The organism is Nonomuraea sp. NPDC049709, assembly GCF_040674815.1.
GTDB lineage: Bacteria > Actinomycetota > Actinomycetes > Streptosporangiales > Streptosporangiaceae > Nonomuraea.
The window spans coordinates 1-57,671 of record NZ_JBFANM010000046.1 but is presented as its reverse complement, the minus strand read 5'-3'; the positions used below and the strand labels follow the sequence as shown (position 1 = coordinate 57,671).

Below are 57,671 nucleotides of genomic sequence, written 5' to 3'. Positions count from 1 at the left end.
AGCTCTCGGGAAGCGAGCACGCTCTGCTGCCGGATCGTTTTCCACAGCTTCACCATGGCGAGCATCCCCAGCGCCACCAGGCCGATCGAGAACGCGGCGTTGGCCGCTCTCGATCGGAAGGGGATCCCGGTGCTCAAGAGAGTGGCCCCGAGCACGAGGAGGGACGCCACGAGAAGTGCCAGGGCGGCGATGGCCCAGGGCCGACGCCATGCACGGCGAGCCTTGCCGACCGCCGCGATGTCCTCACCCAGCAGATTGGAGAGCTCATCGGCCCGCTGCCGGACGTCGTCGAGTATTTCCGCGTGAAGCTCGGTTTCGCACTTCAGTTCGGGCTCGTTCTCCAGCAGTTCGCGTGCGATCTGCGCCAACTCCGCAGGGCGCAGGCGATCGGCCATGCCGCGCATCACCACCCCCGCCGGCGCGAACTGTGGCACCGATTTAGGTCACCAAAAAATGCAGCTGTGGGTCAGGAGGAAAAAGCAGTTTCTAGCGTCCAGGAATTTTATCCGGGAGGGACTTTTGACGCTAGACATAGCATGATAGAAGACTTTCTTGGATGATTGCGGCATTACTTACGCCGGATATCAAGCCAGGTCGCCGTCATTGGGCGCCCCGGCATGGACGGTCATGCGTATGCGGCAGGCAGAATGTGTGCGCGACCAGGCATCCGTTCTTGTCCGCGGCAATGGGTACGGGAGATCATGATGCGACAGGTTGCGGTGTCGGCAGGAGCCTCTTCGTGACCGCGTACGATGCCGGCCCGTGGGTCGGCCTCCGCCCGTTCGGCAGGGATGACGAGGCCAGGTTCTTCGGCCGCAACATCGAGACCCGCGAGGTGGCGGAGCTCTGGCAGCGAAATCGGCTGACCCTGCTGATCGGCGACTCGGGTGTCGGAAAGACGTCACTGCTCCACGCCGGGGTGGCTCCGTACCTGGCCAACAGCGGGGTGCGCGTGGTGCCCGTCGGTGACCCGAGCTACCGCAGGACCCTGCCGGCGCCGGTGATCACGGCCCGAGGCCGCACCCTCTTCGCGCTCCTGTCGTCGTGGCAGCCCACGGAGGACCCCGCCCGCTGTGTCGGCCTGACGATCTCGGGGTTCCTCCGGCGGCAGGCGCCACCTGGCACATCGATCCTGGTGGCGATCGACGGCGCCGAGAGGGTGATCCGCGGTTCTGTCGCGTCGAAGCCGGAACACCGTCTCTTCCGCGAGGAACTGGAAGTCGCCCTACGGGCCTTTCCGGACGTCCACCTGCTGCTGTCGATCCGGCCGGACTGCATCGAGGAGGCGCGCAGCCTCTGCGGGGCGCTGGGCGAGACCCCGGCGGAGTACGAGCTGCCGCCGCTGGACCGGCAGTCCGCGATCGACGCGCTGGCCCGGCCGCTGCTGAGCACCCAGCTGCAGTTCGACCACGGCATGCCCGCACGGCTCGTGGACACGCTGACGGTCGAGCACGGCACGTCGGGTGTCGCGCTCGTGGAGCCTGTCCTGCTGCAGATGCTGTGCGCCGAACTCTGGGAAGGCGTACGCGGCGGCGGGACGTTGTCCGTCGTCGTCGAGAAGGTGCTCAACGACGTGGACGGAGCGCTGGCCGAGTTCTGCTCCCGCACGCTGTTCACGCTGACCAGCGACCACGGCCTGCCCACCTGCGAGATCGGCGGCTGGATGCGCCGGACCTTCACCAGGTCATCCGAGGGGACGTCGCCTCACGAGGCGGCACCCGCGGCCCAGAGCGACCGTCCGAAAGAGATCACGGACACCGTCGTCCGCGCCGTGGAGGACCGGCATCTGCTCAAGTTCTGCCGGCTGGCCGGCGGGGACGGCTTCCAGCTCCAGCATCCGCGACTGGCGAGCGCGCTCCAGCGGCTCCGAGAGGCACCGGCGACGTGGCCGGAGCCCACTGCGGGCGACCTCCTGCGTGAGGCTGAGCAGGCGATGTCCGGGGGCAATCTGAAGCTCGCCGCGAAGTACGCGCGAGCGGTGCTGGCCAAGACCGAAAGGGAGCACGGCCAGATCCATATCTCCGCCTGGATCATCCTGGGCGACATCGCCTTCTCCCGGGCGGAACACGACGCCGCACGGCACGCCTACGACAAGGCGCTGGCGATCGAGGCGATGACGGACTCCAGGTCCCCCGCCGTCGCGTACCTGTTCGCCGCGATAGCGCGCGTCCACCTCCTCCAGGGGGATACGGAGAACGCGCTCGGCAGCGCGCGGGCCGCTCGGCTCATCACGGCGGGTGAGACGATCACCTTGCTGGAGCTCGGGCAGGCTCTCTGGCACACGAGCCGGTATCAGGCGGCGGTCAAGGAGTTGAACGCCGTGCTGGAGCGGGATCCAGAGCATGCCGAGGCCCGCCGCATTCGCGGAGAGATCTACGCGGACTGGGACAAGTGGCAAGAAGCCCTGGACGACCTGGACAGTGTCGCCATCGCGGCCCCGCTGTCGGCCCGCGCGGCGTACATCCTGGCGGCGAGCCGCAATGCCCCCGTCTCGCGGAGGGAGGTGGAGGAGCTTCGCGAAGAGGGGCGGACACATGGCCTGGTCCTGCTGTACCTCGCCCGGTCCATGCGCAGGCACGGATATCGGGACCTTGCCGCGGAACTCGCCACCGAGGCCCTCCGGGCGACGAATCCACGCCTGTCGCGCCACCATCGAACGCAGGCGGAGAAAATCGTGCGAAGGCAGTAACGTACGGGAAACGCTAAAGGGGCTGACTTCTGCCCGATTGTAGCGTTATGTCTTAATCGCGGTCGAAATGGCCAACGGAGTTACTGAATCCGGCGATGGCTTCGGTGTCCCGCCGATCGGGCGCCATCAGGCTCCTTATCGCGTAGGCGAAGGCCGAGCCGTCGAGTTCGTCGAGGTCGCGGAGGGACAGATCGGAACAGTTAGGCAGCTGACCTGCCAGTTCGTTCTCCTGTTGCTCCATGACCAACTCCCAGCCTGATGCATCACGGTCCAGTGTCCGGGACAGCATACAAGCTGGGTGACACCTCTGGTACGGGGACGGCGCCGCGAAGATACTTGGAAAGGTTATCGACACGATACATGATTGGCCGATCAATCCGTTTACTCTGAGGTGCCTTGCTCGAGTTCTTTATTCTTGCGTTGGCGCTTGGGTATGACATGGTCGGTTTCCGGCGTGCCATTGACCGTATCGAAGCGTTGTTCAACGTTGAGACTGGAGTCTACGATTCGGAGGTGGCCCTGTGACCGGTACACAGCCGAGCGAAGTAAGACGGTCAGCGGCGCCCGAGGTATGGGGCAAGATTCCGCCCAGGAACAAGAACTTCACCGGTAGAGAAGTGCTCCTCGAGAAACTGCGCTCGGGGATGACCGCCGGGACCAGCGGGCAGGTCACGGTGGTCCTCCCGCGGGTTCTTCCGCATGCCCTCCACGGTCTGGGCGGTGTCGGGAAGACGCAGATGGCGGTGGAGTACGCCTACAGATACGGCAACGAGTACGACCTCGTCTGGTGGATCTCCGCCGACCAGCGGGTGCTCATCCGCTCGTCGCTGGCGTCGCTGGCTCCCTATCTCGACCTCCCGTCGGCGGCGGCGATCGGCGTCGAGGACGCGGCCAACGCCGCGCTGGACGCGCTGCGGCGCGGCAAGCCGTACAACCGCTGGCTGCTCATCTTCGACAACGCGGACGAGCCGGAGGAGATCCGGGACGTGATCCCGGACGGGCCGGGCCACGTCCTGATCACTTCGCGTAACCACCGGTGGGAGGACGTCGTCGAGGCCGTCCCGGTCGACGTCTTCACCCGGGCGGAGAGCATCGCGTTCCTCAGCAAGCGGGTCCGCAGGGCGTTAGCTCCCGAGGACGCCGACCGGCTCGCCGACCAGCTGGGAGACCTTCCCCTGGCGCTGGAGCAGGCCGGTGCGCTCCAGGCCGAGACGGGCATGCCCGTCGACGAGTACATCGAGCTGCTGAACGAGCACGCCAGCCAGCTCCTCGACGAGGGCAAGCCGACCGAATACCCGATCTCGATGACGGCGGCCTGGAACCTCTCGGTCAGCCGGCTGAGCGAGCGGCGCCCGGAGGCCATCGACCTGCTGCGCTGCTGCGCCTTCTTCGGCCCGGAGCCGATCCCGCGCGATGTGTTCAGCCAGCGCGTCAGCGATCTGAGCCCGCAGTTGAACGAGCTTCTCGCCAATCCGATCAAGCTGAGCCGGTCGGTGGGCGAGCTGGGCCGCTTCGCCCTGGCGCGCATCGACCCGAGCAGCCGGACCATCCAGGTGCACCGGCTGATCCAGGCGCTCGTACGCGACGAGCTCGAACCCGAGGAGAAGGTCAGGCATCTCGCGGACGTCCACCGCCTGCTGACCGGCCTGCAACTGGGCAATCCCGAAGAGTCGGTCAACTGGGGCCGTTACGGCGGCATCCTCGGGCATGTCGTGCCCGCCCGGGTCCAGGAGAGCCGAGACCTGAAGGTCCGCGACTTCGCGCTGAACCTGGCTCGTTATCTGTACATGTCCGGCGACGGATTCGCCCAGGAGTTCGTCAACCTCTTCATCGACCAGTGGGAGAAGGACTCCGGCCCCGACGATCCCCACGTGCTCAAGGCCTATCGCGAGCAGGGCAACATCCTGCGCCAGCTGGGCAAGTACAACGAGGTCTACGAGCTCAACCAGCGGACCCTCGGCAAGATGCGCCGGGTGGGCACACCCGACGACGAGCTGCTGCTCCTGGTCAGCGGCATCGGCGCTGACCTGCGCGCGCGAGGCGACTTCGCCGCGGCCCTGAGCCATGACGAGGACTCGGTACGCCGGCACGAGGCGGCCTTCGGCCCCGACGATCAGCGAACCCTGCGCGCGAAGAACAACCTGGCCCTGGACTACAGCCTCACCAGTCGTTTCCATCGGGCTCGGGAACTGCACGAGATCGCCTACATCGGGCTGCAGGACGCCCAGGCGGGCGCGGCGACCGTACTGGTCCACTGGAACGCGCTCGCACGTGCGGTCCGCCTGTCCGGTGACTACGCCGAGGCCAGCGACCTGGGCGAGGAGGCTCTCGCCTACGGTCTGGAGTATCTGGGCGGCGATCACCCCACCTACCTCTGGACCGCCAAGGATCTCTCCATCGCCTGGCGGAGGCTCGGCGAGCTCGACAGGGCACTGGAGATGTGCACCGACGTGCACGGCCGCTATGTCCGAAGGTACGGCCTCGACCACCCCGACACGCTGGCCGCGGCCATGTCCCTGGCCAACGTGCAGCGCAACAACGGCCAGGAGCAGGAAGGACTGGAACTGGCGGCCGACACCGTGAAGCGCTATCCGCACGTCTACGGCGCCGACCATCCGTACTGCCTGGCCTGCACGGGCAACCTGGCGCTGCTGCACCGCACTTGCCAGGACCCGGAGAAGGCCCGCGCGCTGAACGAGGAGACGCTGGAGAAACTCGAGCGGCGTCTCGGGCGCAACCACCACTACTACCTGACCGTGGCCACCAACCTGGCGAGCGACCTGGCGGCGCTGGGGTTGTACGACCTGGCCGTGGAGCGCGGCCGCGACACCTATGGCCGGCTGAAGGAGCTCGTCAGCCAGAACCATCCGATGTCCCTCGCCTGCGCCGCCAACCTTGCGGCCGACCTCAAGCGCCTCGGCACGTCCGAGGCCCTCGAGGAGGCGGCGGCTCTCCGCGAGGACACCCGTGACCGGTACGCGCAGAGGCTCAACCTGGAGCATCCCGACGCCATCGCCTTCCTCGAGGAACGGCACCTGGACCTCGACTTCGACCCGCCGCCGATCTGAGGATCGAGGTCTCCGGGCCTCAGGCGAGTGAGGGCAACTGGCCGGCCGGTGGTTCGCCGTTGCGTTGGCGCCAGCCGGCCAGGTGCCGGCCGATCGAGACGCGGGCGCGGCGGGTGGCCTCGGCCGGTACGTCCTCAGCGCACATCTCGGCCATCGTGCCGGCCATCTCGGCGGTGAACAGATCGCCCTCGGCGGTGAGCCGGCCACTGGTCCGCAGCGCACGGATCGCCGCCTCGGTGCCGTCGCGCCACTGGGCGAACTCCGTGTGCGCGCGGAGCAGCAGGTCCGCCGGATGCGGCTCCTGGCGTTCCACCTGCCAGAACGCCGCGATGCCCATGTGCGCGTACGCGCCCTGGAGCAGGCCGCCCAGCGGGCGCGGGTCGTCACGCCACGGCGCGTAGTAGCGGCTGCCGTCGTCCGGCTGCGTCAGGGGGATGAGATCCAGCAGGCCGCTCAGCTTCGCGTGCTGGGACTCGTGCGCCAGGGTCACCGCGAACGAGTGCGGGTCGGGCGGCGTGGAGAGCCCGATGTTGCCGAAGGCCAGTTTGGAGGTGGCGCTGGAGGTGCCGTTCTCCGGCCCGATCAGCGGTGTCAGCACCGTGACCACGGCACTAGTCTCCTCGGCGACCTGGCGGTGCCGGTCGATGAGGATCTCCCAGGCCGGCTGGAGCGTCGACTCCCACCGGTGCAGCTCCGCCTCGCTCAGCCGGCCCTCGGTTCGCCGCGCGCCCGGCATCCGGCCCGGGTCGAGGTCGTCGACGACGAGCTCGACCGCCACGCCGCGATGCGAGGCGCGGATGCGGCGCAGGCCTTCCCATGAGGAATCCGCCCCGACGCGTACGGTGACCCCGCCGGTGCTGATCTCCGCCTCGCCGTCCCCGGTACGCACGACGGCGAACCGGCCTCCGCCGGGGACGATCGCCCGGCCCAGCGACGGGAGCACGACCGCGCCGTCGATCACGGGCACCTCGATCGTCTCGCTGCGCCCGGACCGGATCGCCGCGACCGCCGCCAGCGACGCCATGGCGCTCGGAATCTCCCAAGGAGCCGGCGGTGTCCGGCCGCTGAGCGCGTGGAGCGTCCGCAGCCCCCAGGAGCCGACGGTCGGATAGCGGAGCACCGCCCTGGCGACCTCGGGTGCGGCCTCCTGGATGTCGGCGAGCAACTCGTAGGCGTGCCGGACCCGCGGGGCATCATCTTCGGCGAGGTCGCGGACCCCGCGCAGGAGCAGAAGGCGTTTGCTGTCCTGCGCCGTCCACAGGCGCTCGACGGCGTCGCGGCCGCCCCCGCCCGCGGCGAGTTCGAGGAACACCTCTTTCGGCAGGGAATGCGGTGTCAACGGCATGGGCGTGAAGTTGCCTCTCTGCGGATCGGTGATCTGTGCGGAAGCGCGACGACGCCGGCTGCGGTCGCGCACCGCGGCGATGTCGTCGTTCACCGCGTGCTGGACATGTTTGATGAGCCGGAAGAGGTCGCGGCAGTAAACGCTGGGATTGGCGAATCCGGTGCCCGGGCGATAGCGATGAGGGTAGAGCCCCGCGCCGCAGACACGCCGGATTTCGCACGCCTGGCATTCCGGTGACAGCGCGCGCTCGCCGATCTGCCGGGCGGCGATCGAGGGCAGCATGAGGGCCGCGTCGAAAGCGTGCGCGCCGACGTGCAGCGGCGTACGGGTGGCTCCGTCGTAGGCCGATTTGAGGCTGTCCACCTGTTCGATGCCGCCGTCGGTCTCGACGACCACGACGGCGACCGCGGAGAGCCCGACGGCCTCGCTGCGCGAGGGGCGTCCGAGCACGAGACGAATGATCTCGTCGAACAGGCGGAGCCGGGTCTCGCGCTCCGGCGCGTGGTACCAGCGGTCGAAGACGGCGATGAGCCAGTCGCCGTACGGAGCGTCCGCACCGTCCGGCCGGAGGCCCGGTGGAGGGGTCTCCCAGGTGCCGTGCGGCAGCAGGAAGTCCATCGTCGGCGGACCGTACGCCAGGAGCGCCTCGTACGTGCCGACGGGGTCGTTCCGCAGGTCGATCGTGCAGAGCAGCCCGTTGAACAGGTGCCGGAAGGCAGGGGAGGCGAGGTTGGTCAGCCCGGCGTGGACCCGGTCGTAGCTGCCCTGCCCCGCCGGTCCGCGGCGGTGGCGGTCGTTGGCCTCGCGGTCGCCGTCGAGGCTGACCGCGACCAGGACGCCGAGCTCGTCGAACAGATCGAGGAAGACGGAGTCGAGGAGCACCCCGTTGGTCTGCACCTGGACGTTCACCGTCACGCCGGGATCGACCGCGGAGCGTACGGCGTTCACCGCGTAGCGGATGTGGCCGGCGCCGGCGAGCAGGGGCTCGCCGCCGTGGAGGATCACGTCCACCTCGGACAGGCGGTTCAGCCGCGCGTGCTCGGCGATGCGCGCCGCGACGGAGTCGATCGTCGACTGCGACATCCGCCGGGGCTGGCGGCGCCAGCCCTGGTCGGCCATTTCATACATGTAGCAGTAGGTGCAGGCGAGATTGCATCTGCTGTGAATCTTGAGGACGAACTGCTGGAAGGGCGTGGGGCGCCAGCCGCTCTCCAGCAGGGCGTTGATGTCCAGATCCATGGGCCATTCGAGGCGCGGCGTGGCCTCTCCGAACTCCGCACTCACGCCCACCAACCCCTAAGGAGATTCGAGCACCACGGCACGAAAATCCGTTCATCGGCTATTTCTGAATAAATAGAGGGCATTCACGTTCAACCAATGTCACCCTTGCGACCCGCCGCGATCTTATCGCCGATTCGCCGGTGTACGAAGGCGCATTGACGCAGCCGCGAGGTGGCGATCGTGTTTCGATCGGATAACCCGGCGGATGCCGACTGTCCTTCGCGACTCCAGATCTGAGCGCATCGAGGGAGGTCCGCGATGCCGCCGCCTACCGGGATCATGCCCCAGAGGAAGGGAATCAGAGCCCGCCGGACGCATCCGGCGACGAAGGCGAGAGGGCCGTCGGTGGGCTTGTGCCGGACACGCCGGCGGAAGGCGGGTCAGGTCCGGGTCAGCAGGGCGCGCAGGCTGGGGGCGAACCTGTCAGGGTCTTCGGCGAAGCCCGCGTGGACGCCGGGGAACGGGACGGGGTCGAGGCCGAGGGCGAGACCCAGGGCGCGGGAGGTGCGGTCGCACAACTGCCCGGCCGACTCCTCGCCGATGCCGATCACGAGGCCGGGCGCCGAGCGCAGCCGGTCCAGGTCGGGCCGCCAGCGGGTGGTGCCCTGCAGTTCGTGGAACCAGTGGCGCTCGTCGGCGACGTGCCGCGGGTCGCGTTCACCGCCGAACATCATCTCCAGCGCCCCCTCGGGCAGCGCGATGCCTGCCTGGGCCATGAACTTCGCCCAGGCGCCGATGGCGTCGCCGCCGAGGTAGGTGGCGATGAGGTCGTCGGTCTTGGCGTGCTGCTTGTCGCGGTCCGCCAGGAGATCGAGCAGCGGGGGTTCGTGGGCGATGACGGCGCGCAGTTGCTCGGGGTGGCTCTGGGCGTGGGCGAGGGAGGTGACGGCGCCGCCGCTGGAGCCGAACACCGTGGCGGTTCCGGCGTCCACGTGGGTCAGCAGGCGGGACAGGTCGTCGGCGCGCAGCTCCGGCGTGGAGTCCTGGGCGGGATCGTCGAGCGGGCTGCGCCTGATTCCGCGCGGGTCGGTGGTGAGCACCGTGTGGTCGGTGGCGAGCAGGTCGGCCAGCGCGGCGAAGGAATCGGCGTCCATCGGGGCGCCGACGAGCGCGACGAGCGGGTGCGGCGGTGGCCACGAGCAGCGCCAGGGCCGCCGGGATCACCAGGGCGAGGGGCGGGCGCGGGAGATCCTCGGGCTGTACGACGCGACCATGCTGGAGTTACGCGGTGAGCCCCGGTCGCTGACCGTCGACGTCGTCGGCTCCGGCCTCACCCCTGCGCTGGTGCTGGCCGCGGCTCGCGAGCGCGCACCAGGAGTGGAGTTCTTCGCCCGCTTCCACAGTGGCACCGAGGCGGCGTCGCCCCTGCTCCTGGACGGGCGGCTGGACGTCACCTTCGGCCGCAGCCCGGGCGTCCTCGACGGCGTACGGCAGCGGGCCGTACGCCATGAGCGCATCGCCGTGCTGGTGCCCGAGCGTCACCCGCTCGCCCGGCTGCGGGCCGTACCCCTGGAGTCGCTGCGCGGCACGAGCCCGTGCATCCGTGCCGGCGACCATGCGACGCCCGGGTGGGAGCACGCGGTGCTGCAGTTGCCGGCCCCCTTCGGCGTCGACCCCGCCATGGCCCACCCGCACGTGCGCGGTGGTGACGAGCTCGCGCAGCACATCCGCGACCGCGACGCGCCCATTCTCACCATGACCACGCAACCCGCCATCCCCGGCGCGGTCCTGCGGCCGCTCGTGGACCCGGTCGCGGTGTTCCCCTGGATGATGATCTGGCGCGCCGACGGCGACCACCCGGGCCTGCGCGCCCTGCACGCGGCCGTGGACGGGCTGGCCGCCGCCCACGACTGGCTCGCCGCCCCCGGTGACGCCTGGCTCCCCGAGCCCGAGGCGAGTCTGCCCCACCCGCCGTTCACCGGCATTCACTAAAACCGTAATTCGCGTAATGGGATATGCCTAAATTGCGCCCTTGTCGAGGTGTAATGGCATATGTACGATCACTTCCGTACCTGGGATTTCATAATTGGAGGTAAACCGTGGCTTCAAGGAACTGGGCAGCGAAAATACTCATCACCGCGGCAGTTGTCGCTGCGGGTATCGCGCTCGCGAGCCCGGCTCACGCCGTGGACGAGCCGCCCGCCGGAGGCCAGGTTTCCACCAACGGTTACACCTGGTCCAACTGAAGAGGCAGCCTGACGGGCGGCGGGAGCGGCGCCGGGACGGGATCGGCCTGGAACGACTGGATCATCAGGGCCGCGAAGCGGCGCGACGCCGCCACCCTCATCCGGGGTGACTCGGCGCGGATGCCTTCGTTCGCCATCAGCGCCAGGCTGACGTCCTCCAGCACGAAATCCTGCCGCAAGGAGCCCGCCTCCTTCGCGCGCCGCACCAGTTCGAGCAGCAGGCGCAGCGCGCGGTCGCGTTCGGCGGTGAAGTCGACCGCCTTGGGGAGGCGGGAGGTGAACGCGCGGGCGAAGCCCCGGTCGAGGGCGTGCATCTCCATGAGCTTCTCGATCACCAGGCAGAACCCGCGCCACGGGTCGTCCGCCGCCAGGCCCTCCGCCACGACCTCCGAGCAGAAGGCCAGCTGCTCGGAGAAGGCCTCGGTCAGCAGGGCCTCCTTGGTCTGGAAGTGCCTGTAGACGGTCGCGACGCCGACGTCGGCGCGCCGGGCGATCTCCCGGATCGGCACGTCGAGGCCCTCGGCGGCGAAGGCCGCGCGAGCGACCGCGAGGATGCGCGCGCGGTTGTCGCGGGCGTCCGAGCGGAGACCCGTTATCACTTCGGCCGTCACCGCTCTCACTTTAGCCAAACGGACGGGGCGTCCCGTTACGGTCGGCCGCATGAGAGCAGTTCAGATCGTCGAGTACGGCCCGCCCGGCGTCGTGCACGTCGCCGAGGTGGCGGAGCCGCACGCCGGACCGGGTGAGATCCGCATCGCCGTACGGGCCTCCGGGCTCTCGCCCGGGGAGGTGGCGATCCGGTCGGGGGCGCTGCGCGACGTGGTGCCCACGACGTTCCCGTACCGGACCGGGTTCGACGCCGCGGGTGTGGTGGACGAGGTCGGCGACGGCGTCACGGGCGTGGGCATCGGCGACGAGGTGTTCGGCATGACCACCATGGCCGCGCGCGGCGCCAACGCCGACTTCGCGGTCCTGGGCGCCTGGGCGCCCAAGCCGGAGGTATGGAGCTGGGAGGAGGCGGGCGGCGCCGCGGGCAGCGTCGAGACGGCCACCCGGGTCCTCGACCGGCTCGAGGTCGGCGCCGGGCACACCGTGCTCATCCAGGGGGCGGCCGGCGGGGTGGGCGCCGTCGCCGTCCAGATGGCCGTCGCCCGCGGTGCCACCGTCATCGGTACGGCGAGTGCGCACAACCACGACTTCCTGCGCTCCCTCGGCGCCGAGCCGACGACGTACGGGGCGGGGCTCGTCGAACGGGTCCGAGCGCTGGCGCCGGGCGGGGTGGACGCCGTGTTCGACTGCGCCGGAGGGGCGGCGGCCGATCTGGTGGCCATCGCCGGGGACCCGGCGCGCGTGGTGACGATCGCCCCTGACCTCACCGCGGCGGCCCACGGCGTGCACATGTCGCACGGCGCGCCGGCCGACGAGACGGACGCGGCCGTGGGGGCTCACGCCGATCCGCTGGCCTTCCATGGCCTGGCGATCGCGGTCAGGCTGGCCGGCGAGGGGCGGCTGCGGGTGCCGGTCGCGGCGGCGTTCCCGCTCGCCGAGGCCGCGGCCGCGCACGAGCTGAGCGAAACCCGCCACGCCCGCGGGAAGATCGTTCTGGTGGGCTGAGTGACCGCACGTCAGCGGCCGGCCGTAGAGTCCCACCATGACGGATGAGCCCGCCTCCGGTTCGTTGCACCATGTCGAGATCTGGGTCCCCGACCTGCGGCGGGCCCTGGTCGGGTGGCAGTGGTTGCTCGAAGCGCTCGGTTACACCCTTCACCAGGACTGGGAGGGTGGCCGTAGCTGGCGGTTGGGGGCTACGTACCTGGTGTTCGAGCAGTCGCCCGCGCTCAGCGCCGATCGGCACGATCGCCTCCGGCCGGGGCTGAACCACCTGGCCTTCCACGTGGAGAGCCGGGAGAGGGTCGACGCCCTCGCCGAGCGGGCGGCGGCGTACGGGTGGACGTTGATGTTCCCCGAACGGCACCCCTACGCGGGCGGGGAGCGGCACTATGCCGCCTACCTGGAGGACGCGGACGGGTTCGAGGTGGAACTGGTCGCGGCGCGATGACCTGGGCCGCTCCGGAAACGGCTGGCGCGAACCCGGACGACTGCGGCATCATGGCGCCCATGATCTATGGGAAGGGCGGCCACCGCCCCAGCCGGTGAACCCCGGCACGAGGAAGCTGAGCGGCGACGACCGGCTCACCTTCCTGGCACACGCGATCTCCATGTCCTCCCTGTACGGCCCCGGCCCCTGGCCGCAGCATGCCCAGGAGCTGCCGGACGAGCCCTCTCGCCCGGACGACGGCAGGCCGTACATCTCCACCACCGTCATGGACGGCATCAGGACCCACCACCTCTCCGCCCAGTCGGAGCCGGCGGACGCCGTCACCGAGGTCGCCGGCCTGCTGCAGTCCGGTGCGCCGTTCGCCGCGTTGCACGAGCGGCTGTCGCAGGGCTCCGCGCTGGCGATCTGCGACGACCTCATACGCGAGCTGGCAAGCCGGAAGGTGCCCGTGAGCAGGGCCTACGAGGCGGGCCGGTGGCTGGCCGAGCACGGCACCCACCGCGAGGCCACCAAGATCGGCATCGTGCTCGTCGGCGCCTGCGGCGGCGAGCCGGACCGGGAGCTGCTGCTCCTGCTCGGGACGCTGGAGGAGTTCACCCTGTACGCCGCCGTCGCCCTCCTGCGCACCCAGCCGGACCGGCAGCGAGCCGTGTACGAGCTGGCCAGGCGGGTGACGGGCTGGGGCCGCATCCACGCCGTCGAGCGGCTCGACGGCTGCGACGACCCGGAGATCAGGGCCTGGCTGCTGCGGGAGGGCTTCCGCAACGACATCATGAACGCCTACCTGGCCCCGCTCGCCGCCACCACCGGCGACCTCTACTCCGCGCTCCTCGACCCCGAGCCGGACGAGGCGCTGGTGGACGGCGCGGGCGGCATCCTGGCCGCGCTCGTCACGGGCGAGGGCGGCCCCGTCTCCGGGATCAGCGCCTACGACGACGCCGTGCCCGCCCTGGACCGCTACGCCGGCCTCGCCGAGACCCGCGCCGCCACGCTGCGCCGTCTCAGCGGCCTGCTGACCATCCTGGAGGGCCTGCGCCGGCCGCCCTCGGACGGGTACGGCTGGCGCGACGGCGACCTGGCCGCGCTGCGCCGGCGTTACGAGGAGGTCGTCGGGCAGCGGCGCTGGTCCGAGCTGGCGCTGGCCGGTGTGGCGGACCCGGCGGCGGAGGATTTCGGCTCCGCGCTGCACTGCGCGACCAGGCTGGGCCTGCCGGTGCTCCCGCAGGTCATGGCCCGGCTGCGGGCCGACCCCTGCGACAGTTTCGCCTGGTACGAGGCGACCCGCCTGGCCGAGCCGACCGTGCTGGTCGAGCTGGCCGAGGAGCTGCTGCCGATGGAGAGCCTGGCCAACGGGCCCGGGGATCGGGTCTTCGGGGACGGTCACGAGCACGCGCTGGAGCCGGTGGTCGAGAAGCTGGTGTCGAGTCCGGGCACGGGGCTGTCCCTGCTCCGGGTGGCGTTGCGCAACAGGGTGATCAGGCTCCGGCGGAGCGCGGTGCGCGTGCTGGAGGCGTGGCCGGACGTGCCGGGGGAGGCCGTCGCGTGGGTGCGCGCGGCGTACGAGGTGGAGCCGGACGAGGAGCTGCGCGGGGACATGCGCGCCTTCCTCGCCGGCACCCGACGATGACCAGACGCACGATGACGAACGGAGGCGAGGCGGCCATGCCTGACATTTCCGCAGATGAACTGCTCAATGAGGTGGAGCCGCTGTCCCACGGGCAGCGGTGCCGCCGCCTGGCCGAGCACGCGCGGGATCTTTCCGGCCGGCCGGAAGCCCTGCGCGCGCTCCTGGACGGGCTGGCCGGGCACGGCCCGTACGAGCGCTTCCTCGGCGTGCGGCTGGCCGCGATGGCGCGGGAGGTCGCGCACGTCACCCGTGCGATGACCGACCCGGACATGGACATATCCCGGTACGCGATCAGCCACGCCGTCAGGCTGGGCGCCCCCGGCGACGCCGTCCTGGAGATCGCCCGCACCGCCCCCGCCACCCACCGCATGGCCGTCTACCGGGCCATCAGGCGCAACGGCCGCAGCGACCTGGCCGAGCTGCTGATCGACGAGGTACGCGGGCGGTGGGGCGACCGCGAGGCCGCGGGCCTGCTGGTGATGTGCCCGGCGGAGGTGGTCGCGGCCCGGCTGGCCGGCCTCGCCCACGCGGTGCCGAACTGGGGCGCCCTGGCCAGGCGGCACCCGCTCACCGTGCTCGACCACGCCGGGTCGGTGCTGCCCGAGCTGCCGCGCCAGCTGCGGCGGGCGTGGTGGTTCGCGCTCGGCCCCGGGATCGAGGCCGCCGCCGAACACGCGCCCGAGCGGGTGATCGAGCTGCTGGAGCGCCACTGGGCGGGCCGGAGCTGGCGCTGCGCCGGGCGGCTGCTGGACGCCGACCCGGTGCGTACGCTGGCCCTCTACCTGGCCCCGGGGCGGCGGCCGGAGCTCGCCGGGCTGCTCAGGCGGCGGCCGGTACGCGATCGGCTGGCCGCGCTCCCGGACGCCCGGCTGGCCGAGCTGGGCCGGGCGGTGCGCGACGACGAGGACGCGCTGATCGACCTCCTGCGGTCGGTGCCGCCCAGCCGCCGGGACGCCGTGTTCACCGCGACGATGGAAGGCGTCGACCTCTCCCAGGCGCTGCTCTCCGAGGACCTGCTGAACGTCCTGCCGCTGCGCCGCCGGGTCGCGGAGGCCCGCCGCATGCTGGACCTGCGGGCCATCGCCGAGGATCCGTACCGCAGCCTGGAGATCACCGCCTTCCTCCCGTACGACGAGGCGGAGCCCGTCCTGCGGGCGGCGACCCGCCGGTCCGATGGGCTCGACCGGGCCAACGGCTACGTCCACCTGGTCGCCTGCGCCGGCCGCGGCCGCGACCCCGAGATCGTCACCCGCCTGGCCGACGCTCTGGGCCGGCTGCGCAACGAGCAGGACCCGGTCCGCCTCGCCGCCGCCCAGTCGCTGGGGCAGCTCCCGTCCCAGCTCTTCCTGGCCGCTCACGTGCCGTTCCTGGACCGGCTGGTCGAGGACGCGCTCGCCGCCCGCGACTGCTCCCATCCGACGCGGCTGGCCCTGGCCCGCCTGGCCGCCCAGGTCTTCGAGCAGGGCGCGCGGCAGGACGACGCGGCCCTGCTCGACTACGCCCTGCGCGTCTCCGAGCGGCTGGCCGGTCACGTGGGAACGGTCTCGCTCGGGGAACTGACGCGCGTGCTCAGGCGCGGCCAGGAGGCCGTGCTGGTGCGCAGGCTGGCTCCGTTCCTGGCGGCGGGGGCCGACCGCGACCGGCACGAGCTGGCCTTCCTGCTCGCCGCGGCGCTCGGCCGGCGCGGGCATGACCTGCCGGAGCTGCAGCGGGCGCTCGAACGCGCGGTGCACGCCACCAGCCAGACGGTCGCGGCCCGGGCGATCGGCCTGTGGCTGGAGCCGCCGCGGACCAGGGGCGAGCGGGTGGCGGCGCTACTGGCCGCGGATCCGTCCGTGGTGGTGCTCGGGCCGGTGTTCGACGTGCTGGTGTGGCAGCGTACCGACCTGCTGGAGGCCGCGCTGGGCCGGCGGAACCCGGTGGGGCGGTTCGCCGGCAGCGGTGTGCGGCAGGTGCGGTCCGCCCCGCGCCAGGCCGTCCAGCGGTGGACGGCGCGGCAGCGCGAGGCGTACCGGCGGCTGATGGAGCGGGTGGCGAACGACGGCCGGGTGCCCATGCACGAGCGTGAGCAGGCCGTGCGGCGGTTGGGCGAGGTGCCCGCGATCGAGGCCGCGCGGCTGCGGCCGTACCTGGACTCGGGGGAGGCTCCGCTGCGGCGGGCGGCGCTGACCGCGCTGCCGTGGACGGCGCGCCCGCAGGAGGTGCTGGCCGACCTGCTCGCGCACGCGGGCGGGGACGACGCGCACGTGGCGGTGTACGCGGCGACGCGGGCGGCGCGTTTCGTGCGGCCCGCCGAGCTGGCCGCGGCCCTGGCACCGGTGCTGGCCGGCGGCAAGGTCACCGCCCGCAAGGAGGCGGTCCGGCTGCTCGCCCGGCACCGCGCGCCCGACGCGATGCGGGTGCTGCGGGAGCTGTGGGACGCCGACGGGCAGCACAAGGACGTCCGGGTGGCGATCGTGTCGGCGGTGCTGGGCCTGCTCGCCGAACCGGGGGCCTGGGAGGTGCTCCGCGCCGCGGTGGCGGTCGACCGGGGGACGGAGGCGGCGGAGCTGCTGGGTCCCGTGCTCGGCACGCAGCCCCTGGCGGTGCCGGAGCGGTGGCGGGAAGCGTACGGGGAACTGGTCGTCACCGCCTCCCGCTCGTCCGACCTGCGCACCCGGCTGCCCGCGGTCCAGACGCTGCCCCGCTGGATCGCCTACGCGCCGGGCGCCGTGGAGCGGCTGGCCGAGATCGTCTGCGACCTCGGCGAGACCGCGGACTGGCGGCAGGCGACGCGCGGGCTGGTGAGCGGGGCGTGTTCCGGGGTCGGGCTGGGGGAGCTGCGGGAGGCCGTGCGCACGCTCGCCGCCGCGCCCGGCGAGCCCGACGCCGGTCCCGACCGCGACCGCCCGGCCTACCAGCGGCTCGCGGCCGTCGTGACGTACCTGCGCCTGTGGCGCCGGGTGGAACGCGAGCCGATTGGGGCGGTCGTGCGGGAGGTGGCGGGCGAGCTCCCGCCGGACCTGGTGGCCGAGCTCCTGGCCGCGACCGTCGACTGGGACGACGCTCCCCGCGACGTCCTGGAGCGGCTGGTGCGGACGGTCCCGGGAGTGCTGGCGGCCGTCGAGACCGGCGAGGCGCTCGGGGAGTCGGCCGAGCACGTACCGGCCGAGCTGGTGCTGCCGCACGCCGCGTGGCTGGCCGCCGAGGGGCAGGTGGGGGCGCTGCTCGCCACGGCACTGGCGGCGACCTGCGGCCCCCGGTCGGGGTGGGCGGCGCCGTGGCGGGAGCTGCTGCGGGGCGTCCGAGCGAGTGGCTTCCCCGAGGCCGCACACCAGGCCCTGCGGGTCAGGACGGCGGAGGAGTAGTTCGGCGCCGCTTAACCGACAGTTCAGGAATTTGTCAGACATCTCCGCAAAGCGGGGATACCGTCTCGTTTCGGAGTGATCACTGACTACCGAAGGACGGTTACATGCGCAAGGTCCTGACGCTCACCCTGGCCGCCACCTCCACCCTCGCCCTCCTGACCGCCCCGGCCACGGCCGCCGACCGTCCAGGAGGGCTCCCGGCGGAGATCTACGGCGGCGCCTGGACGGCCGGCCACGTCCAGGGCATGGCCATCGACCGGCGCAAGGGGTTCATGTACTTCTCCTTCACCAACCTCCTCGTCAAGACCGACCTGCAGGGCACGCTCGTCGGCTCGGTGGCCGGTTTCACGGGTCACCTCGGCGACCTGGATCTCAACCCCCAGGACGGCCGCGTGTACGGGTCGCTGGAGTACAAGGAGCAGGAGTCGTTCTACATCGCGATCTTCGACGTGGACCGCATCACCGGCCCGGACATGAACCCCGCCGACGTGATGAGGACGGTCTACCTCAAGGAGGTCGTGGCCGACTACACCGCGGACATGAACGGGGACGGCAAGTTCGACGGCAACGTCGCCGACACCCCCGACCACCGCTACGGCTGCAGCGGCATCGACGGCGTCTCCTTCGGCCCCGAGTTCGGCAGGAAGCACGGCAGGCAGAGGCTCACGGTGGCCTACGGCGTCTACTCGAACGTGGGCCGCCAGGACAACGACCACCAGGTCCTCCTCCAGTACGACATCCAGCAGTGGAAGAAGTACGAGCAGCCGCTCACCGAGAGCGCCCCGCACAAGAGCGGCCCCGAGCGGGTGGACGGCAAGTACTTCGCCTACACCGGCAACACCACGTACGGCGTGCAGAACCTCGAGTACGACGAGCACACCGGCAACTGGATGATGGCCGTGTACAAGGGCGCCAAGCCGCAGTTCCCCAACTACACCTTCTTCATGGTGGATGGCGGCGCGCGGCCCAGGACGGGCGAGATCGCCGGCCAGCCCCAGGCCGAGCGCGGCAAGCTCCTCACGCTGGCGCCGGGCGGCCTCCAGGACGACGCCACGGGCGTGCGGGGGTGGCAGTTCACGGGCGAGTACGGCCTGATCTCGCTGGGCGGGGGCCGCTACTACGTGGCCAAGGCCGGCAAGGTCACCGAGGACGGCGTCTCCAAGCACACCGGGCACGCGCAGCTCTACCGCTGGACCGGCCAGTCGCCGACCCCCTTCGAGCGCATCGGCTGAATCCGCCCGCCAGAGGCTGGCCAGTAATGGCTGTTATGGTCGTCCCTTACCTGGAACGCGTAAAGAATCCTGCATGGGAGGGTCATGCGGACCTCAACGAAGATCGCGATCACCGCGTCCGTGCTGGCCGGGGTCGCCGCCCCGGTGGCGGGGGTGGCGCCGGCGGCCGGTGCGCAGGCGGCGCCGGCGTGGGTCGCCTACCACGGTGTGAGCGCCGAGCAGAGCGTCGAGCGGGTGAGCCGGCTGAAGGACCAGGGTTACCGGCCGATCACGGTAAACGTTTCCGACGGCGAGCGGTACGCGGCCGTGTGGGTCAAGGACGGCTCGTCCACCGAGTGGGGCATCTGGCAGGGCATGTCAGCCGGCGGCTTCCAGAAGCGGTTCGACGCCGGGGTGAAGGAGGGGGCCCAGCCGATCTCGGTCTCCGCCACCGGACCGGCCGACTCGCCGGTGTTCACGGCCGTCTTCGAGAAGAAGAGCGGCGCCTTCCTCGCCAGGTCGGGCCTGACGCCCGACCGCTTCGCCGCCGTCAACAAGGAGGCCACCGCCAAGGGGCTGGCGCTGACCTCCGTCGACGCGTACGGCACCCCGGGCGACATCCGGTACGTCGGCGTGTGGAGCGCCAACACCGGCGGCGCCTGGTACTACACCTACGGCAAGAGCAGGCAGCAGCACGAGGCCGAGTTCTACGCCCGCAAGGACAAGGGGTACCGGCCGGTCAAGGTGGCCGTGGCGCCCGACGGCACGTACACGGCGGTGTGGCGCAAGGACGGGCTCAAGTCCTGGGCCCACTACGTGGACATGACCTCCTCCGGCTACCAGAAGAGGTTCGACGACCTCAAGGCCAAGGGGCTCCGGCCGGTGCAGGTCAACGCCGAGAACGGTAAGTACACCGCGATCTGGCAGTAGGGGCGGGCGGGTGGGTGCGGCGTGCCGCTGACCGGCCCCGCACCCGCCGTCATCTCTGCAGGATCCGCACGTCGCCCGACGTGCTGCGGGCGGTGATCGTGCCGGCGCTCCTGGCGTCGTGCCGGACCTCGGTGCGCTCGCTGCCCTCCTTGCTGCTCGCCGTCACCGCGTACGAGCCGGAGGGCACCCGCGCCGTCACCCTCCCGTCGAGGGACTGCAGGTCGAGGGTGGTGGGCGGGCCGGCGAACGACACGTCGATCGCGCCGTCCGAGGTGCGGCACCTGACGTAGGCGGACTTCAGGCCCTCGCCCGTGATCGGGCCTTCGCTGCGCAGCCGCAGCCGTCCCGACGCGCCCGTCACCTGGATGCGGTCCCGGCTGGAGACGTCCACGTCCTGGGTGAGGCCGTTCAGGATGACGCCGTCCGCCGCGTCGACCGACAGCCGCACTCCTGGCGGGACCTTGACGTGGTAGCGGGCGCCGCAGTCACCGAGGACCATGTTGCAGTCCGCGCTGAGCCTCAGGGTGCCGTCGCGCAGCGACCAGGCCGGGTCGTCGGTGACGGCCTTGCCCTTCAGCCAGCGTTCCACCTGTACGGTGCCGCCGATGCCGGGCACGACGCGTACGCCGCCGAGCGAGGATCTGATCGTCAGGGCCGGCCCGGCGAAGGGGAACGACTGGGCGGCGTGGACCTCTTCGGCCGTCAGGTCCACGCCGCAGCCGCCGGTCGCCACTGCCAGGAGCGCCGCGCATGCCGCGAATGCCGCGAATTGCCTCATGCCCACGATCGTGGCCGAGCGCGGCCCGGCGGCCATCGGTCATCCGGCCGACCCGCCATCGGCCGTTCGGCCGGATCCTCCCGGCGCCCCGGGTCACAGGGCCGAGAGCAGCGCCTCCACGTGCCGGAGCGGGTCGGTGCCGAGCGGCCGCACCGCCACGGTGTCGGCCCCCGCCGCCCACAGGCTCTTGACCTGCGCCGCCGCCTCCTCCGGAGCCCCGGTCGCCATGACCACGTCCTCCGGCGCGACCCCCAGGAAGCCCGCCTGCCCCTCCACCATCGACCGGGTGACCTCGCCGGTGTCCGGCCCGGTGTGCAGGTAGGTGAAGACCACCAGCTCGTGGTCCTCCTCCCCGCCGATCCGCTCGATGATCCCGGGCAGGTCGGCGGGCCCCACGCCCTCGGGCACGATCGTGCCCTGGGCCACGCGGCCGGACAGCGCCAGCGAGCGCGGGCTCTTCACCCCGGCCAGCACGGGCGGCGGCACCGCCGGCGGGTGCACCAGCGACACGCCATCCAGGTGGACCGCCCGGCCGTGCAGGGTGACCGTCTCGCCGCGCAGCAGGGCGCGTACGGACGTGATCGTCTCCTCCAGGAGGGCGAGCGGCGACGGCACGGCGGCGCCCACCTGGCGCATCCACTCCTGCACGCCGTGCCCGATCCCGGCCGCCAGCCGCCCCGGATGCACGCGCTCCAGGTTCGCCAGCTCCATCGCCAGCAACATCGGGTTGCGCAGGGGCGCCGGCGTGATGCCGATGCCGACGCGCAGCCGCGAGGTGACGGCCAGCGCCGTGGCGGCCGCCGAGATGCCACCGGTCCAGCCCAGATCCTCCACGACCCACAGGTCCCCGACGGTCGTCTCGTCGAGCGCCTTCGCGAACGGGATGAGCTGCTCGGGCGGCAGCCCTCGGTCGAACATGACACCCAGTCTCACGATGCCCTCCAGTAATAGCGGAACAGTCGGCCGGTCTCCGAGTATCCAGCACGCCGGAACGCGTCGGCGGTCGGGACGTTGGCGAGGTCGGTGGCGGCCACGATGCGCTGCACGCCGGCCTCGGCGAGCGTGCGGGTGCCCCGGGCCAGGAGGTCGTTGACGTAGCCACGGCCGCGGTGCTCGGGCATGACGCCGATGTAGGCGATGGAGTGGTCGTCTGGGGCCACCAGGCCCACGGGGGAGTCATCGAGATGGCCGATGACGAACCAGCCGGGCTTGGCCTTGCGGTTCATCAGGTCGTCGTACATCCACCGGGCCTCCTTCTCGGCGCCCGACGTCGCCACCTCGACCCGGGTGTCGTGGTCGAGGGAGCCCTCGGAGATGCGTACGAGGATGTCGATCACCTCGGAGGGGTCCATGCGGCGCGCGGGCCGGTAGGTCAGCCTGCCCGGATCGTCGGGGATGTCGCTGCCGGCCACCCATTCGAGCAGCAGCCGCTCCACCTCCATCGTGAACCCGGCCCCGATGAGGGCCTCGTGCTCGACGGCGCGGTCGACGACAGGGGCGAGCCCGGGCGGGAGCGAGATGTCGTGGATTATCTTGGTCAGCCCCATCTCGTCCAGGCTGCGGCGCAGCAGCCCGGCGGCGGCGACCGGATCGGGGCCCGGGTCGAACTGCCAGACGATCACTGGCTCCGAGCCGGCGAAGGGCGCCCAGTACGCGAGCCGGGCGGGCCCTTCCGCGAAACACCACTCAGGCCGGCTCCTGCCCTCGTCGAAGGCGGACCTGAGCTGAGAGCGCGCGGGCTCGGGGAACTGCTCGAACAACGTGAAAGCCTCCACATGTGAGGGGGCTCTCCCGCGACTTTCAGAGGGTCGTGGGGAGGTGTGCCCGCGATGACATGACCATGTTCTCGCACACCTCCGGCCTTTTGCGCCGCTCGATTCAGACGGCATTCAGACGGTACTCAAGCGGCATTCCGGCAGGCACCACGACGGCACTCAGGCGATACTCAGGCCGCACTCAGACGGCATTCAGCCGGATGCGGGCGGGCTCAGTCCGACTCAGGCGGCGGCGTCGCTCAGGGCCGCGCGCGCCTCGCTCAGGGAACCGCTCGTCTCGAAATGCCGGTCGAGGTTCGTGATCGTCAGCAGATGGCGGATCATGCCGGGCGCGAGCACCAGGATCATGCGGCCGTTCATGTGCTGGACGTGGTTCAGCGTGGCCACGAGCACCCCGAGCCCGACGGAATCGCAGAACGGCACCTCGGTCAGGTCCACCACCACGTTGAGCGGGTCGGCGGCGGCCAGAGCCTGTTCCAGCTCCGCCCGCAGTCTCGGAGCGCCGGCAACGTCGAGATCGCCCACGACGTGCAGCACCGTACAGGGGTCCTCCCGCCAACACCTGACCACCATGGGCCTCACCTGCCCGATACCCAGATAGTTATACCTATTTCTTACATATGTTCTGCATTGCCGTTTTGGTCGTTGGTGTAACGCTGGGCTTGGCGGATGGGGTGGTTGTCGCCGACTGTTTCCCGATTTTCGGCTGGTCGCTGCCGAGGATCAGCTCGATGCCCTTGATGTCCACCTTTCGAAGCTCCGCGCCGGGAATGGCGGTGGCGACGACCTTCGCCGAAGCCTCCAGGCCCTCGCCGTAGCGGATGATGGTCTTCTTGTAGTCCTTCTTGCTGGTGTTCCCCGGCTCGCCGGGCACCTTGAACCCGGATTCGACCAGCGCGGTCTTGGCCCGCGCGGCCAGGCCGGTGATCAGGGTGCCGTTCTTCACCTTGAGCGAGATCTGGCCGGGCGCGATCGGGGACGGCTTGTTCGACGGCGTGGCGGAGGCGGTCGGGGTGGGCTTGGCCGGGTCCTGGTCCGCGTTGATCTTCGTGAACATGTCGCGCGCCGCCTGCTTGTCCCACAGGACCGCCGACTCGCCGGTGGGCGTCTTGAAGTCCACGTCGGACAGCGGCACCTCGGCGAACTTCACGTCGCCGAGCGAGACGTCCCGCAACTGCGTGGCCAGCCCGATCAGCCCGTCGTCGGGGTCGACCTTGACCGTGCTGAGCGTCGAGTTGACGAACGAGGCCAGCTTGCCCGGGTTGGCCAGCGTGTCGGCGCTGAGCGCCCGGTTGAGCAGGGCCGAGATGACCTGCTGCTGCCGGTCGATGCGGTCGAGGTCGGCGCGGCCGGTGGCGCGCGTGCGGGCGTAGCCGAGCGCGCGCACGCCGTCGAGCTGGTGGGTGCCGGCGGGCAGGTTGAGCGCGATCTTGGTGTCGTTGATCGGCACGGGCGTGCAGACGGTGACCCCGCCGAGGGAGTCGACGACGTCGATGAAGCCCAGGATGTTGACCTCGATGTAGCGGTTGATCTGCAGCCCGGTGGCCGCCTCCACGGTCTGCTTGGCGAGCTTGGGCCCGCCGAACTGGTACGCAGAGTTGATCTTGTGGTCGCCCTTGCCCGGGATCGTCGTCCAGGTGTCGCGCGGCAGGCTCACCACGGTGACCTTCTTGTGGTCCTCCGACAGGTGGATGACCATCATGGTGTCGGTGCGCTGGCCGGACTCGCGGCCCAGCTTGAGCCGGTTCTGCTGCTGGCGGGTGAGGTCGTCGCGCTTGTCGACGCCGACCAGCAGGATGTTCTCGGCGCCCTTGGACGAGGCGGTCACGCCGGCGTCGACGGTGCCGATCTGGCGCGGGGTCGCCCACACCACGCCCGTCGTGACCAGCACCCCGGTGGACAGGAAGCCGGCCACCAGCACGTTGCGGCGGCGGGCCCTGGCGCTCCTGCGCGGCTTCCGGGTGCGGGCGGGTGCGAGCTTGACGCCACCGTAGGCGTCGCCGCCCACGAGCACACCGCCGTCCTCCTCGGCCGGGTCGCGCATCCCGTCCCCCTTTTGTCACCCCGGAGGATCAAGCTTTCGATTGCCCTCCTCCCCTGGTCGTACAGTAGCGTGAGCCCCGCCATGAAGCAGTTCCCCGACTCGCCGCACGCGCCCGCGGAGACGCGCGGCTGGCCCCCCATCTCCGTCGTCATGCCGGTCCTCAACGAGGAGCGGCACCTTCGCGAGGCCGTCGACCAGGTCCTCGCCCAGAGCTACCCCGGTGAGATCGAGGTCGTTCTCGCCGTGGGTCCGTCCCAGGACCGCACCCAGGAGGTCGCCGACGCCATCGCGGCGGCCGACCGCCGGGTGACGGTCGTGCCCAACCCGACAGGCCGCACCCCCAACGCCCTCAACGCGGCGATCGCCGCCTCGCGCAACGGCATCATCGCCAGGGTGGACGGGCACGCCATGCTGCCCTCCGACTACCTGCGCGTCGCGGTCGAGACGCTGGCGGAGACCGGCGCCGACAACGTGGGCGGCATCATGGCGGCCGAAGGGATCACGCCCTTCGAGCAGGCGGTCGCCTGTGCCATGACGTCCAAGATCGGTGTGGGCGCCGCCGCCTTCCACGTGGGCGGCACCGCCGGTCCCGCCGACACCGTCTACCTCGGCGTCTTCCGCCGCTCGGCGCTCGACCGGGTCGGCGGCTACGACGAGCACTTCCAGCGGGCCCAGGACTGGGAGATGAACCACCGCATCCGCCAGAGCGGCGGCCTGGTGTGGTTCCAGCCGCGCATGCGGGTCTCCTACCGGCCCCGGCCCAACGTGAAGGCGCTGGCCAAGCAGTACTTCCACTACGGCCGCTGGCGCCGCGTGGTCTCGCGCACCCACGAGGGCACGATCAACCTGCGCTACCTGGCGCCGCCCGCCGCCGTGCTGGCGATGCTGCTCGGGCTGGTCGTCTCGCCGTTCTTCCCGCTCGGCCTCATCGTGCCCGGCGGCTACGCGCTGGCCATCGTGGCGGGCTCGGCGCTGACCGGCGGCGGGCTGCCCATGAGCGCGAAGCTGCGGCTGCCCCTCGTGTACGCGACGATGCACTGCTCCTGGGGCTGGGGCTTCCTCACCAGCCCGAAGAAGCTGGCCAGGCCACCCGGCTAGGAGCCCGAGAAGACCCGCTCGACGGCGGCGTTGAAGCGGGTCAGCGCGTCCGGATACTCCGGCCCGAACAGATAGCTCCGCAGCTTGACCCTGGCCCTGGCCAGGGTGTCCTCCCCGTCCAAGAACTCGGCGAGGCCCGACAGGTCCTCGCCGAGCAACACCCCCGCCTCGGTGCTCGGGTAACGCTCGTAGAAGGCCCGCTCGGGCAGGCCCGAGACGTTCGTCACCGCGTACGGCTTCTCGCTGGCCAGGAAGTCGGCCACCACGCTGGAGATGTCACTGATCAGCAGGTCGCACTCGTTGAAGCAGTCGTAGAGGTGCGGCTCCGGCCCGGTCACGATCAGGTGCCTGATCCGCGGCTCCGTCCCTTCCGCGCGCGACGGGTGCCGGGCCTTCGACTTGGCCAGCTCCGCCGCCTCGATCATGGCCACGATCTTCCGGTGCGCCCGGAGGGCGCTCTTGGCGCGGTGGCCGGTGAGCGGGTGCGGCTTGTAGATCACCCGCAGCGGCGGCCGGTGGTCCAGCAGCGCCCGCACGAGGCGCGGGCCCATGGTGATCAGCGAGGTGTGGAACAGGTCGTCGTTCCAGCCCTCCCAGGTCGGGGCGTACAGCACGGTCCGGTACGGCAGCCCCGGCCCCTCCGTCGAGATGCCCTCCAGCTGCGGCCGCCCGACCTCGTGGATGTTCTCGTCCCGCACCCCCACCTTGGCCCGGCGGTACCGGTCGCGCCCGGCCGGCCCGGCCACCCACACCTCGTCGTAGACCCGGGAGAACGGGTTGAACGACGCCTCCTTGTCGCTGTCGCCGTGGTTGAGGAACGCGCTGCGCAGGGTCGGGATGCGCAGCATGTGGACGTTCCTGCCGACGTTGGAGACGTACAGGCAGAGCCGGGCGTTGGCCAGCGCGCGGAAGCTCATCAGGTCCGCCGACGACGGGATGCACAACATCGGCAGCCTGGTGGACTCCAGGTGCCTGGCCATGCCGCGCTCGCGCAGGACGACGATCGCGCGGCGGTTGATGCGTTCCAGCGTGGGCAGCCACATCCTGGCCTGGTAGGCGGCCGCGGTGGCGCCGGAGAAGTACAGGATGACCTCGGGCTTGTACCTCTCGACCTGCTCGCCCACGACCTCCAGGACCCTGGCCGTGTCGGTGAGCGGCGCGGCGCGGCGTACGTACGGGATGAGCGCGAGCGCCCCCGCCAGGCCCGCGACCAGCGCCAGGCCCGCGCCGAGCGTGGCCGCGACGGGGCCGAGGACCGCGCCGAGCACCGGCAGCACGTCCAGGAAGAGGAAGGGCAGGCTGCGGGCGTCGCGCAGCGGCGGGGGCGGCATCTTGGGGATGCGCAGCGCGGAGACGTCGAGGTTGCGGGTGGTCACCGGCATCATGCTGAGCATCTGCCGCAGCCGCATGGCCAGCCCGGTGTGCAGGGCCCGCACCGCGTGGATCGCGAGCACGCCGGCCGCCAGCGCCACGAACCACGGCGAGTCGGCCCCCGCCGTGCGCGCCACCAGCAGCAGCGCCATGGTCTCCCGGGCCGCGAAGCGCAGCGTGGTGCCGAGATGCACCTTGCCGAGCAGCTCAGGGAGCGGACGGGCGGCGCGCGGGGCCACGCACTCGATGGCGTACGAGGCCACGGCGGCCACCCCGAACAGCACCGGCGCCGGCCAGAGCGCCGCCACCAGCAGCAACGGGTAGCAGCCGAGCAGTGCCGCGATCACGATGAGTCTCCTCATGCGATCGCACGGTAACAACCCCCAGGTCAAGCGCCGTCAACGCGCACGTCTATGACTTGCCCTGATAGGTCGGAGATGAGGATGTCCAGCGAGGTCTGCGCGACCCGGAGCGGAGACGCGCCGGTATTGATGCAGTTGACCCGGATGCCGTCGGCGGCCCATTCGACGGCCAGCGCCCGGGCCAGCGCGGCCACCGCCGCCGCGCCGGAGGCGTGCAGGGCGCCCGAGCCGGGCGGGACCTGCAGCAGCAGGCTCCCGCGCAGGTGCGGCCGGGCGGCGCGGGCCACGTTGAGCGCGCCGAGGTGACCGGCGCCGACCACGTCGGCGACCGTCTCACCGCTCGCCTCCGCCAGGCCGGCCGTGTGGCCCGCGCCCGCCGCGACCACCACGTGGTCGGCCCCGCCCACGTCGTCCAGCGCCTTGGCCACCGAGTCGAAGTCCTCCACGCGCACGCCGTCGGCCCTGGTCAGGACGTGCACCCTGGCGCCGTGACCGGCCGCGACCCCGGCGATCTCCGAGTCGCCGAGCACCACGACGACCTGCCCGGCCAGCGTGCTGGCGTCGCCGGGCGGCACGGGGACGGGCAGCCGGAGGAGCAGCTCCGCGATGTGCAGGTCGCCCGGATGGGTGACCTTGATGTTGTGCTCGCTGCCCTGGACCAGGTGGATCGGCACCTCGGGCAGGTAGCGCAGCACCACCCCGCAGTCGTCGGTGGCCGGGAGGCCGGCGAAGCCGGGGTCGGCCATGGCCCGCTCGTACGCCTCGCGGATCACCGAGAGCCGGAAGCACTGCGGGGTCTGGCTGCGCCGCAGCCGCGACCGGTCCAGCACCTCGCCGATCACCTCGCCGCCCGCTTCGGGGGCCGCCACCAGGACCGTGTCGGAGCTCGGGATCGCCACGTTGACGGCCTCGTGGATCTCCAGGGCCCTGACACACTCCGTGATGATCCGGGGCTCCAGGAGGGGGCGTACGGCGTCGTGCAACAGCACGTTGCACTCCTCGGCGCCGAGCGCGCCCAGCGCCCGCCACGTGCTCTCCGTACGGCTCGCGCCGCCGTCCACGACCCGGCTGACCTTGCGATATCCACCCCTGGCCACGATCTCGCGGACCCGGTCGGCGTATCCGGGCGTCATCAGCACCACGATCTCGTCGATCTCCGGCGCGCCCTCGAACACGGCCAGCGAATGCTCGATGATCGTCCGCCCCGCCACCTCGATGAGCTGCTTGGGCGTGCCAAGCCCGACCCGCTGCCCCACGCCACCCGCGAGGAGCACCCCAACCGACCGCAGCCGTGCGTCCATACCGGCAGCGTAATGGAAATCCCCTGTTCAACCGGATGCTCCCGGGCTCACGGAGCCCGGCTCCACACGAAACCCGGCGATCGGGGCGGTCCGGGCACACCGGCCAGACTTGCCGGCAGCGCAACGGTGCTGCTCCGTGATATCGCGTTGACCTGTCGCTACGCTGTGTCTACGTACCCCCCAAGTCCACGTGCTCCACCCCGACCGGGAGGAGACCGGCGCTTTGCCCGACTCACTGACCCGCGAAAGCACGACCACGTCGGTCGTGCTGCTCGCCACCACACCGGCCTGCAGGCTCCACAGCGGCGACGGCACGCTGCTCGACCGGCTCCACGACCAGATCACCTCGCTGCCCGTCCGTGAGGTGCTGGTGCTGAACGCCGGCGGCGGCCTCGGGGCCGACCTGCGCGGCGTCGCCAAGATCGCGCGTACGACGACGGGCGCCGTGGCCGTGCTGCCCGCCGACCTGGTGGCCCACACGGAGGCGCTCGCGCTGCTGCTGGAGCATCCCGCGCGCGACACCGCCGCGCTGATCTCCCACGACGCCGCCGCCACGCCCATGCGCCCGCCCGTACGCGTCGAGGGCGGCCGGATCGTCGCGGCGGGCAGCTCCTTCCACCTCGTCCCCGAGGCGAACGCCACGTTCAGGGGCGTGCTGCAGACGGGGGAGGCCGACCTGGCCTCGCTGGCCGACATCGCGGAGGAGCTGGCCGAGCTGGCCGACACGGGCAAGCTCGGCCCCGTCACCCCGGTCGAGGCGGTGGACCTGCTGCTGGTCGGGCTCGTCAGGTCGGGCGTGACCGTGCGGGCGGCCGCGATCGGGCCGCTGCACGCCGACCGGGTGACCGGCCAGAACGCCGCCGACGCCGCCGTCACCCGGCTGGCCGAGGTCGACGAGGCCAGGGTCCGGCTCGACACCTCGGTCAAGGCGGACGACGGCTTCTTCACCACCTTCTTCGTCTCCACCTGGACCCGCCACCTGATCAAGCCCGCCGTGCGGCTCAAGCTCGCGCCCAACACCGTCACCGGCGTCTCGGCCGGGCTGGCGCTGCTGGCGGCGGTCTGGTTCTCGGCCGGCACCCAGGGCGGGCGGCTGGCCGGCGCCGTGCTGCTCTACCTGTCGTTCGCGCTCGACTGCCTCGACGGGCAGCTGGCCCGCTACACGCGCGCGTTCTCGCCGCTGGGCGCCTGGGCCGACGGCATGTCCGACCGGCTCAAGGAATACGCCGTCTACATCGGCCTGGCCTTCGGCTTCGGCGGCACCGAGATCTGGTACCTCGCCGTGGCCGCGATGATCCTGCAGGTCGTCAGGCACGCCATCGACTACACGTACGCGGGGGCCCAGGCCGACGCCGCCCGCATCGGGGCCATGTGGGGCCGGCCCGCGCGCTCCCTGCTGGAGTCCAGGGACGCCCGGCGCGACCACGGCGGCGTGCTCCGGTTCGCCCAGCGGCTCGAACGCGACACGATCGCGCGCTGGCTGAAGAAGATCGTCGTGCTGCCCATCGGCGAGCGCACGGCCCTGATCGCGGTCACCGCCGCCGGCTGGAACGCCCGGGTCACGTTCCTCGCCCTGCTCTGCTGGGGCGGCGTGGCGGCCCTCTACCAGCTCGCCGGACGGATCGCGAGGTCGGCAAGGTGATTTCGGTCCACATGACACCCGTCCCCAACAGCACGGTCGTGGCCTACCGCGACGACGGGCCGCTCTCGCGGGCCATGGGCCTGCTCGTCGCCGGGCAGCTCCCGCCGCTGCCCCCGGTGATCGCCGGCACGTTCGTGACGGGCGTGCTGCTGATGATCGGGGTGGCCGGGTCCGACGGCCTGGCCGTGTTCGCGCCCGCCGTGACGCTGCTGCTGGCCGGGCCGGGCAGCACGCATCCGCACGACGGCCGGTTCGACTGGCTCGTGCCGCCGATCCTGCGGCTCATCGAGTACACCTTCATCGCGGCGGTGGGGTTCGCCCATCAGGTGCACCCCGTGTTGATCTTCTTGCTCCACGGCGCGCTAGGCTTCCACCATTACGATCTGGTCTACCGGTTGCGCCAGCGCGTCTACCCGCCGCCGTGGCTGGCCACGGCGGGGCTCGGCTGGGACGGCCGGATGATGGTGGTCTCGCTGGCCGCCCTGTCGGGATGGCTGACCGGCGGCTACGTCGTGCTCGCCGCCTACCTGTGGGGGCTGTTCGGCTGGGAGAGTCTGACCTGCTGGCTGGCCGCGCCCCGATCCGGGGTGGAAGCGACCGATATGGGAACGCAAGACTAACGCCGGATTACCCGCACGGGGTCCAAAGACGAATACTCTTTGGGCCAACGGAGTCATGCTCGACTGAGGAGTGCACGTTGCTGGGAATGGTTCTGGCCGCTGGGGCCGGACGACGCCTGCGGCCGTATACCGACACGCTGCCCAAGGCGCTCGTGCCGGTCGACGGCGAAACCACGATCATGGACATCTCGCTGCGTAACCTCGCCGAGGTGGACCTGCGGGAGGTCGTGGTCGTCGTCGGTTACGCGGCGCAGGCCGTACACGATCGCAAGGACGACCTCGAGAGGCGTCACGGCGTCAAGCTCACCCTCGTGCACAACGACAAGGCCGAGGAGTGGAACAACGCCTACTCCCTGTGGTGCGCCCGCGACTACTTCTCCCAGGGCGTGCTGCTGGTCAACGGCGACACCGTGCACCCGGTCTCGGTCGAGAAGACGTTGCTGGCCGCCCCGGAGACGAGCGACATCCTGCTGGCCGTCGACAACGTGAAGCGGCTGGCCGACGAGGAGATGAAGGTCACGCTCTCGCCCGAGGGGTCGCTGCGCCGCATCACCAAGCTCATGGACCCGGCGGAGGCGTACGGCGAGTACATCGGGGCCACCCTCATCCGGCCGGGCGCGGCCGAGGGGCTGGCCGACGCGCTGAGGACGACGTTCGAACGCGACCCGCAGCTCTACTACGAGGACGGTTACCAGGAGATGGTCGACCGCGGCGAGCTGATCCACGCCGCGCCCATCGGAGAGGTCGACTGGGTCGAGGTGGACAACCACGACGACCTGGCCAAGGCCCGCGCCATAGCCGTTCACTACTGAGGGGGCGCGGATGCCGCTTCTAGCGAGGATGTTGCCGGCGCCGCTGACCATGGACGTCAGGCGCGGCGCGGTGGCCCAGCTCGGCGCCCTGCTGGCCGACAGCCGCGTGGCGACCTCCGGCAGGGTCGCGGTGGCCGTCGGCCCCGGCCAGGGCGACCACATCGAGAGCCTCATCGCGCCCACGCTGGGCGAGGCCGAGGTGTTCAGGGTGGCCGACGGGACGGTCGACGCGGCCGTCTCGCTCGGCGCCGACCTGCGCAAGGCGGCCTATGAGGTGGTCGTGGGCGTCGGCGGCGGCAAGACGATCGACGTGACCAAATACGCCGCCTCGCTGGCCGGCATCCCCATGGTCGCGGTGGCCACCAACCTCTCCCACGACGGCATCTGCTCGCCCACGGCCTCCCTGGTCTACGAGGGCGGCAAGGGCTCGTTCGGGGTGCCGATGCCGCTGGCCATCCTGGTCGACCTCGACTTCGTGCACAACGCGCCGGAGTCGCTGGTCCGGGCGGGCGTGGGCGACGTGGTCAGCAACCTGTCGGCCATCGAGGACTGGCAGCTCGGCAACGTCGAGCGCGGCGAGCCCATCGACGGGCTGGCCTGCTCGATGTCCCGCACCGCCGCCGAGGCGCTCATCGGGCGCACCGACTCCATCGAGTCCGACGCGTTCCTGACCGTGCTGGCCGAGTCGCTGATCCTGTCCGGCATGTCGATGGTCGTCGCCGGCTCGTCCCGGCCCGCCAGCGGTGGAGACCATGAGATCCTTCATGCCGTGGATCAGCTCTTCCCCGGCACCTCCAACCACGGCGAGCTCGCCGGCATCGGCGCCGCCTTCTGCTTCTTCCTCAGGGAGGACGACGCCCGCGTCAAACAGGTCGTCAACTGCCTGCGCAGGCACGAGCTGCCCGTCGTCCCCGCCGACATCGGGCTGAGCCCCGAGCAGTTCGCCGAGGTCGTCGCGCTGGCCCCGGCCACCCGTCCCGGCCGTTACACGATCCTGGAGCACCTGCGCATGCAGGATTCCGAGATCCGCGATCGGGTGGGGGACTATGTCCGCGCCTTCGGTAGCTGAGCTGCGGCAGGTGGCCCAGCCGCCGGGCCACTTGGAGCGCAGGAACGGCGAGCACTGGGCGGGCGTGCTCTACATGCGCCGCCTGTCCATCTACGTCACCTGGTTGATGACCAAGACGCCCGTCACGCCCAACCAGCTCACCTGGGTGATGACGGTGGTGGGCGTGGCGGCCGGGTTCGTGCTGGCCCTGCCGGGGCTCTGGGCGGCCGTGCTGGCCGCCCTGCTCATCCAGGTCTATCTGCTGCTCGACTGCTCCGACGGCGAGCTGGCCCGCTGGACCGGCAAGACGTCGCTGGCCGGCGTCTACCTCGACCGGGTCGGCGCCTACTTCGCCGAGGCCGCCGTGCTGGCCGGGCTGGGCTGGCGCGCCTCGGAGGTGCTGCCCGACTGGTACACCGTGTTCGGGTTCGCCGCCGCGCTCGGCGCCATCCTCATCAAGGCGGAGAGCGACCTGGTCGAGGTGGCCCGGGCGAAGGGCGGGCTGGGGGCCGCGACCGAGGCGTCGGCCGTGCAGTTCAGGTCCGGGCTGCTGGGCCTGGGCCGGCGGGTGCTGGCGGCGACGAAGTTCCACCGGATCGTGCAGCCGATCGAGCTCTCGCTGCTCGCGCTGGGCACCGCGGTGATCGACGCGGTGGCCGGGAACTTGACGGCCACCAGGGTGCTCGTCGTGGCCTGTTTGCTCGCCGCCGCCGTGCAGACCGTGCTGCACCTGATCAGCATCATGGCATCGAGGCGACTTGCTTGACCTCAGGTCGGAACCGAAGGTGGGCGTCGTCCGTCGTATTGATCGGACGTCCGCCGTTCGGTGGGGGTTCACTGTCGGTTCCGATACGCTTAGCTTCACCATCCAGACCATGCAGACCAGCAGACTCGGTGATCATGAAAGAATGCTCCGCCCGTGTTCTCAACGCGTCAGGACGATGATTCGTTGAAGATCTCGTGCGTCATCCTCACCATGGGCAACCGGGTCGCGGAGCTGAACCGGGCGGTCGAGTCAGCGCTCAACCAGGTCGACGGCGACGTCGAGGTGGTGATCGTAGGCAACGGCGCCGACGTGCCCGAGGTGTCGGCGACGCCACCCGAAGGGTCGGCCGCGGTCGTGAAAGCGATCCGGCTCGACCAGAACACGGGCATCCCCGCCGGCCGTAATCGCGGCGTCGAGGAGTGCTCGGGAGACGTCGTGCTCTTTCTCGACGACGACGGCTGGTATGCCAGCCAGAAGGTCGTCGCGCACGTACGCGACCGCTTCGCCACCGAGCCCGACCTCGCGGTGATCTCCTTCCGGGTCATGGACCCCGACGGGGGCATCGGCCAGCGGCGCCACGTGCCCCGCCTGCGCGCCGGCGACCCGCAGCGCTCCTCCCCGGTCACCACGTTCCTGGGCGGCGCCTCGGCGATCAGGCGCTCGGCGTTCCTCCAGGTGGGCGGGCTTCCGGAGAAGTTCTTCTACGCCCACGAGGAGACCGACCTGGCCTGGCGGCTGCTGGGCGAGGGCTACCGGATCGAATACGACGCCGAGACGGTGATGTACCACCCGCAGGTGCCGCCGACCCGCCACGCCGAGTTCTACCGGCTCAACGCCCGCAACCGGGTCTGGCTGGCCCGGCGCAACCTGCCGTGGCCGCTGGCGGCCCTCTACCTCACCAACTGGGTCGTGCTCACCCTGCTGCGCGAGCGCGGCTCGTCGGGCGCGCTCAAGGCGTGGTTCTCCGGCTTCCTCGAGGGCCTGCGCAGCCCCGCGGGCGAGCGCCGCCCCATGGCGTGGCGCACGGCTTGGCGGATGGTCAAGCTCGGCCGCCCGCCGATCGTCTGAGACCGCCGCCCGCGGGTCAGAGCTGGGCCGCCTCGCCGAAGGTCATCGCCGCGTGCGCGATCGTCGTGCTGAACATGGCCCGCTTGGGCAGCCCCAGCTCGCTCAGCTCCTTGGCGATGGGGTGGTTGCCCAGGCGGATCAGCGCGCCGCTGGGGCGGATCCTGGCGCCGCGCGCGCGTACGGACCAGGGGACCCGCCGGGTGACCCCGTCGCGGTGCGTGTAGGCGTCGAGGGGCGCCATCGCGGTGGCGCCCGGCACCGGCACGCCCGGCTTGATCAGCATGTCGAGCACGAGCCGGCCGTCCTTGCGCAGGACACACCTCTTGTACGGTGACGCCAGCCGCAGCTCGATGTCGGCCAGCTCCTTGGGGAACCCCCACAACGTCCGCCCCGCCTCCAGCGTGAACCGCTGGTCGACCGGCAGCCAGTGCACGAACACCCCGGCCTGCCGGAGGTCCGCCGCCCGCGTGGAGCCGGACGAGCCCGGAGGGCGCACCAGGAAGGCCATGCCGAACTCGTGGTAGGTGTCGAGGTCGCCGTCGCGGTAGTCCACGAACAGCAGCACGCAGACGGCCTTGCCGGGCAGGACCTCGGCCACGTCGAGACCGGAGTAGGCGATCACCGCCCGCGCGGCGTCGGCCCGCACGGGGTAGAGGGCGCTGCACACCTCGGCGTCCCGCACCCGTACGGGCATGCCCACCGTCCGGCCCTGGATCTGATGCGATGCCATGGGACAAGTACATCAACCGGCAAGCCGTGTGACCATTCCCGCCCCGGTTGCGTCTAGGTGTGATGTGACTTTCGGAAGAACTCGGGGGGCGTCATCATCGAGGAGCTGTATCGCGAGCACTGGCCGCTCGTGTGCGGGTTCCTCCTGCGCAGGACCCGTGACCCCCATCTCGCGGAGGACCTGGCCCAGGAGACGTTCGTCAAGGCGACCAGGGCCCTGCTCGGCTGGCGCGGCGAGAACCCGGCCGCGTGGCTGCTCACGATCGCGCGCAACGTCCTCGTCGACCACATCCGCCGGACGCGCCGCGAGCTGCCCCTGCCCGACGCCGGCGAGTTGGGCGTGCCGCCGCTCCACGTGGCCGCACTCGACGTGCGCGATGCCCTCGACCGGCTCCCCGAGCAGCACCGCAGGCTGCTCAGGCTGGTCTACTTCGAGGGCTTCTCGCTGGTGGAGGTGGCCGCGATGACCGGCAGGAAGCACGCCTCGATCAAGACCGCCCTCTGGCGGGCCAGGAACGCCTTCGCCGACATCTACGGAGCTCCCCATGCCTGATGACTTTCCGGAAGTGCCGGACTTTGATCCCAAGCTGACCAGGCGGGCGGTCCGCCGGGGCCTGCTCAGGACGACCACCAACGTCCTGGCGGTCCTGCTGGCGCTCGCGCTGGTGGCCACGGTCGGCTCGACCCTCGTCCAGGAGCGCGGCGACCGGGAGCGGCGCATGACGGACGTGCTCGGCACCGCCTTCAAGCTCTACAACCCGGCGTACGAGGTGACCGTGGGCGGCTGCTGCGAGACCACGCCGGTGTCGATGTCGTTCGAGGTGACCGCGTCCCCGCTGCGGGCCGTCGGTGGATTCTGGCCCGCCGGGGGCGACACGTACACGATCAGCCAGGACTTCTTCGGCCGCGTGGGCCACCTGCCGCTGGGCAGCACCGCCAACACCAGGCTCTCCTTCGCCCTGTACGACGTCGGCGGCGACCTGGCCGCCAAGGAGGAGGTCCGCAAGGTGCTGGCCAGGCTGCCGGACGGGCTCAACGCGCTGGCGGTGGTGGAGTTCGCGGCGCCGCTGAAGGAGAACGAGCTGAAGGCGTTCCTCGACCGGAACAAGTCGTGCGCCGACCGGGTCGTCTACGAGCGCAGGACGGGCTCGCTGCCCATCACCTGGGGTGAGATCACCTGGGATCGCGGCGAGTCCGCCGAGGGGAAGCAGGGGTGCGGGGTCGGCCTGGACAACTTCCGCTTCTGGACCGGCCTGCTGCGCGAGCACGACGACGCGAATTTGCGCCGCTTCGACCTGTCCCTGGCCCGGCTGCGCAAGGCGGCCGGCGACGGGCTCGCCTACGCCTACGTGGACCAGCTCGCCTCGGTCGAGGAGCTGCGCGAGCTCATCGAGGACCCGCGCGTGCGCACGATCCGGCTGGCCGACGCCACCTTCGACCTCGACCGCCCCTAGACGGCCAGCGCGTGCGTGGCCATGCCCGCCCACGACTCGGCGCGGCGCACGAAGGCCGCGGCGTGGTCCGGCCAGTGGTGGCGCAGACGCGCCTCCGCGTGCCCGAGCCCGCCCAGCTTCAGCCGCCGCACCGGATCCTCCTTCAGGTCCAGTACGGCGTTCAGCACCGCGTCCACGTCGAGGGGCACCACGAGCCCGCACCCCGCCCCCTCGACCAGCGAGCCGCCCTGGGGAGTCGTGATCACCGGCAGCCCGCGGCCCATGTAGTCCATGATCTTCGTGGGCACCGTCCGCACCGTGTCATCGGCCAGCGACAGGCCGGCCAGCGCGCCCTCGGCCATGCGCAGGGCGTGCCGGTTGGGCACGTACCCGAACCAGTCGAGCAGGCCCACCCGCTGCGCGTCCCGCAGGAGCGGGCGCACGTCGCGGGCCGCGGCGCCGATCAGGTCCAGCCTGATGCCGTGCGGGACCAGGCGCTCGGCCAGCCCGATCAGCTCCGTCACGCCGCGCTCGGCGGACAGGCGGCCGATGTGCACGACCCTGGTGTCGCCGGGAGGAGGCGGGCTGGACGACACCAGGGTCGCTTCCGGGACCACGGCGGGCGTGACCACCTGGTGACGCCGCTCGGCCCGGGCGAGCTGCCTGGGGGTGACCTCTTCGCGTACGTCCCAGACGACCGGAGGGCGCCGGTAGGGCAGCGCGCGCAGCAGCCGGTGGTCGTGCACGATCAACAGGTCGGCGGCCCGCAGGCCGCGTCTGAGCGCCGCGCGGGCCCTGCCGTACGTGGCGTTGCGTGCCACGTCCACGGCGGCGAGCCCCATGGCGGGGGTCACGTTGAAGTAGGTGAACGGCGCGACGTAGGTCACCTCGTGGCCCGCGTCGAGCAGCGCCCGGATCTGCCTGTGCATGATCCGGGCGTCCTCGGGATGATGGACGGTGGTGGCGACACATGCGCGCATGTGTCGATGCTCCGCGCTTACCAGGTCAAAGGCGTTAATGCGGGTGGAACGGCTGCTTAACTTCGGGAGGGCCGGCGATAGAGCCAGACCAGGCGAGGCTCGAGAACCCACTTGAAAACCGTCCGGGTTTCGGGCAGGCACAGCACGATGGCCAGCGCGAAGCAGCTCGAACTGATCGCCAGCACGCCGAGCGGCCCGTGCAGCCACGGGAGCTCCAGCCAGCCCTGGTCCTTGGCGATCAGGACCGGGATGCCGTGCAGGAGGTAGCAGTAGAGCGTGCGGGTGCCCAGATCCGAATACCACGTCTCGCCCCTGGGGATCAGGGCCAGCACGGCGAAGCACATCGCCAGCGCGCACACCAGCAGCCCGGCGCGCACCCCCAGCCCCATCCACCAGGACATGTCGAGGTCCTGGAAGCTGTTCTTGTAGTAGAACGGGCCCAGCGGCGCCCTGGGCGCGATGTAGATGGCCACGGCCGCCGCGCCGAGGACCGTGACCACCGAGACGATCTTGATCCAGCGCCGGTTGAGCATCTCGAAGTGCTCGGGCTGCATCACCAGGCCGATCACGAAGAACGGCATGAGACCGAAGAAGCGGTCCATGCTGAAGTCGCCCTCGATCTGGGAGAACCCGGCGAACAGGTAGATCGCGATGGCCACCGGGACCGGATATTTCATCCGCTTCCACACTGGTGTGGACAACCGCCAGAACAGCAGCGCCAGCAGGTACCAGTTGAGCCACGCCGGATCGATGATCGTCAGGCTCCACTTCTGGCCCAGCCCGAAGCGGAGCGCGGCGTAGCCGACCTCGACGATGACGTAGGGCACCAGGAACGTGTCGACCAGCTTGTTGGTCTTGGCGTTGGAGTTCCAGAAATTCCTGGACAGGTAGCCGCTGATCAGCACGAACAGCGGCATGTGGAAGGTGTAGATGAAGATGTAGAGGGCCCTGGAGGAGTCGGCCGACAGCGTGGGCACCAGCGAGTGGCCGACCACCACGAGCGCGATCAGGACGAACTTGACGTTGTCGAGGAACGGGTCGCGCTTGCGCCTGGGCTGCTCCGGCTGCCGCTGCGGCTCGGGCCGCTCCTCGCGCCGCTCTCCGGACGCCGGGGCCTGGGCCACCGCCGTCTGGGGCCGGGCCTCCTCGCCGGGGGCCGCCCCGTGCGGATCGGTGGCCTCACTCCAGAAGGTCTCCTCCGGCAGCGGCCATCGGGCTCCCGTGTTGGCGGGCCCGTCCTCGTCCGGGCTTCGCGGGGTCGTGGCCGGTCGGGAGGATCTGGTGTCAGACACAGGGGGAAGTCGCTCAGCTTCGCTCGGGGCCCGGGAACACGGACGACAGCACGATCCAAAACCTTTCGGCTCCGTGTCGCGCTGCGTCGCCGACCCGCAACAGACTATCCCGCCCTCGCAGTCCTGTCTCTCGGAGAGGCCCAGAATGCCCGGTTACACAGGGAACTTGGAGCCTCTACGTGCAGACGTTCTTCTGCTCGGACGCGGTGATCGTGCTGTTGTTGACGCTGTCGGGCAGCTTGGTGACCTTGACCGAGTCGAAGTCCTCGCCGACCACGAGCTGGATGATCGGCGTGCCCTTCGGCGCGGCTCCCGCCGTGGTGGCGGTCGTCATGTACGGCTGCGCGTTCGTCGCCGGCACCTTGCCCGACGCGGCCTGCGGCTTGGGCAGGACCGAACCGCCCAGCGTGATGGCGTGGTCCGCGGCCGTCTCGATCGTCTTGGCGTAGTGGATCTCGCTCTTCGCCAGGCTCGCGCCGCCGGGCGCCTCGTAGTTGCCCAGCCCCACGACGTTGAAGCCCTGCTTGGCCAGCTCGTCGGCCACCTCGCGGGCCTTGCCGATGGTCTTGGTGCCGTTGAGCACCTGGACCCTCACCTGCTCCGGCTTGATGGTGACCTTGGGCTTGGCGCTGGCGCTCGCGCTCGGCTCCGGCGTCGTGACCTCGGTGTCGGTCTTGATCGAGGTGAACAGCTCGGTGGCGTCGGGCTCCTTCCAGACCACGCGGTTGGGGTCGGCCGGATCGGGGCCCCACGGCACCGTGGTGAACTTGACGCCGTTGGCGGTCATCTCCTTGGCGCTCGTGGCGATCTGGATGAGCTGCTCGGTGTCGTTGGCCAGTTCCGGGTCCATGGTGACCGAGCTGGCCGCGGCCGCGATGAAGTCTCTGAGCCGGCCCACGTCGGTGAGCAGCTCGCTGCTGGTGGCCTTGGAGACGACCTTGCTCAGGAAGATCTGCTGGCGCTTGATGCGCTGGATGTCGCTGCCGTCGCCGTATTTGCGCAGGCGGACGTAGCCCAGCGCCTTCTCGCCGTTGAGCAGGCTCTTGCCGGGCGGCAGCACCAGCTTGGAGGCCTTGTCGTTGACGCCCGACTTCAGGCAGATCTCGATGCCGCCGAGCGCGTCCACGATGTTCTTGAAGCCGCTGAAGTCCACCTCGACGAAGTGGTTGACGCGGATGCCGGTGAGGGTCTCGATCGTGGAGATCGTGCAGGCGATGCCGCCGGAGTTGTACGCCGAGTTGATCATGTCCCGGCGCGGGGCCATCTCCTGCTTGGTGGCCTCGTTCTTGCACCTGGGGATCTGCACCATGGAGTCCCGCGGGAAGCTGATCAGGCGGGCCTTGTCCCGGTTGGGGGAGATGTGCATGAGGATGATGGTGTCGGTGCGCTTGCCGCCCGCGTCGGCCTGCCGGGCGAGCTGCTGGCCGTACCTGGCGTTGCCCTGACCGGCACGCGTGTCGGAGCCGACGAGCAGCACGTTGAGCGCGCCCGTGTCCGGGGGACGCGGGTTGATGATGTCTTCCTTGACACTCTTCTCGTTGATGTTGCCGAAGGTGTCGCGGTAGATCGTGTAACCGGTCAGCGCGCCCGCCACCATCACCGTGGTGACGCCGATGCTGACCCAGGCCAGCACGCGCATCTTGGCCTGGCCGCCGCCCTGGCCACCCGAGCGGTGACCGCGCGGGGGCCGGTCGTCGGGCGGCGGTGGCGGCGCGGCCGCGGCGGCCGCTCTGCGCGCCATCCTGCTGCCCGGCTGCGTGGGGGCCGCTCGGCGGTCCTGCAAAGAATCGACTACCGGCACGCTCCTGTAGTCACTCATACGCCCCCTAGCCTCACTCCTTGCGCCGCCGGCTTGGTCGCTCCGCGCCACGAGACTAGGTCACGTACGGCGTGCCTCGAGCCACGATCGTGGGGAACGGCCGTGACTTGGGCGTGATGTTTCCGCGGCACAGCATACTCAGAGCCGGACATTGGGTGGAATATCATCGCCAAACTCTTTCCTGCCTCCGGACTGTTCCCGCACGTCAGGCCTGATGCTCAGGGCTGCCGCCAAACAGGCCAGGGGTACGGCCGGCAACACGTACCGGTAGTCGAACTCGGCCGCCGCGGCCGGTGTGATCAGCAGCACAACGGCCGCTGACCAGGGCACCAGCCACTCCGGGCCCGCCACGAGGCGCCTTCCGCCGCGCCGACGGGCGATCGCCGCCACCGGTGGCACGAGCAAGATCCCCAGGAGCACCGGGCCGGGCAGCCGCGCCATGCCCTGGTAGGCCCGCAGCCATCCGGCCTGAGGCTCGACGATCTCCGTGCCGATCGCACCCTGCTCGTAGAGCTTGGCATATTCGGCGCCGACCTGCGCGGGATAGCGCCCAGGTGGTCCGGGCTCCGTCACCGGGAACTGGTAGTAGGCGTAGACCTCGGGATCGGGATAGACGGGACGGCCCCAGGTGAACGTGCGCCCCAGCTCCGTCAGCACCGAGGCGGCGTAGTCGAGCGGCTGGCTGGTGATCGCCAGCGTCGCGAACCTGGCCGCCAGGTCGTCGTTCTCCTTCGAGAACGTGATGCCCGGCCGCAGCACCAGGGGGGAGTCCTTGGCCCAGATGTACTCCTGCGAGGGCGGGCGCCGCTCGGGCGGGCGCGGGTCGCACAGGATCTTCAGATCGGGCGGGGGGTCCATCTCGGCGCAGTCGGCGAAGGACATCGTGCGGGCGTACAGGAAGACGCCGTTCGCGCCGACGATGCCGACGCGCTGGTAGGTGGCGTAGAACCAGGCGCCGTACGCGACGATCGGCACAAGCGCGGCGGCCAGCAGCACGCCGGCCGGCCTGATCCGCCCGCGCAGCACGAACCAGCCCGCCAGCACGACGATCAGCGGCTGGCCGACGGTCCTGGTGAGCGTGGCCGCCGCCAGCAGCAGCCCGATGGCCACGACCGTGGCGGGCCGCCGCGCCTGGCACAGCACCACGGCCGCCACGACCAGGAACATGAACAGCGTGTCGGAGACGAGCAGGTGCTCCAGCTCGACCTGGTACGCGTCCAGCAGCACCGGCACCGTGGCCAGCGTCGCCACCCACCGGGGAGCCCTCCGCGCGGCCCGGTAGACCAGCACGCCGGTGGCCAGCCCCAGCAGGTGCTGCGCCGCCGTGACCGCGCCGAACGCGTGCAGGGGCTCCAGCAGCTTGAGGAACATCGAGTAGCCGGCCGGCCGCACGAGGTCGGGGCGGGGCCTGAAGACGGTGACGATGTAGGTGTAGGAGTCGGGGAACCAGAGGGCGGGCCGGTAGCCCAGCATGGCCAGGGCACGCAGGACCGTGCCCAGGGCCAGGACGGCCAGGAACCACCTGTGCCGCCGCGCCCACGGCTTCGACCCTTCCGCCGCCCGCAGGGCGCGGCTCCTGAGCTCGCCCGCCATCCGCCGGGCCCACCGTTTCGGGTCACGCGGCAGGCGGCGCCGGCCACGGCCGGGCCTGGCGGACTCCCCGGCGCGAGCCTCCGACATCACCCGCACGTCCTCCCGCTTCTCCGGCACCTCGCGTACGCTACCCGCGATCGCCCGCACCCCGTGCCTCCACCACCGGAGCCGCCCGGCTTCCCGCAGCTGGGGCCACGCGTGCCCGGCCCCGGCCGGGACGGGGTGGGCGCGACGTTGGATACGCTCGCTGACCGATGGAACTCGATCGACCCGGCCGGGTGCTCGCCGCGCTGTCCGTGTTGCCCGCCCTGGCCGTGGCGGGCTGGTTGCTCGCGGGCCTGCCGCTGCTGCTGCTCGGCCGGTTCGAGCCGGTGCTCGCCGCAGTGCTGGGGGTGCCCGCCGCCGCCCTGCTGTGCTGGGCCGGGACGCGGGGACTGGGCGCCGCGACGGCCGGGGGCACCACGCAGAAGGGCGTGGAGAACGCCACGGAGACCGTGGCCAGCCCCGTGATGGGCCGGGGCGAGCTGCGGAGCTTCTGGGGGGTGCTGGCCTGGGCGTGGCCGGTGGCCGGGGTCGTGGTGGTGGCCGTGGCGTCCGGGGTGTTCAACGCGGTCATGCACAGCGAGCAGGTCGCCGTCCGGCGCGACCCGGCGACCTACGCCCAGTACGCCGCCTGGATCGCGGGCCACGGCTCCCTGCCCATCCCCGCCCAGGCCGAGGCGTTCGGCGGGGCCGATCCGAAGCTGATGTTCGAGAGCGTCGGGTTCTACGCCGTGGACGGGGCCGTGGTGCCGCAGTTCATGCCGGGGCCGCCGATGTTGTTCGCGATCGGCAACTGGCTGGGCGCGCCGTTCGTGATGCCCGCCGTGCTGGGGGCGCTGGCCGTGCTCACGCTGGCCGGGGTGGTGGCGCGGCTGGCCGGGACGCGGTGGGCGGTGGTGGCGGCGGTGGCCTTCGCCGTGAGCCTGCCCGTCCTCTACACCTCGCGCACCACGTTCAGCGAGATCCCGTCGATGATCCTGCTGTTCGGCGGGCTGGCGCTGGCATGCGACGCGCTCGCCCGGCCGGCGTGGGGGCGGGGGCTGCTGGCGGGGCTGGTCGCCGGACTGGCGGTGCTGGTCAGGGTGGACGGGCTGCGTGACGTGCTGCCGGTGCTGGCGTTCGCGGGGCTGCTGCTGGCGATGCGGCGGTTCGGCAGGCCGCAGGGGGTGCTGGGGCTGCCGATGCTGGCCGGACTGGTGGCCGGGGGCGGGATCGGGATGCTGGCCGCGTACCTGCTGGCCCGGCCGTACCTGACCTATCTGTCCGGTTCGGTCCGGCCGCTGCTGCTCATCTGCGCCACCGTCCTCGTGCTCATCCTCGCCGGTACGGCCGCCGCCCCCGCCCTGGCCCGGATCCGGCTGCCGGGATGGGCCCCGGCGGCGGGGGCGGGCCTGGTCGTGCTTCTGATGGCGGCCCTGTACGCCCGCCCGTGGCTGCAGACCGTCACCCGCGTGCCCGCCAACCCGGACGACCGGCGCACGTACGAGATGATCATGCAGATCCAGCGCGCCAACGGCATGCCCGTCGACGGCCACCGGCTCTACTTCGAGGACTCCCTGCACTGGGTGGTCTGGTACGTCGGCGCCCCCACCGTCGTGCTGGCCACGCTCGCCGCCGCCCTGCTCGTCCGCAGGCTGCTGCGCGACGGCACGCCCTTCGTGTGGCTGCTGCCCCTCGCGGTCGTGGGCTGGACGACCGTCACGACGCTGCTGCGCCCCGAGATCACCCCCGACCACCCGTGGGCCGCCCGCCGCCTGGTCCCCATCGTGATCCCCGGGCTGATCCTGCTCGCCGCGTACGCCCTGTCCCGGCTGCGGAACCTCTTCGAGCGGCACGGGCCGCGCGTGCACCGGTGGGGGACGGCGCTGGCCGTCGTGCTGGTTCTCGTGCCGCCGGCCGTGACCTCGATCGGGACGGCGTTCACGCCGGTCGAGCGGGGCGAGGCGGCGGCGGTCGAGGCGATGTGCGCCAGGATCCCGGCCGACGCCTCGGTGCTGCTCGTGGAGCGGGTCACCGGCGAGCGGTTCACCCAGGTCGTACGCGGCATGTGCGGCCGGCCGGCGGCCCGGGTGGCCCGTACGGACTCGGACCTGGCGCCCGACGCCGAGATCCGCCGCCAGATCGAGCGCGTGCGCGCGGCCGGCCGCGTACCCGTCGTGCTGGGCGCCGAGGAGGCGCAGGTCGCGCTCTACGGGCCGCCGTCGCGGATCCTGGCACTGGTCACCCGGCAGGACGAGCGTTCCCTCCTCAACGCTCCCGACGGCACGTGGACCCTGGAGATGGAGGTGTGGATGGCGGTCGCCTGACCGGTTCGGCCGATCAGCGTGACCGGATGGGTCAGACTGGTGGGTGGGAGCGCTCGAATCGGGAGCTCCCACTGGTGGGATGTGGACCCGCCCTCCGGCTGGGCAGAGTAACCTCGACCCCCGTGAGCACGCTTGAGACCCCCAAGAGTGGAACTGCCGTGGAAGAAGCGCCGTACGTCACGATCGTCCTGCCCTGCTACAACGAGCAGGATCATGTCATCGACGAGGTGGAGCGCATCACCAAGGCGATGGACTCGAGCGGCTACACCTACGAGCTCGTCGCGGTCGACGACTGCTCGACCGACGCGACCCTGGCCAAGCTGCAGGAGGCCGCGCCCCACTACCCCCACCTGCGCATCCGCGCCTTCCACCGCAACGGCGGCTCCGGCACCGTGCGGCGGATCGGCTCGCAGGAGGCCAAGGGCGAGATCGTCGTCTGGACCGACGCCGACATGTCCTACGCCAACGAGCGCATCCCCGAGCTGGTGCAGATCCTGGAAAAGGACTCCACCATCGACCAGGTGGTCGGGGCGCGCACCAGCGAGGAGGGCTCGCACAAGCTGCTGCGCGTGCCCGCCAAGTGGGTGATCCGCAAGGTGGCCGAGATGCTGGCCGGGCAGAAGATCCCCGACCTCAACTCGGGCCTGCGGGCCTTCCGCAAGTCGGTGGCCCGGCCCTACCTGCGGCTGCTGCCCCCCGGGTTCTCGTGCGTCACGACGATCACGCTGTCGTTCCTCATGAACCAGCACGACATCTACTACCTGCCGACCGATTACGCCAAGCGGGCCGGCAAGTCGAAGTTCAGCTTCGTCTCCGACGCCTACCGCTACATCCTGCAGGTCCTGCGGATGATCATGTACTTCAACCCGCTCAAGGTGCTCATGCCGCCCGCGCTCTGGCTGGTGGCCATCGGGTTCGTGAAGGGCGTCTGGGACATGATCCAGCACCCGTTCTACTTCCCGGCCAACACCGTCATGATCTTCCTGTCCGGGATGCTGATCGGATCGGTGGCGCTGCTCGCCGACCTGATCGTGCGCTCGCGGGGAGAGTGACCTTGCGGATCGCGATCGTCGGCCCGACCTATCCGTACAAGGGGGGTGGGGCCCAGCACACCACCGAGCTGGCGCACCGCCTGGCGGCCCACGGTCACGACGTGGTGATCGAGTCGTGGCGGGCGCAATACCCGTCGTTCCTCTATCCGGGGCAGCAGACGATCTCCGCGCCCGAGGGCACGCCCTACCCGAGGACCGTGCGCCGGCTCGACTGGCGGCGGCCCGACGGGTGGGTGGCGGCCGGGCGGCGGCTGCGGTCGGCCGACCTGGTGGTGCTGGCGGTGCTGAGCCCGGTGCAGGTGCCCGCCTATCTCGGGATCCTGTACGGGATCGGGCGAAAAGTCAGGACGATCGCCCTCTGCCACAACGTGCTGCCGCACGAGCGGAAGCCTTACGACGAGCCGCTGATGAAGGCGCTGCTCAAGCGGGTCGACGGCGTGCTGGCCCACTCCGAGCAGCAGGCGGACCTGGCCAGGGGGCTCACCGGCAAACCGGTGAGCGTGGCCGGGCTGCCGCCGCACCTGCCCTCGACCACCGGCGAGCGGTCGGCCGAGGTGCACCGCCGCTTGCTGTTCTTCGGCATCGTGCGCCCGTACAAGGGGCTCGACCTGCTGCTGCGGGCGCTGCCCGAGGGGATCGGGCTGACGGTCGCGGGCGAGTTCTGGGGCGGGCTCGACGAGACGAAGGCGCTGATCGCCGAGCTGGGCCTCGGTGACCGGGTGGAGCTGCGGCCGGGATACGTCGCCGCCGCGGACGTGCCGAAGCTGTTCGCCGCGGCCGACGCGCTCGTGCTGCCCTACCGCAACGCGACGGCCAGCCAGAACGTCTGGCTCGGGCACGAGCACGGTGTGCCGGTGATCGCGACCCGGGTGGGCGCGCTGGCCGAGCACATCACCGACGGTGTGGACGGGCTGCTGGTCGAGCCGGGCGACGCCGACGCGCTGCGCCGGGCGATCGAGCGGTTCTACGCCTCCGGCGAGCCCGAGAGGTTGCGGTCGGGCGTCAAGGCGGTCGATCCGGAGCCGTTCTGGTCGGCGTACGCCGGGGCGCTGCTCGGCGCCTGACGGCCCAGCAGGAACGAGATGCCCGCGGCCGCCGCGTCGGCCAGCGTGAACGCCAGCCGCGACACGATCGCCACCGCGAGCGCGGCGGGCGTGCCGATGATCGGCCCGAGCACCAGCACCAGCGCGCCCTCCCTGACCCCGACCCCGGCCGGGACCACCACGGTGAGGATCCCGGTCGCCCAGGCGAACGCGTAGGCCCCGGTCGCGATGACGTAGAGGTCGGCGCGGCCGGCGACCAGCCAGATGTGCAGGCCGTACACGAACCAGCCGAGCGCCGTCCACGCCACCGCGACGACCACCGTACGGCCGGGCAGCACGCTCTCCAGCGGCTCCTTGCGCGCGATGCGCAGCGCCAGGTTCAGCCCCCAGGTGAGCACCTTCGGGTGCAGGCACACGATGATCACCGGCACCAGCAGCACGAGGTACCACGCCTGCCGCACGGCGTCCAGCCCGCTCAGCGTGACCGCGGCGATCGAGATCGCCACCCCGATGTTGATCACCAGCCCCAGCGAGATCGTCGCGAACGTGCGCCGCGGCGGGCTCCCTTGGTCGCGGCCGAGATCCATCATCGCCGCGTACGCCCACACCGCGCCCGGGATGTATTTCCCGAGCTGCCCCACGAACATGATCCGCCCGGCGATCCGCACGGGGACCCGAGTGCCGAGCCCGGCCAGGATCTCCCGCCAGGCCAGCAGCATGAAGAACTGGCCGAGCAGCACCGCGGCGAACGCCCCGAGCACCGCCCACGGCGACATCGCGGCCACGGCGGTCGTGGTCTCGTGCCAGTTCGCGGCCAGGCCGTAGCCCAGGAAACCGAGCGCGACCAGGGCGAGGAAGATGCGCAGCAGGCGGCGGAGCATTGGCTCAGGTTACGCGCGGTTCACCTGGTATAGCCAGACGACGCCCGCGACCAGCGCCACGGCGGCGAGCACCGCCATCGTGATCTTCACCGCGCTGTACGGCCGGTCGCCGTGGACCTTCCCGCTCACCCCGTTGATCAGCACCTGGTACGTCTTCCCGCCGAACACGTAGTTGCCGATCCAGACCGGCAGCAGCACGAGCTTGAACGTGACGTCCGAGTAGTTCGTGCGCACCGAGTCCACGCGCTGCACGTCACCCCCGATGTCGCGGCGGCAGTCTCCGTGGATGACCTCGGCCATGACCTGCTTGGCCTGCTCCATGCCGGCCTGCGGCTCGGTGTCGTAGCGCAGGCTGTGGTGCCCGGCCACGTAACGCGGGTCGAACGGGACGGCCTGCTCCAGCGGCCAGGGTCGCAACGCGTCCAGCCGTTCGCCCGGAACCTGCTGAGTGGCCCCCACCAGCACGTCGTCGAAGCCCCGCGACACCCGGCCGGCGGCCGGGTACCAGCGGGTGCGCCGCTCGCGGCGGGTCTGGCGCTGTCCGTCCTGGCCGGTGTGGGTGGTGGTGACCCAGTAGTGCTCGCCGCGCCGGCCGGTGTAGTCGGAGACGGTGCCGGCGTCGAACGTCCAGTGCGGCAGGTACGTGCTCTTCATCGTCTCCGCCTCGGTGACCTTCTTGAGGCGGTTCGGGGCGAACCAGCGGGACCTGACCCAGGAGCGCATCGCCTGCCCGGCGCCGCCCCGGTCCAGGCCGAACGGGAGCACGGCCTCGGGGGCGATCTGGCTGTCGTTCGCCGGGTCGGCGACCAGGGGAGTGCCGCAGAACTGGCAGGCCCTGGAGAGGGCGTCGCTCTCGGTGCGGGCGCCGCAGCCGGGGCAGGCGAACTGGTTGGCGGCCAGGGTCCGGACGCGCGGCTTGGCGGCGCGGAAGGCGTCGTAGGAGAACTCGCGGATCTGCCTGGCCGGTGGGGCGATCTGCTGTTCGAGGCCGCAGTAGGGGCAGCGCAGGACGGCGGTGCCGGGGGCGAACGCCACGCTCGCGCCGCAACCCTGGCAGGGGTGGGCGGGGGTCTGGGTGGGGGAGGTCATCGGGGGGTCCTCCTGGTCGGGGCCGGGTCGCGGCGGGAGGTCAGGCCGGCGGGAGCGGCGGCGGGGTGTCGCGCAGGAGCGCGGCCAGCTCGGGCACGTCACGGGCGGGCGCCCATTGCGGCATCCCGGCCCTCCACACCAGCGTGTCCGGGGTGAGCCCGGCGGCCGGCAGCTCCGCCTCCTCGAACGGCCCGCGCCGCTCCCCGTCCACGCCCAGGAACCAGCGGCCGGGCTGGGGGAGCGGTGGCGGCCCCGGCTGTGGTCGTGGCTGTGGGGTCAGGGCGGCGGCCATCTGCTGACCTGCGGCGATGCCCAGGCCCAGGCCCATGCCGTCGGCGGCCCCGCCCGCGTTCTCCAGCGCGCCGGCCGCCTGGAACCTCGCGTAGTCCCCGAGGTCCCCGACGATCCCCATCTGCGACCGCTTGTCCAGCGCCCGCTCCACCTCGGGCGGCAGCGAGATGTTCTCGATCGTGAAGTTCGGGATCGCGATGCCCACCCCGGCCAGGTCGGCCGTCAGCGCCTGCGCCAGCCGCCGCCCCATCTCGTGCTGGTCGGCGGCCAGGTCGAGCAGCGGCACCCCGGCGGTCCCGAGGGCGTGGGCGAGCCGGCCCACCACCATCTGGCGCAGGTAGCCCTCCACCTCCTCGGTACGGAACCGCGGATCCGTCCCCGCCAGCTCCGGCAGCAGCGCCCGGGCGTCGGTCACCCTGGCCGCGTACGCGCCGAACGCCCGCAGCCGCACCGCCCCGAACTCCGGGTCGCGCACCATGACCGGGTTCTGCGTGCCCCACTTGAAGTCGGCGAACTGGCGGGTGCTGACGAAGTACACCTCGGCCTTGAACGGCGACTGGAAGCCGTGCATCCAGCCCTTCAGCGTGGACAGGACCGGCAGGTTCCGGGTCTCCAGCCGGTACGTCCCCGGCGCGAACGCGTCGGCGATCTGTCCCTCGTTGACGAAGACCGCGACCTGAGACTCCCGGACCACGAGCCGGGCGCCCATCTTGATCTCGTTGTCGTGGCGGGGGAAGCGCCAGACGAGGGTGTCGCGGCTGTCGTCGAGCCATTCGACGATGTCGATGAACTCGCCCCGGATCTTGTTGAAAAGCTCCACTTCGCCCCCATCCGCCCCGGTATCGCCAGGTCGGCCACCGTACCAAAGGCGTTTGACGTCGGATGGGCGCAGAGGTCGGTACGGTGGGGAACCGTGGTGAAGCAACGGGTCGCGCAGCTCGAATACTCAGAGTTCCAGTCCGCCATGCTCGACGAGGAGAAGCGCAGGCGGAAGGCGGCGAAGATCATCGCGGTGCTCGAGCACTTCCACGGGCCGCTCGGCGGGAAGACCGTGGGCGACGTGGGCTGCTCGGCCGGGTTCATCGCCGACGAGCTGGCGCACGCCGGGGCCAAGCACACGCTGGGCATCGACATCGACGTGCCGGGGCTGCGCAAGGCCGCCGACCGGTTCGGCGAGCGGGTGGCCTTCGTCTGCGGCGACGGCACCGCGCTGCCGTTCCCCGACGGCTCGATCGACGTGCTGGTGTTCAACCACATCTACGAGCACGTCGTCGACCCTGACGCGGTGGTGGCGGAGATGCGGCGGGTGCTGTCCGACGACGGGGTGCTCTACCTCGGGCTCGGCAACCGGCTCGGCGTCATCGAGCCGCACTACAAGCTGCCGTTCCTGTCCTACCTGCCGCCCGCGCTGGCCGACCGCTACGTGCGGGCGTTCGGGCGGGCCGACCACTACTACGAGCGGTTCAGGACGCGGCGCGGGCTGCGCAGGATGCTCAGCGCCTTCCACGTGTGGGACTACACCTTCCCCGTGCTCGCCACGCCGACCCGGTTCGCCGGGGGCGAGCTGTTCCCCGGCGTGCTGGGGAAGGTGGTCAGGACCGTGCTGTCGCGGGCGCCGCGCGAGGTGCTCAGGCTGCTGCTGCCGGTGGTGCCGACGTACCTGTGGGTGGCCACCAAGACGCCGCGGCGGCCGGTCGGCGCGGCGCTGCCGCAGCCGCCGGAGCGGGTCCGCCCGCTGTGAGCGCCGATGAGTCCCCCGTAGAGGCTCCCGTCGAGTCCCCGGCGGAGGCCGTGCCGCGGCGTCCCGGGAAGCGCCGGTTGGTCAGATACGCGTTCCTGGCCGTCGCGCTCGGCTTCGGCGGGTACGCGGTGGCCCGGGAGTGGGACGCCGTGGTGGCCGGGTTCGCCAGGCTGTCGTGGCCCGCGCTGGCCGGGGCGCTGGTGGCCGTGGTCGCCGCGCTGCTCGGAGCCATGCTCACCTGGCGTACGCTGCTGGCCGATCTCGGCTCGCCGCTGCCCGCGCGGCCCGCGGCCAAGGTGTTCTTCGTCGGCCAGCTCGGGAAATACATCCCCGGCACGGTCTGGCCCGTGCTCGCCCAGATGGAGATGGGCCGCGACCTCGGCGTGCCGCGGACGCGCAGCGCGGCGGCGTTCTTCCTGATGATGCCCATCCAGCTCGCCACCGGCCTGCTGGTCACGCTCGTCACGCTGGGCTGGGACCGCTACGGCTGGCTGCTGCTGCTCATCCCGCTGCTCCTCGTCCTGCTGGAGCCCAAGGTCGTCAACGGCGTCATCGGCTACGCCCTGCGCCGGCTCAAGCGCGAGCCCCTCGAACGCCCCCTCACCAGGCGCGGCATGCTGACCGCGCTCGGCTGGGCGCTGACCGGCTGGATCGCCTACGGCGTGCACCTCTACTTCATCGCCCCCCAGGGCGGCCCGCTGTTCGCCGTGGGAGCCTTCGCGCTGTCGTGGTGCCTGGGGATCCTGACCTTCGTCGTCCCGGCGGGCGCGGGCGTCCGGGAGATTGCCATGGTTGCCGTGCTGGCGCCTCATCTGGATCGGGGCTCCGCAATTGCGGTGGCGCTTTCGTCCCGCATTGTCATCATCGTGGGCGATCTGATCTGCGCAGGCTTGGCGGGAATTGCGGCGCGTCGCGACTCGGTGTGATTTGGCCCACGATTTAGGGGAGGCTGGTCATAAGCTGAACTTTAGAGGGGGACGCCCAGTCCCACGTTGATCTTGAGGGGAGAAGATCTACGTATGCCTCGAGTGCTCGTCGATGCGGCGGCGGTCCCCGCGGACCGCGGCGCGTTGATCAGGTATGTGGACGGGCTCGTGGCCGCGCTCGATCGGGCGGGTGCGGACCTGGCCGTGGTCTGCCAGCGAGCCGAAGCTGAACGATACCGGAGCCTCGCGCCCTCGGCCCAGGTCATTCCCGGGCCCGTCGCGATCACCAACAGAGCCACCAGGCTGGCCTGGGAGCAGAGCGGACTGCCCCTGCTCGCGCGCCAGGCGGGAGCGGACCTGATCCACGCGCCCTATTACTCCATCCCGCTCAGCTCGGGCCTGCCGATCGTCGTGACGGTGCACGACGCGACCTGGTTCACCGAGCCCGACCAGCTCGGCCCGCGCGCCTCGTTCATCCGCTCGGCCACCCGCACCGCCGTACGCCATGCCCGCCGGGTGATCGTGCCGTCCAAGGCGACCAGGGACGAGCTCGTACGCGTGCTGTCCGCCGACCCCACCCGCATCGACGTCGCCTACCACGGCGTCGACCTGGCCCAGTTCCACCCGCCGAGCGAGGAGGAGATCCGCCGGTCCGCCATGAGATGCGGGCTGCACGGACAGCCTTATGTGGCGTTCCTGGGCGCGCTCGATCCGCGCAAGAACGTCCCCAACCTCATCCGCGGCTTCGCCACCGCCGTGAAGCGGCTGGAGCGGCCGCCGGCGCTGGTGATCGGCGGCGGTGTGCACGAGGACGACGTGGACGCCGCCTGCCGGGAGGTCGAGGCCACGGTCAGGGTGATCAGGCCGGGCTATCTCCGCGCCCCCGACCTGCCCGGGTTCCTGGGCGGGGCGCTCGTGGTGGCCTTCCCCTCGCGCGGCGAGGGGTTCGGGCTGCCGGTGCTGGAGGCCATGGCCTGCGGCGCCCCGGTCCTGACGACGCATCGCACCTCGTTGCCCGAGGTCGGCGGCGATGCCGTGGCCTACACTGAGCCCGACGCCGACAGCATCGCCACGGCGCTCGGCCAGCTGCTGGCCTCCTCCGAGCGGAGGAAGCAGCTGCAGGAGGCCGGGCTGGCCCGAGCTCGCGAATTCACCTGGGAAGCCTCCGCGGAGGCGCATCTCAGCTCCTATCAACGCGCAATCGAATAGTTCGGTAACCTCACGGAGTGATGGAGAGCTCTTTGCCAGACCTCGAGGCGATCCTCCTGGTCGGGGGGCAGGGCACGCGCCTGCGTCCGCTGACACTGGGCACGCCCAAGCCGCTGCTGCCGACCGCCGGGGTGCCGTTCCTGGCACATCAGCTGGCCCGCGCCCGATCCTTCGGCGTGCGCCGCATCGTGTTCGCGACCTCGTACAAGGCGTCGATGTTCGAGCCGGCCTTCGGTGACGGGGCGGCGTTCGGGCTCTCGCTCGAATACATGACGGAAGAGACGCCGCTGGGCACCGGCGGCGCGATCCGCAACGCCGCCGAGGCGCTCACGGCCGGCCCCGACGACCCCGTGCTCATCCTGAACGGGGACATCCTGTCCGGGCACGACATCGGCGAGCAGGTGCGCCTCCATCGTGCGCGCCAGGCCGCTGTAACGCTCCATCTGACAGAGGTGGACGATCCCACCCGGTTCGGCTGCGTGCCGACCGACGAGGCGGGGCGCGTGACGGCGTTCCTGGAGAAGACGCCCAACCCGGTGACCAACCGGATCAACGCCGGCTGCTACGTCTTCACCCGGTCGGTGATCGACTCGATCCCGCGCGACGAGGTCGTGTCGGTGGAGCGCGAGACGTTCCCGGGGCTGATCGAGTCGGGCCGGCTCGTGCTGGGGTACGCCGACCGCACCTACTGGCTCGACGTCGGCACGCCCAGCGCATACGTGCAGGGCTCGCGCGACCTGGTGCTGGGCCGGCTGGCCTCGCCCGCGCTGCCCGGGCCGACGGGCGAATACCTGATGCTCGAGGGGGCCCGGATCTCGCCCGAGGCGAAGGTGCTGGGTGGCACGGTGGTCGGCGCGCGGGCCGTGGTCGAGGCCGGGGCCTCGGTGGCCGGGTCCGTGCTGGGCGACGACTGCGTGGTCGAGGCCGGGGCCTGCGTGACCGACTCCGTGGTGGGGCGGGGAGCGCGGATCTGCGCGGGCACCGTGGTGCGCGACGCGGTCATCGGCGACGCCGCCGTCGTGGGGGCGGGCAACGAGCTGCAGAACGGCGTACGCATCTGGCCGGGCATCGAGCTGCCCGAACGGGCGATGCGCTACTCCAGCGACGTCTGACGCCCGGGCCTGGCTCCCCCGACCGGCAGCACGTGGCTCTCCGGCGTCCTCCCGCCGTCGGCGGTTCCCCGGGCGCTGAGGCCCAGGTTTTCCCGGAGGGCTTCCCGGCAGGCGGCCCCGGGGGACGGCACGCCTTGGTGGCGGATGCCGGCCGGTGCGAGCAGCGGAGGGGGCGCGGCAGACTGGACGGGTGATGGAGCGCAGCTGGGTGCCCGAGGGGCCGCTGGACGTGGGGCTGGCGCTGCAGCCCCACAAGCGCGGCAGCGGCGATCCCACCTGGCGCCAGAGCGGTGACGGCTCCGTGTGGCGCACGTCCAGGACCCCCGACGGGCCGTGCACGCTCAGGGTGAGCGTCAGGGCCGGGTGCGTGCACGGGCAGGCGTGGGGGCCCGGGGCGGGGTGGGTGCTGGAGGCGCTGCCGGCGCTCGTGGGGGCGGAAGACGATATCTCCGGATTCAGCGTCAGGCATGAGGTGCTGGCGGAGGTCGTCAGGAAACATCCGGGCTTGCGGCTCGGGCGGACGGGGCGCGTGATGGAGGCCCTCGTACCTGCCGTGCTGGAGCAGAAGGTCGTCGGGCGGGAGGCGTGGCGGGCCTGGCGGTGGCTGCTCACCCGCTACGGCGAGCCCGCCCCAGGGCCGGCCCCGGAGGGGATGCGGGTCGTGCCCGAGCCCGCGGTGTGGCGGCAGATCCCGAGCTGGCACTGGCACCGGGCCGGCGCCGAGGCTGTACGCGCCAGGACGATCGCCAACGCCGCCTGGCACGCCGACAAGCTGGAGGCGGCCGCCACCACGGAGGAGCTCGACCGGCTGCTGCGCGCGCTGCCCGGGATCGGGGTGTGGACGTCGGCCGAGGTGCGCCAGCGCGCCTTCGGCGACCCCGACGCCGTCAGCGTGGGCGACTTCCACCTGGCCAAGCTCGTCGGCTATGCCCTGACCGGGGAGAAGACCGACGATCCGGGGATGATGCGGCTGCTGGAGCCGTACGTGGGGCATCGGCACCGCGCCACGGTCCTCGTCTGGCTCACCGGCCTGCGCCCGCCCGCGCGGGGGCCCCGGATGGCGGCGCGCGACTACCGATCGTTCTGACCCGGCCCTGGGTGCGTGCGACGAACTCAGCCCGACGTACTGTGCCTCTATGAGTTCTGACTCCGCGCTCCGCCGCGCCCTCGCCCGAGCCAGGGACGGCAAGACCCTGGACGTGACCGAGGCGACCGTTCTCCTGCACGCCCGCGACGAGCACCTCGACACACTTCTCGGACACGCCGCCCGCGTGCGCGACGCCGGGCTGCGGGCCGCCGGCCGCGAGGGAATCATCACCTACAGCAGGAAGGTTTTCATCCCGTTGACCCGGCTGTGCCGGGACCGTTGTGGTTATTGCACTTTTGCCACCGCGCCGCACAAGCTGCCCGCGCCGTTCCTGAGCCCTGACGAGGTGCTGGAGATCGCCCGGCAGGGGGCGGCGATGGGGTGCAAGGAGGCGCTGTTCACGCTGGGGGACCGGCCGGAGGACCGCTGGCACCAGGCCAGGGAGTGGCTCGACGCGCACGGTTACGACGACACCTTGTCCTACGTCCGGGCCATGGCGATCAGGGTGCTGGAGGAGACCGGACTGCTGCCGCACCTCAACCCGGGCGTGCTGAGCTGGCGGGACTTCCAGCGGCTCAAGCCGGTCGCGCCGTCGATGGGAATGATGCTGGAGACGACGTCGCGGCGGTTGTTCGAGGAGAAGGGGCAGCCCCACTACGGCTCGCCGGACAAGGACCCGGCCGTGCGGCTGCGCGTGCTGGAGGACGCCGGGCGCACGAACGTGCCGTTCACCACGGGGATCCTGATCGGCATCGGCGAGACCGTCGAGGACCGGGCCGAGTCGATCTTCGCGATCCGCCGGGTGGCCAGGGAGTACGGCGGCATCCAGGAGGTCATCGTCCAGAACTTTCGCGCCAAGCCGGACACCGCCATGCGCGGCCTGCCGGACGCCGACCTGCAGGAGCTGGCCACCACGATCGCAGTGGCCCGCCTCGTGCTCGGCCCCCGCGTGCGCCTCCAGGCCCCGCCCAACCTGGTCGACGCCGAGTACGAGCTGATGATCCGCGCCGGGATCGACGACTGGGGCGGCGTGTCGCCGCTGACCCCCGACCACGTCAACCCCGAGCGGCCGTGGCCGCAGATCGACGACCTCGCGGCCCGTACGGAGGAGGCCGGGTTCCAGCTCCGGGAACGTCTGACGATATATCCGGAATATGTGCTGGCCGGCGAGCCCTGGCTGGACCCCCGCCTGACCGGCCACGTCGCCGCCCTGGCGGACCCCGCAACGGGCCTGGCCCGTACGGACGCGGTGCTCGAAGGCCGTCCCTGGCAGGAGCCCGACGGCGGGTTCGCCGCCTCGGGACGGGTGGACCTGCACGTCGAGGTGGACACCACGGGCCGCACGAACGACCGCAGGGACGACTTCGACCACGTCTACGGCGACTGGGAAGCCCTGCGCGAGCGTCTCGGCACGGTGGCCGCCGCCACCCCGAGCGACGTGCGGCAGGCGCTGCGGCGCGCCGAGGCCGACCCGGCCGGGCTGACCGACGCCGAGGCCGTGGCCCTGCTCGGGGCCGACGGTGAGGCGCTGGACGAGCTGGCCGCCCTCGCCGACGCGCTGCGGAAGGAGGCGGTGGGCGACGAGGTCACGTACGTCGTCAACCGGAACATCAACTTCACCAACGTCTGCTACACCGGCTGCCGCTTCTGCGCCTTCGCCCAGCGCAGGACCGACGCCGACGCCTACACCCTCAGCCTCGACCAGGTCGCCGACCGGGCCGAGGAGGCGTGGGCGGCCGGCGCGACCGAGGTGTGCATGCAGGGCGGCATCCACCCCGACCTGCCCGGCACCGCGTACTTCGAGATCGCGCGGGCCGTGAAGGCCAGGACCCCCGGCATGCACGTGCACGCGTTCTCCCCGATGGAGGTCATCAACGGCGCCAGCCGGACGAACCTGTCCATCCGCGACTGGCTGGAGGCGGCCAAGGAGGCCGGCGTGGACTCGCTGCCGGGGACGGCGGCCGAGATCCTCGACGACGACGTGCGCTGGGTGCTGACCAAGGGCAAGCTGCCGGCCAAGGAGTGGATCGAGGTCATCACCACGGCCCACAAGGTCGGCATCCCCACCACCTCCACCATGATGTACGGGCACGTCGACAACCACCTGCACTGGGTCAGGCACATCAAGCTCATCCGGCGCCTGCAGGAGGAGACCGGCGGCTTCTCGGAGTTCGTGCTGCTGCCGTTCGTGCACACCAGCGCCCCCATCTACCTGGCCGGCGTGGCCCGGCCCGGCCCCACCGCGCAGGAGAACCGGGCCGTGCACGCGCTGTCCAGGATCCTGCTGCACGGCGCGATCAAGAACATCCAGTGCTCCTGGGTCAAGCTCCAGGACGACCTGTGCCGCCAGGTGCTCCAGGGCGGGGTGAACGACCTCGGCGGCACGCTGATGGAGGAGACGATCAGCCGGATGGCGGGGTCGGAGAACGGCTCGTACAAGACCATCAGCGAGCTGCGCGAGATGGTCGAGGTCAGCGGCCGGCCGGTCCGGCAGCGCACCACCGAGTACGGCGTCCCCGACGACGAGCGGCTGGCCGCCTCGGCGGCCCGCGGCCGGGTGTGGCCCAGCGGGGGGAGGGGGGGGGCGAGATTGGAAAAGCCCACAAAGGAAAAGCAAA

Annotated in this window: 47 protein-coding genes (1 of these 47 running past the window's edge); 27 read left to right on the top strand and 20 right to left on the bottom strand. The window is 71.3% G+C overall.

The features are described 5' to 3' along the window. Positions 1-434 carry the 5' portion of a P-loop NTPase fold protein gene (locus tag AB0J69_RS37930; protein ID WP_364127801.1) on the bottom strand. It extends 1,684 nt beyond the left edge of the window, so the window shows 434 of its 2,118 coding nt (coding positions 1-434); the start codon lies at positions 432-434; its stop codon lies off the left edge, out of view. Between the two features lie 305 nt (positions 435-739). Between AB0J69_RS37930 and AB0J69_RS37925 the strand changes: the two genes are divergently transcribed. Next, positions 740-2,689 (top strand): hypothetical protein, encoded by a 1,950-nt coding sequence (locus AB0J69_RS37925; protein WP_364127798.1) that lies wholly within the window; start codon positions 740-742, stop codon positions 2,687-2,689. Between the two features lie 52 nt (positions 2,690-2,741). Here AB0J69_RS37925 and AB0J69_RS37920 read toward each other — a convergent pair whose 3' ends face one another. Beyond that, positions 2,742-2,930: an FXSXX-COOH protein gene (locus tag AB0J69_RS37920; protein WP_364127795.1), complete on the bottom strand. Its 189-nt coding sequence runs from the start codon at positions 2,928-2,930 to the stop codon at positions 2,742-2,744. Between the two features lie 280 nt (positions 2,931-3,210). On the opposite strand from AB0J69_RS37920, the gene fxsT reads away from it, so the two are divergent. Beyond that, on the top strand, positions 3,211-5,757 hold the full coding sequence (gene fxsT, locus AB0J69_RS37915; protein ID WP_364127793.1) for an FxSxx-COOH system tetratricopeptide repeat protein: 2,547 nt from the start codon (positions 3,211-3,213) through the stop codon (positions 5,755-5,757). A 19-nt stretch (positions 5,758-5,776) separates the two neighbouring features. Here the strand turns inward: fxsT and AB0J69_RS37910 are convergent, their stop codons facing one another. Beyond that, positions 5,777-8,386 carry an FxsB family cyclophane-forming radical SAM/SPASM peptide maturase gene (locus AB0J69_RS37910; protein WP_364127790.1) on the bottom strand — a complete coding sequence of 870 codons (2,610 nt, stop codon included), beginning with the start codon at positions 8,384-8,386 and terminating at the stop codon, positions 5,777-5,779. Between the two features lie 377 nt (positions 8,387-8,763). Continuing rightward, positions 8,764-9,477 carry an alpha/beta hydrolase gene (locus AB0J69_RS37905; protein ID WP_364127787.1) on the bottom strand — a complete coding sequence of 238 codons (714 nt, stop codon included), beginning with the start codon at positions 9,475-9,477 and terminating at the stop codon, positions 8,764-8,766. Here AB0J69_RS37905 and AB0J69_RS37900 point away from each other — a divergent pair. Beyond that, on the top strand, positions 9,434-10,315 hold the full coding sequence (locus AB0J69_RS37900; RefSeq protein WP_364127784.1) for a LysR substrate-binding domain-containing protein: 882 nt from the start codon (positions 9,434-9,436) through the stop codon (positions 10,313-10,315). The two genes, AB0J69_RS37905 and AB0J69_RS37900, sit on opposite strands and share 44 nt — an antisense overlap. A 235-nt stretch (positions 10,316-10,550) precedes the next feature. Here the strand turns inward: AB0J69_RS37900 and AB0J69_RS37895 are convergent, their stop codons facing one another. Next, positions 10,551-11,180, bottom strand: coding sequence for a helix-turn-helix domain-containing protein (locus AB0J69_RS37895; protein WP_364127781.1), 630 nt, complete (start codon positions 11,178-11,180; stop codon positions 10,551-10,553). Positions 11,181-11,229: 49 nt separating this feature from the next. Between AB0J69_RS37895 and AB0J69_RS37890 the strand changes: the two genes are divergently transcribed. From AB0J69_RS37890 to AB0J69_RS37865, 6 genes are all read left to right on the top strand, one after another. Next, the gene (locus AB0J69_RS37890; RefSeq protein ID WP_364127778.1) at positions 11,230-12,183 is read left to right on the top strand and encodes an NADP-dependent oxidoreductase; all 954 of its coding nucleotides are present in this window, start codon (positions 11,230-11,232) and stop codon (positions 12,181-12,183) included. Positions 12,184-12,220: 37 nt separating this feature from the next. Further along, entirely contained in the window at positions 12,221-12,628 is a 408-nt protein-coding gene (locus AB0J69_RS37885; RefSeq protein WP_364127776.1) for a VOC family protein, read from the top strand. Between the two features lie 94 nt (positions 12,629-12,722). Further along, positions 12,723-14,255 (top strand): hypothetical protein, encoded by a 1,533-nt coding sequence (locus tag AB0J69_RS37880; protein ID WP_364127773.1) that lies wholly within the window; start codon positions 12,723-12,725, stop codon positions 14,253-14,255. 35 nt (positions 14,256-14,290) lie between these two features. Further along, positions 14,291-17,602, top strand: coding sequence for a hypothetical protein (locus AB0J69_RS37875; protein WP_364127771.1), 3,312 nt, complete (start codon positions 14,291-14,293; stop codon positions 17,600-17,602). A gap of 104 nt (positions 17,603-17,706) precedes the next feature. After that, entirely contained in the window at positions 17,707-18,834 is a 1,128-nt protein-coding gene (locus AB0J69_RS37870) for a hypothetical protein (RefSeq protein ID WP_364127768.1), read from the top strand. 84 nt (positions 18,835-18,918) lie between these two features. After that, the gene (locus tag AB0J69_RS37865; RefSeq protein ID WP_364127766.1) at positions 18,919-19,743 is read left to right on the top strand and encodes a hypothetical protein; all 825 of its coding nucleotides are present in this window, start codon (positions 18,919-18,921) and stop codon (positions 19,741-19,743) included. Positions 19,744-19,792: 49 nt separating this feature from the next. Here the strand turns inward: AB0J69_RS37865 and AB0J69_RS37860 are convergent, their stop codons facing one another. The 5 genes from AB0J69_RS37860 to AB0J69_RS37840 form a co-directional block, all read right to left on the bottom strand. Then, the gene (locus AB0J69_RS37860; RefSeq protein ID WP_364127764.1) at positions 19,793-20,521 is read right to left on the bottom strand and encodes a hypothetical protein; all 729 of its coding nucleotides are present in this window, start codon (positions 20,519-20,521) and stop codon (positions 19,793-19,795) included. A 93-nt stretch (positions 20,522-20,614) separates the two neighbouring features. Continuing rightward, a complete protein-coding gene (locus AB0J69_RS37855; RefSeq protein WP_364127762.1) occupies positions 20,615-21,454 on the bottom strand; it encodes an LLM class flavin-dependent oxidoreductase in 840 nt (279 codons plus the stop codon). Next, on the bottom strand, positions 21,451-22,296 hold the full coding sequence (locus AB0J69_RS37850) for a GNAT family N-acetyltransferase (RefSeq protein WP_364127760.1): 846 nt from the start codon (positions 22,294-22,296) through the stop codon (positions 21,451-21,453). The genes AB0J69_RS37855 and AB0J69_RS37850 overlap by 4 nt, the downstream gene beginning before the upstream one ends. Positions 22,297-22,518: 222 nt before the next feature. Continuing rightward, positions 22,519-22,869, bottom strand: coding sequence for an STAS domain-containing protein (locus AB0J69_RS37845; RefSeq protein WP_364127757.1), 351 nt, complete (start codon positions 22,867-22,869; stop codon positions 22,519-22,521). 34 nt (positions 22,870-22,903) lie between these two features. Further along, complete coding sequence (locus AB0J69_RS37840) at positions 22,904-24,340, bottom strand: LCP family protein (protein WP_364127754.1); 1,437 nt, start codon at positions 24,338-24,340, stop codon at positions 22,904-22,906. Between the two features lie 81 nt (positions 24,341-24,421). Between AB0J69_RS37840 and AB0J69_RS37835 the strand changes: the two genes are divergently transcribed. Then, on the top strand, positions 24,422-25,438 hold the full coding sequence (locus AB0J69_RS37835) for a glycosyltransferase family 2 protein (RefSeq protein WP_364127751.1): 1,017 nt from the start codon (positions 24,422-24,424) through the stop codon (positions 25,436-25,438). Here AB0J69_RS37835 and AB0J69_RS37830 read toward each other — a convergent pair. After that, positions 25,435-27,171 (bottom strand): CDP-glycerol glycerophosphotransferase family protein, encoded by a 1,737-nt coding sequence (locus tag AB0J69_RS37830; protein ID WP_364127748.1) that lies wholly within the window; start codon positions 27,169-27,171, stop codon positions 25,435-25,437. The two genes, AB0J69_RS37835 and AB0J69_RS37830, sit on opposite strands and share 4 nt — an antisense overlap. Positions 27,172-27,197: 26 nt before the next feature. Continuing rightward, positions 27,198-28,472, bottom strand: a complete 1,275-nt coding sequence (locus AB0J69_RS37825) for a bifunctional cytidylyltransferase/SDR family oxidoreductase (RefSeq protein WP_364127745.1) — start codon at positions 28,470-28,472, stop codon at positions 27,198-27,200. A gap of 223 nt (positions 28,473-28,695) precedes the next feature. Here AB0J69_RS37825 and AB0J69_RS37820 point away from each other — a divergent pair, with 223 nt between their 5' ends. The 6 genes from AB0J69_RS37820 to AB0J69_RS37795 all read left to right on the top strand — a co-directional run bounded on the left by AB0J69_RS37820 (position 28,696) and on the right by AB0J69_RS37795 (position 34,428). Next, positions 28,696-30,114: a CDP-alcohol phosphatidyltransferase family protein gene (locus AB0J69_RS37820; protein WP_364127742.1), complete on the top strand. Its 1,419-nt coding sequence runs from the start codon at positions 28,696-28,698 to the stop codon at positions 30,112-30,114. Positions 30,115-30,125: 11 nt separating this feature from the next. Then, the gene (locus tag AB0J69_RS37815; RefSeq protein WP_364127738.1) at positions 30,126-30,734 is read left to right on the top strand and encodes a DUF5941 domain-containing protein; all 609 of its coding nucleotides are present in this window, start codon (positions 30,126-30,128) and stop codon (positions 30,732-30,734) included. 77 nt (positions 30,735-30,811) lie between these two features. After that, the gene (locus AB0J69_RS37810; protein WP_364127736.1) at positions 30,812-31,546 is read left to right on the top strand and encodes a phosphocholine cytidylyltransferase family protein; all 735 of its coding nucleotides are present in this window, start codon (positions 30,812-30,814) and stop codon (positions 31,544-31,546) included. 28 nt (positions 31,547-31,574) lie between these two features. Further along, entirely contained in the window at positions 31,575-32,615 is a 1,041-nt protein-coding gene (locus tag AB0J69_RS37805) for an iron-containing alcohol dehydrogenase family protein (protein WP_364127913.1), read from the top strand. Further along, entirely contained in the window at positions 32,593-33,360 is a 768-nt protein-coding gene (locus tag AB0J69_RS37800) for a CDP-alcohol phosphatidyltransferase family protein (RefSeq protein ID WP_364127733.1), read from the top strand. The genes AB0J69_RS37805 and AB0J69_RS37800 overlap by 23 nt, the downstream gene beginning before the upstream one ends. 183 nt (positions 33,361-33,543) lie before the next feature. Continuing rightward, positions 33,544-34,428 carry a glycosyltransferase gene (locus AB0J69_RS37795; RefSeq protein WP_364127730.1) on the top strand — a complete coding sequence of 295 codons (885 nt, stop codon included), beginning with the start codon at positions 33,544-33,546 and terminating at the stop codon, positions 34,426-34,428. Between the two features lie 16 nt (positions 34,429-34,444). Here the strand turns inward: AB0J69_RS37795 and AB0J69_RS37790 are convergent, their stop codons facing one another. Then, a complete protein-coding gene (locus AB0J69_RS37790) occupies positions 34,445-35,158 on the bottom strand; it encodes an acetoacetate decarboxylase family protein (RefSeq protein ID WP_364127727.1) in 714 nt (237 codons plus the stop codon). A gap of 93 nt (positions 35,159-35,251) precedes the next feature. Here AB0J69_RS37790 and AB0J69_RS37785 point away from each other — a divergent pair, with 93 nt between their 5' ends. After that, entirely contained in the window at positions 35,252-35,710 is a 459-nt protein-coding gene (locus AB0J69_RS37785) for an RNA polymerase sigma factor (RefSeq protein WP_364127910.1), read from the top strand. Then, positions 35,703-36,611: a hypothetical protein gene (locus AB0J69_RS37780; RefSeq protein WP_364127726.1), complete on the top strand. Its 909-nt coding sequence runs from the start codon at positions 35,703-35,705 to the stop codon at positions 36,609-36,611. Before AB0J69_RS37785 ends, AB0J69_RS37780 begins: the two co-directional genes overlap by 8 nt. Here AB0J69_RS37780 and AB0J69_RS37775 read toward each other — a convergent pair. From AB0J69_RS37775 to AB0J69_RS37760, 4 genes are all read right to left on the bottom strand, one after another. Beyond that, positions 36,608-37,570 carry a glycosyltransferase gene (locus AB0J69_RS37775; protein WP_364127723.1) on the bottom strand — a complete coding sequence of 321 codons (963 nt, stop codon included), beginning with the start codon at positions 37,568-37,570 and terminating at the stop codon, positions 36,608-36,610. The genes AB0J69_RS37780 and AB0J69_RS37775 overlap by 4 nt on opposite strands. Positions 37,571-37,626: 56 nt before the next feature. Next, positions 37,627-38,862: an acyltransferase family protein gene (locus AB0J69_RS37770; protein ID WP_364127720.1), complete on the bottom strand. Its 1,236-nt coding sequence runs from the start codon at positions 38,860-38,862 to the stop codon at positions 37,627-37,629. Positions 38,863-39,037: 175 nt separating this feature from the next. Further along, positions 39,038-40,603: an LCP family protein gene (locus tag AB0J69_RS37765; protein WP_364127717.1), complete on the bottom strand. Its 1,566-nt coding sequence runs from the start codon at positions 40,601-40,603 to the stop codon at positions 39,038-39,040. A 216-nt stretch (positions 40,604-40,819) separates the two neighbouring features. Further along, positions 40,820-42,421, bottom strand: coding sequence for a hypothetical protein (locus tag AB0J69_RS37760; RefSeq protein WP_364127715.1), 1,602 nt, complete (start codon positions 42,419-42,421; stop codon positions 40,820-40,822). Positions 42,422-42,528: 107 nt separating this feature from the next. On the opposite strand from AB0J69_RS37760, the gene AB0J69_RS37755 reads away from it, so the two are divergent. The 3 genes from AB0J69_RS37755 to AB0J69_RS37745 all read left to right on the top strand — a co-directional run bounded on the left by AB0J69_RS37755 (position 42,529) and on the right by AB0J69_RS37745 (position 46,738). After that, on the top strand, positions 42,529-44,622 hold the full coding sequence (locus tag AB0J69_RS37755; RefSeq protein ID WP_364127712.1) for a hypothetical protein: 2,094 nt from the start codon (positions 42,529-42,531) through the stop codon (positions 44,620-44,622). Between the two features lie 122 nt (positions 44,623-44,744). Continuing rightward, complete coding sequence (locus tag AB0J69_RS37750) at positions 44,745-45,674, top strand: glycosyltransferase family 2 protein (protein ID WP_364127710.1); 930 nt, start codon at positions 44,745-44,747, stop codon at positions 45,672-45,674. Positions 45,675-45,676: 2 nt separating this feature from the next. After that, positions 45,677-46,738, top strand: coding sequence for a glycosyltransferase family 4 protein (locus AB0J69_RS37745; protein ID WP_364127708.1), 1,062 nt, complete (start codon positions 45,677-45,679; stop codon positions 46,736-46,738). Here the strand turns inward: AB0J69_RS37745 and AB0J69_RS37740 are convergent. Genes AB0J69_RS37740 through AB0J69_RS37730 form a run of 3 tightly spaced genes read right to left on the bottom strand, consistent with a single transcriptional unit; the run spans position 46,639 to position 49,798 of the window. Next, positions 46,639-47,598 carry a lysylphosphatidylglycerol synthase transmembrane domain-containing protein gene (locus AB0J69_RS37740; protein WP_364127706.1) on the bottom strand — a complete coding sequence of 320 codons (960 nt, stop codon included), beginning with the start codon at positions 47,596-47,598 and terminating at the stop codon, positions 46,639-46,641. The two genes, AB0J69_RS37745 and AB0J69_RS37740, sit on opposite strands and share 100 nt — an antisense overlap. A gap of 9 nt (positions 47,599-47,607) precedes the next feature. Next, on the bottom strand, positions 47,608-48,687 hold the full coding sequence (locus AB0J69_RS37735; RefSeq protein ID WP_364127703.1) for a hypothetical protein: 1,080 nt from the start codon (positions 48,685-48,687) through the stop codon (positions 47,608-47,610). A gap of 40 nt (positions 48,688-48,727) precedes the next feature. Next, positions 48,728-49,798: an SPFH domain-containing protein gene (locus AB0J69_RS37730; RefSeq protein WP_364127700.1), complete on the bottom strand. Its 1,071-nt coding sequence runs from the start codon at positions 49,796-49,798 to the stop codon at positions 48,728-48,730. 93 nt (positions 49,799-49,891) lie between these two features. On the opposite strand from AB0J69_RS37730, the gene AB0J69_RS37725 reads away from it, so the two are divergent. From AB0J69_RS37725 to AB0J69_RS37700, 6 genes are all read left to right on the top strand, one after another. Beyond that, positions 49,892-50,719: a class I SAM-dependent methyltransferase gene (locus AB0J69_RS37725; protein WP_364127697.1), complete on the top strand. Its 828-nt coding sequence runs from the start codon at positions 49,892-49,894 to the stop codon at positions 50,717-50,719. A gap of 77 nt (positions 50,720-50,796) precedes the next feature. After that, positions 50,797-51,645 carry a lysylphosphatidylglycerol synthase domain-containing protein gene (locus tag AB0J69_RS37720; RefSeq protein ID WP_364127694.1) on the top strand — a complete coding sequence of 283 codons (849 nt, stop codon included), beginning with the start codon at positions 50,797-50,799 and terminating at the stop codon, positions 51,643-51,645. Positions 51,646-51,738: 93 nt separating this feature from the next. Then, complete coding sequence (locus AB0J69_RS37715) at positions 51,739-52,854, top strand: glycosyltransferase family 1 protein (RefSeq protein ID WP_364127691.1); 1,116 nt, start codon at positions 51,739-51,741, stop codon at positions 52,852-52,854. 20 nt (positions 52,855-52,874) lie between these two features. Further along, the gene (locus AB0J69_RS37710; protein WP_364127688.1) at positions 52,875-53,966 is read left to right on the top strand and encodes an NDP-sugar synthase; all 1,092 of its coding nucleotides are present in this window, start codon (positions 52,875-52,877) and stop codon (positions 53,964-53,966) included. Positions 53,967-54,159: 193 nt separating this feature from the next. Next, on the top strand, positions 54,160-55,053 hold the full coding sequence (locus AB0J69_RS37705; protein WP_364127907.1) for a DNA-3-methyladenine glycosylase 2 family protein: 894 nt from the start codon (positions 54,160-54,162) through the stop codon (positions 55,051-55,053). A gap of 49 nt (positions 55,054-55,102) precedes the next feature. Continuing rightward, a partial coding sequence (locus AB0J69_RS37700; RefSeq protein WP_364127686.1) for a bifunctional FO biosynthesis protein CofGH occupies positions 55,103-57,671 on the top strand: 2,569 nt, incomplete at its 3' end.

What these genes read in the sequence shown, in the direction of transcription:
- AB0J69_RS37825 (WP_364127745.1), bottom strand. Translation starts at nt 28,472, where the DNA reads ATGGACGCACGGCTGCGGTCGGTTGGGGTGCTCCTCGCGGGTGGCGTG.
- AB0J69_RS37905 (WP_364127787.1), bottom strand. Translation starts at nt 9,477, where the DNA reads ATGGACGCCGATTCCTTCGCCGCGCTGGCCGACCTGCTCGCCACCGAC.
- AB0J69_RS37885 (WP_364127776.1), top strand. Translation starts at nt 12,221, where the DNA reads ATGACGGATGAGCCCGCCTCCGGTTCGTTGCACCATGTCGAGATCTGG.
- AB0J69_RS37830 (WP_364127748.1), bottom strand. Translation starts at nt 27,171, where the DNA reads ATGAGGAGACTCATCGTGATCGCGGCACTGCTCGGCTGCTACCCGTTG.
- AB0J69_RS37845 (WP_364127757.1), bottom strand. Translation starts at nt 22,869, where the DNA reads ATGGTGGTCAGGTGTTGGCGGGAGGACCCCTGTACGGTGCTGCACGTC.
- AB0J69_RS37755 (WP_364127712.1), top strand. Translation starts at nt 42,529, where the DNA reads ATGGAACTCGATCGACCCGGCCGGGTGCTCGCCGCGCTGTCCGTGTTG.
- AB0J69_RS37865 (WP_364127766.1), top strand. Translation starts at nt 18,919, where the DNA reads ATGCGGACCTCAACGAAGATCGCGATCACCGCGTCCGTGCTGGCCGGG.
- AB0J69_RS37780 (WP_364127726.1), top strand. Translation starts at nt 35,703, where the DNA reads ATGCCTGATGACTTTCCGGAAGTGCCGGACTTTGATCCCAAGCTGACC.
- AB0J69_RS37705 (WP_364127907.1), top strand. Translation starts at nt 54,160, where the DNA reads ATGGAGCGCAGCTGGGTGCCCGAGGGGCCGCTGGACGTGGGGCTGGCG.
- AB0J69_RS37835 (WP_364127751.1), top strand. Translation starts at nt 24,422, where the DNA reads ATGAAGCAGTTCCCCGACTCGCCGCACGCGCCCGCGGAGACGCGCGGC.
- AB0J69_RS37920 (WP_364127795.1), bottom strand. Translation starts at nt 2,930, where the DNA reads ATGGAGCAACAGGAGAACGAACTGGCAGGTCAGCTGCCTAACTGTTCC.
- AB0J69_RS37875 (WP_364127771.1), top strand. Translation starts at nt 14,291, where the DNA reads ATGCCTGACATTTCCGCAGATGAACTGCTCAATGAGGTGGAGCCGCTG.
- AB0J69_RS37765 (WP_364127717.1), bottom strand. Translation starts at nt 40,603, where the DNA reads ATGGCGCGCAGAGCGGCCGCCGCGGCCGCGCCGCCACCGCCGCCCGAC.
- AB0J69_RS37790 (WP_364127727.1), bottom strand. Translation starts at nt 35,158, where the DNA reads ATGGCATCGCATCAGATCCAGGGCCGGACGGTGGGCATGCCCGTACGG.
- AB0J69_RS37870 (WP_364127768.1), top strand. Translation starts at nt 17,707, where the DNA reads ATGCGCAAGGTCCTGACGCTCACCCTGGCCGCCACCTCCACCCTCGCC.
- AB0J69_RS37735 (WP_364127703.1), bottom strand. Translation starts at nt 48,687, where the DNA reads ATGACCTCCCCCACCCAGACCCCCGCCCACCCCTGCCAGGGTTGCGGC.
- AB0J69_RS37800 (WP_364127733.1), top strand. Translation starts at nt 32,593, where the DNA reads ATGTCCGCGCCTTCGGTAGCTGAGCTGCGGCAGGTGGCCCAGCCGCCG.
- AB0J69_RS37740 (WP_364127706.1), bottom strand. Translation starts at nt 47,598, where the DNA reads ATGCTCCGCCGCCTGCTGCGCATCTTCCTCGCCCTGGTCGCGCTCGGT.
- AB0J69_RS37710 (WP_364127688.1), top strand. Translation starts at nt 52,875, where the DNA reads ATGGAGAGCTCTTTGCCAGACCTCGAGGCGATCCTCCTGGTCGGGGGG.
- AB0J69_RS37890 (WP_364127778.1), top strand. Translation starts at nt 11,230, where the DNA reads ATGAGAGCAGTTCAGATCGTCGAGTACGGCCCGCCCGGCGTCGTGCAC.
- AB0J69_RS37815 (WP_364127738.1), top strand. Translation starts at nt 30,126, where the DNA reads ATGACACCCGTCCCCAACAGCACGGTCGTGGCCTACCGCGACGACGGG.
- AB0J69_RS37840 (WP_364127754.1), bottom strand. Translation starts at nt 24,340, where the DNA reads ATGCGCGACCCGGCCGAGGAGGACGGCGGTGTGCTCGTGGGCGGCGAC.
- AB0J69_RS37715 (WP_364127691.1), top strand. Translation starts at nt 51,739, where the DNA reads ATGCCTCGAGTGCTCGTCGATGCGGCGGCGGTCCCCGCGGACCGCGGC.
- AB0J69_RS37775 (WP_364127723.1), bottom strand. Translation starts at nt 37,570, where the DNA reads ATGCGCGCATGTGTCGCCACCACCGTCCATCATCCCGAGGACGCCCGG.
- AB0J69_RS37860 (WP_364127764.1), bottom strand. Translation starts at nt 20,521, where the DNA reads ATGAGGCAATTCGCGGCATTCGCGGCATGCGCGGCGCTCCTGGCAGTG.
- AB0J69_RS37805 (WP_364127913.1), top strand. Translation starts at nt 31,575, where the DNA reads ATGTTGCCGGCGCCGCTGACCATGGACGTCAGGCGCGGCGCGGTGGCC.